General features: G+C 69.8%; 20 protein-coding genes. 8 read left to right on the top strand and 12 right to left on the bottom strand.

Going from position 1 to position 48,123, the window contains the following annotated elements; all coding sequences use genetic code 11:
* The first annotated feature begins 61 nt into the window (after positions 1-61).
* Entirely contained in the window at positions 62-1,126 is a 1,065-nt protein-coding gene (locus D7Y13_RS47090; protein WP_199732712.1) for a helix-turn-helix transcriptional regulator, read from the top strand.
* Here D7Y13_RS47090 and D7Y13_RS05355 read toward each other — a convergent pair.
* The gene (locus D7Y13_RS05355) at positions 1,121-2,002 is read right to left on the bottom strand and encodes an alpha/beta hydrolase (protein ID WP_120582883.1); all 882 of its coding nucleotides are present in this window, start codon (positions 2,000-2,002) and stop codon (positions 1,121-1,123) included. The two genes, D7Y13_RS47090 and D7Y13_RS05355, sit on opposite strands and share 6 nt — an antisense overlap.
* 3 nt (positions 2,003-2,005) lie before the next feature.
* Positions 2,006-2,965, bottom strand: a complete 960-nt coding sequence (locus tag D7Y13_RS05350; RefSeq protein ID WP_120582884.1) for a TIGR01777 family oxidoreductase — start codon at positions 2,963-2,965, stop codon at positions 2,006-2,008.
* A 297-nt stretch (positions 2,966-3,262) separates the two neighbouring features.
* Between D7Y13_RS05350 and D7Y13_RS05345 the strand changes: the two genes are divergently transcribed.
* Together D7Y13_RS05345 and D7Y13_RS05340 are read left to right on the top strand one after the other, a co-directional pair.
* Positions 3,263-4,012 (top strand): endonuclease I family protein, encoded by a 750-nt coding sequence (locus tag D7Y13_RS05345; protein ID WP_120532106.1) that lies wholly within the window; start codon positions 3,263-3,265, stop codon positions 4,010-4,012.
* Between the two features lie 10 nt (positions 4,013-4,022).
* Complete coding sequence (locus tag D7Y13_RS05340) at positions 4,023-4,673, top strand: hypothetical protein (protein WP_120582885.1); 651 nt, start codon at positions 4,023-4,025, stop codon at positions 4,671-4,673.
* A 24-nt stretch (positions 4,674-4,697) separates the two neighbouring features.
* Here the strand turns inward: D7Y13_RS05340 and D7Y13_RS05335 are convergent, their stop codons facing one another.
* From D7Y13_RS05335 to D7Y13_RS05300, 9 genes are all read right to left on the bottom strand, one after another.
* Positions 4,698-5,744 (bottom strand): DUF4097 family beta strand repeat-containing protein, encoded by a 1,047-nt coding sequence (locus tag D7Y13_RS05335; protein ID WP_147444240.1) that lies wholly within the window; start codon positions 5,742-5,744, stop codon positions 4,698-4,700.
* 5 nt (positions 5,745-5,749) lie between these two features.
* Positions 5,750-6,172, bottom strand: coding sequence for a DUF2089 domain-containing protein (locus D7Y13_RS05330; RefSeq protein ID WP_120582886.1), 423 nt, complete (start codon positions 6,170-6,172; stop codon positions 5,750-5,752).
* A gap of 51 nt (positions 6,173-6,223) precedes the next feature.
* Positions 6,224-6,964 (bottom strand): YqjF family protein, encoded by a 741-nt coding sequence (locus D7Y13_RS05325; RefSeq protein WP_120582887.1) that lies wholly within the window; start codon positions 6,962-6,964, stop codon positions 6,224-6,226.
* A gap of 90 nt (positions 6,965-7,054) precedes the next feature.
* Positions 7,055-8,248, bottom strand: a complete 1,194-nt coding sequence (locus D7Y13_RS05320) for an acyltransferase family protein (protein ID WP_120582888.1) — start codon at positions 8,246-8,248, stop codon at positions 7,055-7,057.
* A 298-nt stretch (positions 8,249-8,546) separates the two neighbouring features.
* On the bottom strand, positions 8,547-10,850 hold the full coding sequence (locus tag D7Y13_RS05315) for a UvrD-helicase domain-containing protein (protein WP_120582895.1): 2,304 nt from the start codon (positions 10,848-10,850) through the stop codon (positions 8,547-8,549).
* Positions 10,847-11,716, bottom strand: coding sequence for a hypothetical protein (locus tag D7Y13_RS45110; RefSeq protein WP_147444241.1), 870 nt, complete (start codon positions 11,714-11,716; stop codon positions 10,847-10,849). The genes D7Y13_RS05315 and D7Y13_RS45110 overlap by 4 nt, the downstream gene beginning before the upstream one ends.
* Before the next feature lie 224 nt (positions 11,717-11,940).
* A complete protein-coding gene (locus tag D7Y13_RS05310; protein ID WP_120582889.1) occupies positions 11,941-12,762 on the bottom strand; it encodes a Gabija anti-defense Gad2 family protein in 822 nt (273 codons plus the stop codon).
* Between the two features lie 7 nt (positions 12,763-12,769).
* Complete coding sequence (locus D7Y13_RS05305; protein WP_120582890.1) at positions 12,770-41,884, bottom strand: non-ribosomal peptide synthase/polyketide synthase; 29,115 nt, start codon at positions 41,882-41,884, stop codon at positions 12,770-12,772.
* A gap of 101 nt (positions 41,885-41,985) precedes the next feature.
* Positions 41,986-42,603, bottom strand: coding sequence for an outer membrane beta-barrel protein (locus D7Y13_RS05300; RefSeq protein ID WP_120582891.1), 618 nt, complete (start codon positions 42,601-42,603; stop codon positions 41,986-41,988).
* A 245-nt stretch (positions 42,604-42,848) separates the two neighbouring features.
* Between D7Y13_RS05300 and D7Y13_RS05295 the strand changes: the two genes are divergently transcribed.
* On the top strand, positions 42,849-44,183 hold the full coding sequence (locus D7Y13_RS05295) for an amidohydrolase (protein WP_120532097.1): 1,335 nt from the start codon (positions 42,849-42,851) through the stop codon (positions 44,181-44,183).
* A gap of 112 nt (positions 44,184-44,295) precedes the next feature.
* The gene (locus tag D7Y13_RS05290; RefSeq protein WP_120582892.1) at positions 44,296-44,820 is read left to right on the top strand and encodes a hypothetical protein; all 525 of its coding nucleotides are present in this window, start codon (positions 44,296-44,298) and stop codon (positions 44,818-44,820) included.
* Between the two features lie 9 nt (positions 44,821-44,829).
* Here D7Y13_RS05290 and D7Y13_RS05285 read toward each other — a convergent pair whose 3' ends face one another.
* Entirely contained in the window at positions 44,830-45,288 is a 459-nt protein-coding gene (locus D7Y13_RS05285) for a YaiI/YqxD family protein (RefSeq protein ID WP_120532116.1), read from the bottom strand.
* Positions 45,289-45,367: 79 nt separating this feature from the next.
* Here D7Y13_RS05285 and D7Y13_RS05280 point away from each other — a divergent pair, with 79 nt between their 5' ends.
* The 3 genes from D7Y13_RS05280 to D7Y13_RS05270 all read left to right on the top strand — a co-directional run.
* On the top strand, positions 45,368-46,735 hold the full coding sequence (locus tag D7Y13_RS05280) for a hypothetical protein (RefSeq protein WP_120582893.1): 1,368 nt from the start codon (positions 45,368-45,370) through the stop codon (positions 46,733-46,735).
* Positions 46,736-46,814: 79 nt separating this feature from the next.
* Positions 46,815-47,117 (top strand): hypothetical protein, encoded by a 303-nt coding sequence (locus D7Y13_RS05275; RefSeq protein WP_199732713.1) that lies wholly within the window; start codon positions 46,815-46,817, stop codon positions 47,115-47,117.
* 76 nt (positions 47,118-47,193) lie between these two features.
* The coding region (locus D7Y13_RS05270) for a metallophosphoesterase (protein ID WP_120630639.1) at positions 47,194-48,123 on the top strand (930 nt) is incomplete at its 3' end.

Here is a 48,123-nt window from a genome sequence, read left to right as displayed (position 1 = left end):
GGGCAGGGTTACCCCGCATTGTCATGCTCGCGAAGTATTGAAACACGGGGGCAATACCACCATGAGCAGACCCTTGAAGTTCCTGGCGCGTGAGCAGGCATTGATCATGGAGTTGAAGGACAGACTTCACGGCGCCCGGACCCTGGAAGCCATCTATGAGGCCCTCGGGACCACCCTGGCCCGGCTCTGCGAAGCGGATCACATCGCGATTGGCTGCGTCAATCCGGATGGCTCGGCGGGTTTGCAGTGGAAGACGGAGACGGTCCACCCCCTGCTGAAGGACTACAGCGAATGGGCCCAGAACGATTTCGTGTTTCAGGCCACCGTGGTCCAGCCGAACGTCGTGCTCAATGACACCCAGATGCTCCAGGGCCGGTCGCTGGAGGAGATGGAGACCTTCCAGCGCAGCCAGAGCGTGGGACTGAACCTGCGGCGCGTGATGGCGTCCCTGCTCTTCGAGGCACAGGGATTGAAAGGAAGCATCGCGATGTATCGCGAGGCCTCCCGAGCCTTCTCGCTCCGGGCCCAGTGGCTCCTCCAGCAACTCGTGCCCTACATCGCCAAGGCGATGGCCACGGTCCAGGAGCTGTATGCCTACCGCTTCGAGAACGACCTCCTGAAGGTCATCTCCCTGGAGCCGAATCCCTCCCTGGTCCTGAACGTCCTGGGGCGCAAGGTCGTGGAGTCGGGCACGGCCATTCCCCTGGTGGCGAAGTGGTTCTCCGCCCATGAACTCCACGACGGCGTTCCCCAGGAATGGACGCGGCGGGTGCGGGAGCTGTCGCGCTTCGATGAGTCGACGGATCCCTCGCTGCAGGCCCTGGTGATGGAGCGGAACGGGGAGCGGCTGGAGGTGTCGTTCACGGCGTCCACGCTGCTGTGGGCCGGGCGCATGTTGTGGCAGGTGCGGATGAAGGAGCACTCCCACTGGCTGCGGCCGGAGTGGCACCGGCTGCTCACCGAGCGGGAACTCGAGGTGGCGGACGGGCTGTTCGAGGGAGCGTCCAACAAGGAGATCGCTGGGACTGGCTCCGTGGAGACGGTGAAGGTCCACGTGAAGTCCATCTTCGCGAAGACGGGCACCCATTCCCGAGGGGAGTTCGTCTCGAAGGGCCGGCGCTCATAGCGCGCGGTCGAAGAACTCGCGCAGGTGCTGTGCGTAGCCCTGGGGGTCCTTCTGGGCGTACTCCCCGTGGGCCGCTTCCGGCACCTCCCACAGCTCCTTGGGCTCGCAGGCCGCGCGGTAGAGGCTGGCTCCCAGCTTCTGGGGCCCGTCCGGGTCGCTGCCTCCGTTGATGAGCAGCAGCGGCCTTCCCTCCAACCGGCACATCCCGTCCAGCGGCCGTACCGCTTCCACGTCGATGCCCGCCCGGCGCAGCCCCCACAGCACGGCCCAGGTGCTCGCGCCGTAGTGCGAGCCCATGTCCCCCGCGAGGTCCGGGAACGCGCCCGCCACCGCCACCGCCTTCACGCGCGGATCCTCCTGCGCCACCAGCAGGGCCGTCGTCCCTCCCATGGAGAAGCCGAACAGGCCCACCCTTCCGGGTGTCACGTCCGGCCGGGCGCGGACGAATGACAGCGCCGCCCTCACGTCCTCGCGCTCGCTGTCGCCCCAGCCAATCGTGTCGCCGTCACTCTCGCCCTGGCCGTGCAGGTCGAACAGCAGCACGCCGTGTCCGGACTTCGCCAGCACCCCCGCCTCGAAGAGGAGCTGCGTGCGGTTCGCCGCGAAGCCGTGCACCAGCACCACCGCCGTGCCGTCGCGCGACGGCAGATACCACCCGCGCAGCACCTGCCCCGCGGCCTGGAACGACACGTCCTCCAGCCCCGTCAGTGCTTCCGGTCCGGACGGGTGCACCACCGGGATGCGCGATGGATGCACCAGCGACGCCGCCGTGCGCAGGCCCCGCACCGCCGTGAGCGCTCCGAATCCCGCCGCTCCCAGGACGAGCAGCAGCGCGAGGACGCGGAACCACCGGACGCCAGGTTTCTTCGAGGACACAGGTCAGCTCCGGGCCGGCTCCGCGTTGCGCCAGCGCTCCACGACGTTTCGCACGGCGGCCCCCCATTCGGGGTACTCGAAGGTGAAGCCCGCTTCCAGCAGGCGCCCGGGCACCACGCGGCGGCTCTTCAACAGCAGCTCCGTGTCCGTGCGCATGAAGAACGCGCCCACCTCCAGCATCCACTTCATCGCCGGCAGCCCCACGCCCACGTGCGCCGCCTCGCGCAGCTTCGCCATCATCTCCCGCTGGGGCAGGGGATTCGGGGCCGCCAGGTTCACGGGGCCCTCCAGGTCCTCGCGCTCCAGCAGCAGCTGCACCGCGCGCACGAAGTCCTGGTCGTGGATCCACGACACGTACTGCTGGCCGCTTCCCGCCGTGCCGCCCAGGCCCCGGCGCGTCAGCCCCAGGAGCACGTCGAAGATGCCCTCGCGGTCCGGGCCCATCACCATCGCGGTGCGCAACGCCACCTTGCGCGTGTGCGGCGTGTTCGCCTCCGCCAGCGTGCGCTCCCACGCCTTGGCGATGTCGATGCTGCGCTTCCAGTAAGCGGGCACCCCCGGCTCATCCCCACCGATGAGGCCCGTGGCCTCGTCGTTGGGCGCGTCCAGCCGGTGCGCGTACAGCGTCGCGGTGCTCATCTGCAGCCACACCCGCGGCGGCTTCGCGGCCTGCGCGATGGCCTGTCCCACCACCCGCGTGGAGTCCACCCGCGAGTCCATCATCTGGCGCAGGTTCTCCTCCGAATAGCGGCAGTTCACGCTGCGCCCCGCCAGGTTGATGACCGCGTCGGCGCCGTCCACCTCCTTCGCCCAGTCCCCCAGCGTGCGCCCATCCCAGGACACCGTGCGCGCCACGCCCCGGCCGCCCCGGCTCACGAGCACCACGTCGTCACCCCGCGCGAGAAAGGCCCGCGCCAGCAGTGCGCCCACCTGCCCCGTGCCACCTGGAATCACGATCTTCACCGTCCACCCCCTGCCGCGTGACGGGCCTGCTCCGCCGGGCCCCGTGTACTTCCAGGCATAGCGCGCCCACCCCGGAGTCCGCCGGAGACCGTGCCCACTGGCCCCGGGCGGCCCTGGTACCGGCGATGAGCCCCGCTTTCGGGGCGGAAAGGGCCTCCGTGCCAACCCATTTCCGGGGATGTCACGGGTTGGGGCGGAAAAACCAACCGGACCGGAGGGAAAATGCGGGGGGCACGCAACCGGGGCCGCCGGTGGGCGAGAATCGGTCATCCCCCCACCTCGAATCCGAGGGCCGTCATGATCATCTCGTCCCGCCCGCTCACCGCGCCCCGCACCACCTCGGCCTCCAGCTTCGAGACTGCCGCTCCGAAGAAGGCCCCGTTCAAGCAGGCGGCGCCGGTGGACGACTTCACGCCGGCCGGTCCGGACCCGCGCTACGACGGGATGAAGGACAAGATCCTCATCAAGGCGCTGCACGACGCGGTCTCCAAGCACAAGGACCTGGGCTACAACGGCGCGCGCAAGGTCATCTTCACCACGCTCGACAACCATGACGGCTTCGTCAAGTGCGTCTACACGGGCAAGGAAGTGAAGACGGACAAGATTCCCAGCAGCAACGTGATGAACACCGAGCACACCTGGCCCCAGTCCAAGGGCGCCACGGGCGCGGCGAAGGCGGACCTGCACCACCTGTTCCCCACCGACAGCAAGGCCAACTCCATCCGGGGCAACTACCCGTTCGGCACGGTGAAGAACGTGAAGTGGACGGAGAACGGCGCCAAGTTCGGCACCGACGAGAAGGGCCGCACCGTCTTCGAGCCGCCCGATGCGCACAAGGGCAACGTCGCTCGCGCGCTGTTCTACTTCTCCACCGTGTACAACAAGCCCATTCCGCCCGACGAGGAGTCCGTCCTCAAGCAGTGGAACACGCTGGACAAGGTCGACGCCGCGGAAGTGAAGCGCAACGACGGCATCGAGGCCGTCCAGCAGAACCGCAACCCCTTCGTGGACGACCCGACGTTGTCGGAGCGCATCGCGGACTTCTAGAGTCCGCCGCATGCCTCTTCCCGTCGCGCCCTTGTGGGCGCTCGTTCCCAGTCGTCCCGGCGTGCCCCTCCTGAAGGTGGGAGGCACGCCCCAGGCGCCCGGTCCGCTGGACTGGCCCGTCTGCGAGATGTGCGGCAAGCCGCTGCGCTTCCTCTTCCAGCTTCCGCACGTCGAAGGCCGGCTGGACCTGGCGCCGTACGCGTCGGTCCACGTCTTCCAGTGCGAGAACCCCGACTCCGTCTGCTTCCGCTGGGACCCCGAGGAGGGCGCCAACGCCGTGGTGCCGGTGACGGCCGGTGCGCCCGAGGTGGGAGCCCCCCCGGAAGGCGTGAAGCCCTATGTGGAGTGGACGCTCGGCTTCGAGCCCGCCACCGAGGACACCGAGGCCCTGTCGGTGGACGTCAACGAGGCCAGCGACGAACAGCTCGCCGCGTTGGACCGTGCGCAGGAACAGGCGCCGGAGAGCAAGGTGGGCGGCGTGCCCGGCTGGCTCAACGGCGAGGCGACGCCCGAGTGCTGTGACGCGCCCATGCGCTTCGTCGCGCAGCTCGCCGCGATGCCGTACGGCCTGGAGTTCGGCGACAACGGCCGGGGCTACGTCTTCCGGTGCACCCGCGAGGACTGCGTGCGGCCCTTCCGCTTCCTCACCCAGGGCGCCTGAGCAGGCCGCCCGGGCGGGCAGGCCTCATCGCTGCATCGCGGTCAGCAGCTTCTGCGCATCCTCGGCGCTGAGCTTGCCCGCCTCCACGAGATCCAACACGCGGCGCATCTCCGCCGCGGGGATGCCTCCGGACTGCGAGGGCGTCTGGGGGGGCTCTGCCCGGTGGTGCCGGGGTCCGTGGTGGTGGCCGTGGTGCGACCAGGGCGGCGCGCCCCAGGAGTTCGCCCAGGCGTGGGCCCACTGGTTGGCGTGGCGTTCGGCGCGGCGCTGCCAGCGCTCCGCCTGGCGCTGCCAGCGCAGCGAGTCCTCATCCCACGAGGACGCCTCGCGCCCTTCCTCTTCGTGGCGCGCACGGCCTGACTCGCGCAGGCGCACCGAGCCCAGCTCCGTCTCCATGATCAGCGTCGTGGCGGCCTGGGGATTGGTGGGGTAGCGCGTGTGCGCCGAGCCTAGCGACGAGCGGGCCACGACGTTCAGGTCCAGTCCCGGCACCAGCCGCAGCTCCACCGCGCCCACCTGCGTTCCGATTCGGTGCTCGCCCACGTCCAGCGCGTCCACGTCCAGCTTCACCGCGCCCGCCTGCGCGTGGATGTGCAGCGTGCCGCCCACGCGCTCACCGACGATGCGACCCGCGCCCGTGCGCAGGTTGAGCTTGCCGTGCACGTCGCGCAGGCTCGCCGTCCCGGCGTCCGTGGACAGCTCCAACTCGCAGTCCTTCAGCCCGGAGACGCGCACCGCGCCCGCGTCCAACTGGAGCCGGGCGTGCACGTTGGCCGGCACGAACAGCTCCGCGTGTCCGCCCTGGCGCCAGAACAACGACAGGAAGCCCGCCTCGCGCGGCACCAGCTCCACCTTCGTCACCCGCCCGTGCTCGCGGATGCGCGCCTCCACCCGGCCGTGCGTGACGAGGTAGGGCTTCTCTCCTTCCGCCAGCGGCGACACGACGAGCGCGGCGGCCGTCGCGTGCAGCTCCAATTCCGCCTGCTGTCCCCAGGGGATCGCGTGGCGCTGGGCGCCGTCGCGTGAGGATGCGGAAGCGTCGGAGGACGGCGTCTCTTCGGAGTCCATCATGGGCATTACTCCCGTGCCTTCTTGAGGCGTTGGGCGGCCTCGTCCGCATCGATGAGCCCGGCCGCGAGGTCATCGAGAATCTGGGCCCGGCGCGGTGAGGCGCGCTCGCGGGCTGGGGGCGGAGACGGGGGCGCGGGCGGTGCGCCCGGCGTGTTGCCCAGGGCCTCCACCACGTCGTCCAGCCGCGCCACCACCGTCGGATAGGAGAGGCCCAGGGCCTGCTCCACGTCCTTGATCTTCCCCCGGCAGCCGATGAACACCCGCACGAAGGCGAGCTGCTCCGGCGACAACTGCTGCACCCACCCCGTCGTGAAGCGCCCCTCCACCGCGGACTCGCACCCCTCGCAGCGCACCCGTTCGATGACGGTGCCACCCCCACAGACGGGACAGCGGGTCGGGACGGGCCAGGTGGGCTTGGAGGTCGGCATGGGGTGCGTTGGGGTTCAGAAAATCAATTTGTGGATTGAGAATATTGATTTCTACGGGCTTGGCAAGGGGAGGAGTTCATTTCCCGGGAAGACGGACACCTCCGAGCCGGTGGCCACGAAGGCGGAGTGGGATGGACCCCGGAGGCACTCGGAGAAGGCGGGGCCGTAGAAGCGGGCCACGTCGCAGTCGAAGGCCGTCTCCTGGGCGCGCCAGACGCTCCAGCGGGGATGCTCCACGCGGTACTCCGCGCAGCCTCCGTCGCGCTGGGCGGTGTAGCCCCAGTAGTGCTCGGTGATGAACTCCTCCTGCGAGCCGGGCGTGCTCTCCACCGGGCTGCCCTGCGTCCGGGCCGACAGCTGGTGCCAGCGGCCGTGGGACTTCCAGGCGTACTCGACGTGGCCGGGCGCGCCCGTGTCGGCGCCGTCCATGTTCACGGCGTGGCGCATGGGGAGCGCGACGTAGGGCTCGTTGTAGAGGACGCGCGCCACGGTAGCGATGGCGAGCTTGGGGACGATCTCCCGCACGAACACCACGCCGCGCCGCCAGCCCTCGGGGCCCAGGCGGCGCACGTAGAAGCGCAGGTTCACCTCGTCGAAGTCGCGGTGGAATGGAACCGCGAGGCCGCGCACGCGCGTGTCGAGGAAGCGGAAGCCGACCATGCTCGCGAACGTGTGGCCCTGCCACGCGTCGAGTTCGGTTCCACGGGGCACGAGGGGCCGCAGCACCGCCGGGTCCACCTCGTAGTTGAGCATCAGCAGGTACCGCCACGTCGCCGTCAGGAAGGGGCGCATGGCGAAGGTGTAGCGCGCCCACGTCGCGCAGGGCTCGCGTGGACCCCGGCTTCCCCCTGTCCGTGGCTTCTGTCGGGCAGAAGCCCGGACCTAATGGGTGACGGGACTGAGCCGCCGCTCCCTGTCCGCGAGCCGCCGCTCCAGCCGTTCGCGCCATCTCAGCGCGGGCCGCTCCACCCCGTGATGCAGCAGCAGTGACGCGAGCAGCACCGCCACGGCGCCGCCGACCAGCGTGATGACGTGGAACGTGCCCAGGCCGTGGGGCTCCAGGGTCACGCGCACCAGGTGCTGCACGGACTTGTGCGTGAGGTAGACGGTGAAGCTCAGCACCGCGAAGGTCCGCACGCCCGGGATGCGCGCGCAGACGCGCGAGACGGCGGGCCCGGCCATCGACACCAGCAGCGCCGCGTACCCGAGCGACACCAGCGGGAAGGCCAGCACGGCGTAGGAGAGCTCCCGGTTGTATTGCTGGTTCACGTACGCCGCGCTCCCCAGGCACAAGAGCCCGAACCCCGGCAGCAGCACGCCGGGCCTTTGCGTCCAGCGCTCCCACATCGCGGGCCGGTAGACGCGCATCGCCGCGAGCAGCACGCCGCAGAGCAGTCCGTCGAGCCGCGCGTACGTCGGGTAGTAGAGGAACGTGTCGTAGTCGCGCCAGCCCATGTCGTCGGGGCCCAGCTTCCCGAACAGGTGCAGCCACAGCCCGCCGCGCAGGAGCATCCCGGCCAGCATCACGGCCACCGCGCCCGCGAGCACATACGGCGCCCGGGCACGCCCGCGCAGCGCGAGCAGGGTGAGCGGGAGCACCAGGTAGAAGTGCTCCTCCACGCACAGCGACCACGCATGGGAGAAGCCGCCGATGTGCAGGCCGAAGTTCTGCGTGAAGGTGAGGAAGCGCCACGCGGGCGTCACGAAGGGGCGCTCACTCCAGGCGGGCACCCACAGGTACAGGCCCAGCACGACGAGGAACGGCGGCAGGATGCGCAGCGAACGTCGCAGGTAGAAGCGCCGCAGCGACGGTGTCTCGCCCTTCGCGAGCGGCTCCAGGAACTGCGCGCCGATGAGGAAGCCGCTGAGCACGAAGAACAGCTCCACGCCCGTCCAACCGAAGTTGGCGATCATCCGGTAGGTCTCATGACCTTCGGGACGGGGGTGGTGGAAGAGGACGACGAGGACGATGGCCAGGCCCCGGAGCAGGTCCAGGCCGGCGAGGTGACGCGATTCAGGCGTGTTCAGGGGAGCGGCTTTCCAATGCCAGACTATTTCCGAGATAGAGAAAACCATTGTATTTCTTTACTGCCAGATGAATCGCCTTTGACGGTTCTTCAATTTGAGCAACGTCACGCCCGCCGCCCGTGCGAATGGTTGCTTGAACTGTGAGGTTGACTTTTCACGAGGGGGTGAGGAACTCGCAGCCGCAGGATCATGGAAAATAGCGCGATTTTGTCCGACACACCCGCGTCATGCGGTTAATCGATACCTTGCCGACTCCGCAAGTTTTGCCAATTTGTACGAAGGGCCCTCTTCGTAAATGGCTCATGCCAAAGACTTAAGTGGGCCCCAATCGAGTGGTTGGATAAATCTAGTTTTTGGGCTCTAGCGAGAGGAACCGATTGGCGAAAGCGCTTGTTAAAAGAGTGCTTTCTCCTCGCTCCTTGTTTCCCAGAATGGTGACTCGATAGCGAGCTCGCGTTATGGCAACATAGAGTCTTGTGTGGGCAATAAAATTCATGAAATGCCGACTCTCGGAAGTCGCGGCTGCTCCTGTTGGTGGAACTCGGCCATCATCAACGCCAACTAGGACCACTCCATCAAACTCAAGACCACCAACATAGTCCGGCATGGAGAGAACAAAGCGACCAGTTTTTTTGGCACGGCTGACTACTTCAGCGTCGCCGCGGCGTTTTAAAACTTCTAGAGGTTTGTTGAGTGTTTCGGACTTTGTCTCTAGTGAGTGAAAGAGTTCCGCGCTGAATGCGACAAGTAATATTTTCGATCGCGAGCACTGCAGATCCTCAGTTAGCTGCTCTGCTTTCGATAGGGCCGCCACAATCATTTGGTCGTCTGTCGGATAGAAAAAGAAATCCGGTGTCTTAGCCTTGGATTCTTCGTCAGGAGTGAAGACGCTGGAAGCGTGATGTAGAGGGTTCTCGAAATTCGTAAAAAGCGTCGCCCCCGCCGCTGTAACAGACAGTGCGAGATTTGTGATGTCTGGAGAGCAGCGAAAAACCGAGTCGACGGTCGTTTGTTTGGTTTCGTGACTGTTTTCTGGGGCAGGACTGAGGATTGCTGTATCAAGAATGGCGTTGGTTAGTCCTCGATCGCCTGGTGCTTGTGTTCGATCGACTGAAAAGACGATTGGGTTCGAGCCCTCTGTTTTGGTGAGATAGTGGAGTGCCGAAAGTTCATTTAGGTTGAACAAGTGAGTCTCGTCAACGAAGACAGAGTCGAATCCCTCTTTGATTCGATGCCGTCTCCAAATCGGGGTGTCGAGTTGGCCTATCGCGCTGAGGACAACATCGTCTGTATCGAACTGGTTTACGCTGAAAAGCTTCTTTTGGTACCGCTTGAATACTGTGAATACAAATCCTCTATCGGCATCTGTTTTTATGGGTAAGTTGTTCTCGACGGCCGGGAGTCGCCTGTATTTTTCCAAATCCTCCCCGGCCCTTCCTTTAATCGTTACGGAGATTTCATGCTGGAACATCTCTGCGATGGTCCAGACCCGCTCGGTATTGAGGAATTTAGCAAAATCTTTCGACAGCATTCGAGTGTAGGTTGGGAGGTCTTCCTGGATTGCTTCGCTCAGGCATTCTTCAATGTAGAGCAGGCGAAGATCTCGGGCCTCCATCGCGTCTCTGTCCAGGAATTCCACTTCTGATATTCCTGTATTGAGATGGCTCGCGCACCAGACTTGAAGTGTCGTTATCAACAGCGACTGTTGGGAGTCTCTGCGGCTCAGGCGGGAGAATCCAAACTCGTCGTTGGTGTCAAACATTTGTTGGACGGCAATCCGGGTGGCCTCGCCATAAGCAATGAACACTGAGTGATTCTCGCGTTCTTGTTTTTTTGCGAGCTGGAGATTGTTGATGCACTTTAGTACAAGCGAGAGTGTCTTGCCTGTTCCGGCTGGTCCTTCAATTCGTTCAGGACCAGAAATAGGTCTCATTACGAAGTTGCGCTGCGTTTCAGTCAGCCGGTGCAGCCACTGCTCAAAGCCAAGGTGCGGGGTGAGCGGTTCGCCGTCAGGAGTTCGAAGAACCGAAACCGTCAGCGCCTTTGCTTTTTCGCTTTCTATTCTGCCTAATTCGGCAATGCGTTGTCTGGCTGTTTCAATATTTCTGATTGCAACACTGAAGTAGTGGACGCTTGGTTTCTCGTCTGGTCCGGCTCCTTCATCCATTCCGTTGTTGTAAACTAATAAATGATTCCCGGACGATGTTTGGCGCTCATGCAATTTTTTGGCATCGGGCTGTCTCTCGATGGCGAGGCGAAAAAGACTGAGCGGAAAGGGGAATATGGCGGCTTTTGTTGTGCCGGCAATCAGGCGCTCGTGGGGGCTGAGTTTAAGATTCTCCCAAATCCGAATCGCGAAGCGCAATACTCGCTGGAAAATTAGGACGCAGTCTGATTGGCTTCTGTTGGTGAATGGATTTGCTTTGTCTAGATCGAAAACTAGATAGTGTTCGCGGTCTGGTGTTTTGCTTAGAATGTAAGCCCCGTCTGCTTCCCTGATTGAGTACACGCCCTGTGTTGGGAACTCGCTTCCTTGTGCTCCTTGGAGAATGCTTGCCAGTTCACTGCCTTGGGTGAACTGTGCGGACTGGAGAAACCGATCCGAGATTATGTCGGAGGCTGCGCGGTGATCGATCAGTATAAATTTCATGACTCTTCCTTTGTTGATATTGAGTGATGTTCTTTGAGTTTGTCTATGTAGGTCGTTTCGGGATCGGTGAGTCCAATGCGGCTGAATAGGAGAGAGAACGATTGGAGGAGATGTTCGATCTCTGGAGAGCGTAGAACGCCGATCGGAAATGCGAAATCTGTAGAGTCAAAGCAGATTTTGTTGGCAGCTTCTGGATGGTGCCTGCAGTGAAGTTCATACTCTGGTTTTTCAATCCCTGCTGCAATCTTGATGGCTAGGTTTCTTGGCAGATGGCGAACTTCTCTCAGAAGTGCCACGTATCCATGCTTGTCTCCGTCGGGACTTATTGAGTCCAGGAAGTAGTAGCCACTGAGTTTTTGTCGTATGCAGTCATCTAGGGCTTGACGGCAAATAGATGCAAATGATTTGTCGTCTGGTGGAAGAAATGGCTTGAGCTTGTTTTCTTTGTTGATTTTTTCCAGCTTCAGGATGGTTGAGTTTATTTTTTCGAGCCTGTCTCTGGCTGTTTTCGTCTTTTTGTCCGCTGCGTCAGCTGGGAAGAGTTTTTCAATGATGCTGGCTAGTGGTTCGGTTGTTAGGATGTTTGGTGAGTGTCCTGCGGTGTTGAGGGTAGAACGCAGGTTTCCTTCGATTTCATTCATCCAGCGTTGGCATACGATTGACTTGAAATCGCGATCAATCCAGTCTTGCATTTTAGCTATGGGTAGGTAGTTGAATATTTGGGTTTTGTCGTGTGCAAGATCGCATCTGGCTGTGATGATGAGGCCATGTATGTCGCAACCTTTGTAGTCTTCAGATAGGGCCCCGCTGAAAATTGACCCCTGCTCAATTTTTCCCCACTTAACTGGGAGAATGGTTTGTGCCAAGTCGATTTCCTGTCTGGTTGGTCTGACGGTTAAATTTGTTGGCGACTTGAATGGTTAATTGGGTGTGTGGGTTGGAGTGTTTGGCTGTGGATGTTTTTGGCTTGAGTAGGTTCCTGTAGGTGAAGGATGGCTGGTTTGGGCGATATGGTTGGTGTGGTCTGAGCTAGATATTACTCGGATTTTCATGCCGTGTGTGTGGGAGTAATTGGCGGGTTGAGCGCGTGTTATTCCTTGGGTTGCTTGGGATGGCTCTTTGACTTGATGTGGGATAGATGCGCGTACACCGTGCGCACCGAGTCCGCGTCGGGCCAGAAGCCCCGTCCGGCGTACTTGATCAACCGCTGGGCGGTGATGCCCGGGCGGACCATCTTCACCACCCGGACCCGGCGTTGAAAGAGGTCCACCCAGGCGTGCGGGCCCGCGTGGAGCAGCCGGCCGTCCAGCAGGAACTGGCAGATGCTCAGGTCGGTGAACGCCAGTTGGTGGCGGATGGGGTCGCCTCCTCCGCCGAAGAGGGCCGGGATGTGGACGAGCTGGAGCAGGTGGCCCTCCGGCGAGTGCAGCTCCAGCGCGTACATCTCCCGGCCATCGGGGAAGCGCCGCAGTCGCAGCCGCTCCTGGAACGCGCCTTCTTCGAAGACGGCCCCCGCGCAGGGTGCATGGTCGTCACGCCCCCGAAGCCGGTCCATCAGCCAGGGCCCCCACTGCGTCGCCCCCTGTCTGCGGCAAGGCGTGTAGCCGGTGGCCAGCATCCGTCGTGCGGTCCGCTCCAGCGCTTCGAGCGATGCGCAGAACAGGTCGTAGTCGCCCGTGTCCCCACCGTCGCACATCTCACCGGTGAGCCACCGCAGGATGCGGCCTCCCAACAGCCACGTGTCGTCGCCCAGCAGGTCCAGGTGGGGCAGCTCCGGCAGGGCCAGGATGCGCTGGACCTCCTGGACTGGAACCGGCGCCCGGTCCTCCAGGGCTGCCGGGTCGGTGGTGGAGGTCGCGCCCAGCAGGGCTCGCAGGGCGGCGTCCTCCGTGCGTGTGAAGCGTCGGGACATGGCGTGGCTACCCGTCCCTTCCGTCCGACTTCGGCGGGGCGGCGAGCAGCGTCCGCAGGCGTTCAGCCAGCGCGTCCACGTGGGGCGGACGGACGAGGGTGAAGTGGTCTCCCGGCACGGTGTGCACCGTCACCCCACCGCGCGCGAGCGCACCCCAGCCGAGGTCCGCCGGAGCCTCCGGGCCCTGCTCGGCCCGGAGCAGGACCAGCGCTCCGTCATACGGTCCAGGCACGTAGGTCCTCGTGGCGCCCTGGTTCACCAGGAAGCGGTGCCACAGCTCGCGCAGCTCCTCGCAGGCGACCTCTTCCAGGCCCATGCCGATGCCCAACTCGGGTGGTCCTTCCAGCACCAGGCGCAGCTCCACCGGATCCACCAGCCCCAGCACCTCCGCTGCTCGGGGATGCACTTCCGCCAGCCGTGACAGGTGATCCGCGAACTCCAGCACCCGCTGGCCCACGGCTTCGTCCGGGGTGAGGACCTGCTCGGAAGCCGGCTCCTCGCCCATCGCGTCGATGACGACGAGCACCTCCACCGCTTCGCCTCGGGCACGGAGCTGGCGCGCCATCTCGTACGCCACGCGTCCGCCCATGGACCAACCGCCCAGGCGGTAGGGCCCCGCGGGCTGCACGTCGCGCACGGCCTCCAGGTAGCGCGTGGCCATGGCCTCCACCGTCGTGCCCGCGCCGTCCTTCGGCACCTGCAATCCGTAGAAGGGCTGGGTGGGATCCATGCGCCGCGCCAGCTCCAGGTAGCCCAGCACGCTGCCTCCCACCGGATGCACGCAGAAGAAGGGCGTGCGCTCGCCTCCCTTGCGCAGCATCACCAGCGGCGAGTCCGAGGACGTCCCCGCGTCGATGCGCGCGGCCAGTCCCTCCAGCGTCGGCGCCTCGAAGAGGTCGATGACCGCGAGCCTCGCGCTGAACAGCGTCGCCGCCCTGGCCACCACCTGCGTGGCCAGCAGCGAGTGGCCGCCCAGGTCGAAGAAGCTGTCGTGCACGCCGATCCTGGGAACGCCCAGCAGCTCCCGCCACAGCGTCGCCAGCCGCTGCTCGGTGGGCGTGCGGGGCTCGACGTGTCCGGTGTCCTCGTTGGAACGGGACGGTTCGGGCAGGGCCTTGCGATCCACCTTGCCGTTGGACGTGCGGGGCAGGGCGTCCAGCACCATGAACGTCGCGGGCACCATGTAGTCCGGCAGCCGCGCCGCAAGGTGCGCGCGCAACACGGACTCCTCCAGCGCCTTCTCGAAGCGGCCCACCGCGTAGGCGATGAGCTGCCGGCCCTGGGACGCGTCGTCGCGCGCCACCACCACGCACTCGCTCACGCCCGGGTGCCTTGAGAGCACGGCCTCCACTTCACCCAGCTCCACGCGGTAACCGCGAATCTTGAGCTGGTGGTCCACGCGGCCCAGGAACTCGATGCGGCCGTCCTGAAGCCAGCGCACCCGGTCCCCCGTCCGGTACATGCGGGCGCCGGGCTTCGTCGCGAAGCCGTCCGGTACGAAGCGCTCCGCCGTCAGGTCCGGTCGGCCCAGGTAGCCCCGGCCCACGCTCTCGCCGCCGATGAACAACTCGCCGGGCACGCCCGTGGGCACCGGCTGCCCGTACGCATCCAGCACGTACACGCGCACGTTGCCCAGCGGCCGGCCCAGCGGCACCGACCGCGTTCCCGGCGTTCGCACGCCGCGCTCCACCAGCTGCGCGAGCACGCCCACCGTCGTCTCCGTGGGGCCGTAGTGGTTGAACACCTCGCAGTCGGGGGCCAGCGCGTGGACCCGCTCCACCAGCGTCCACGACACCGTGTCGCCGCCCAGCACCAGCCTGCGACGCGGCAGCAGCCGCTCCGCATCCTGTCCCGCGAGCAGCGCTTCCAGGTGCGTGGGGACGATCTTCAGGCCCTGCACCTCATGCGCCCGGCCGTATGCCACGAGCCTTCCCGCGTCCGATGCCGTGTCCCGGTCCACCAGGTGCACCGCGCCGCCCGCGCACAGCGTGGGGAACACCGCCGTGTGGCCCAGGTCCGCCGCCAGCGTGGACACCGTCGCGAACGACATGCCCTGGGGCAGCTCCAGCCGGTCGCTGACACCCGCCACGTAGCAGGCGAGCTGACGGTGTTCGATGACCACGCCCTTGGGCTGGCCAGTGCTCCCCGACGTGTAGATGACATAGGCCGCGTTGCCCGGCAGGACGCCCGTGGATGGGGCGTCTTCCGGTTGTGCGTCCAGCAGCCCGTCGTCCGCGTCCAGGCTCACCAGCAGCTCACCCTGCGAAGGCAGCTCGTCCGCCAGCGCTTCCTCCGTGACGATGAGCTGGACGCCCGCGCCCTTCAGCATGTGGCGCATGCGCTCCGGGGCGCTGGCCGCGCCCGCATCCAACGGCACGTAGGCCCCGCCCGCCTTGAGGATGCCCAACAGGCCCACGAGCGCGTGCGCCTTGCGCTCCACGAACAGGCCCACCCGTGTCTCCGGCGCGACGCCGTACTGCTGGAGCAGGTGCGCGAGCTGGTTCGCCCGCCGCTCCAGCGCCGCGTAGGTGAGCGTTCCATCCGGGGCCACCACCGCCAGCGCTTCCGGCGTCCGCGCCGCCTGTTCGGCGATGAGGGCGTGGATGCAGCGCTCCGCGTACGGGAGCGCGGTGTCGTTGAACGTCCCGAGCAGCCGCTGACGCTCCGGCTCCGGCAGCAGTGGGAAGTCCGACAGGCGCAGCGCTCCGGCGTGCGCGACGATGCTCGCGAGCACCGCGTGGAAGCGCTCCGCCATGTGCTCGATGGTGGTCTCGTCGAAGAGGTCCCGGTCGTAGCTCCAGGCGCACATCAGACCTTCGGGCGTGGGCGTCACGGACAGCGTCAGGTCCAGCTTCGCGGCGGCGGTGTTCACGCCTTCCACGCTCAGGGTCAGCCCGGGCAATTCCAGCGCCGTCTGCGGCGTGTTCTGGAGGATGAGCTTCACCTGGAACAGCGGCGCGTGCGAACGGCTGCGCTCCGGGTTCATGGCGCGCACCACCTCCTCGAAGGGGAGGTCCTGGTGCGCGAAAGCGCCCAGGGACACGCGCCGCGTCTGCTCCAGCAGCTCCAGGAAGGTGGGGTTGCCTTCCATCCGCAGCCGCACCACGAGCTGGTTGATGAAGAAGCCGATGAGGCCCTCGGTCTCCTTCGTGTCGCGGTTGGCCACGTCGGTGCCCACCACCACGTCCGGCTGTCCGCTGTAGCGGTGCAGCAGGCCCTGGAAGGCAGCCATCACCGCCATGAAGAGCGTGGCCCGTCCGCGCTGGGCCAGCGCCTCCAACCCATTCGAAATGGCCGGCTCCGTCGTCCGCGCCACCAGGCCGCCCCGGTGGGCGCGCACCGCGGGGCGGGGTCGGTCCAACGGCAGCTCCAGCACGGCCGGGGCTCCCGCCAACTGGTTGCGCCAGTAGTCCAGTTGCTTCTCCAGCAGGTCGCCTCGCAGCCACTGGCGCTGCCAGACCGCGTAGTCCGCGTACTGGATGGCCAGGGGCACAAGCGGCGAGGGCCGGCCCTGCTGGTGGGCGACGTACAGCGCGCTCACCTCCTGCACCAGCACGTCCATGGACCAGCCGTCCGACGCGATGTGGTGCATCGTCAGCAGCACCCGCCATGCGTCCTCCCGCAGGCGCAGGAGTCGGGCCCGCAGCAGCGGTCCCTTCGCCAGGTCGAAGGGCTTCAGCGCCTCTTCCACCTCCAGGCGATGGGCGTTGGCATCCCGCGCGTCCTCGGGCAGCGCTCGCAGGTCCACCTCTTCGAGCGGCAGCGCGAGGTCGGGCAGGACGACCTGCGACGGGCCTTCGGGGCCATCCCGGAAGACGGTGCGCAGGGATTCGTGTCGACGCACCACTTCCTGGAAGCAGTGCTCCAGCGCGCGCACGTCCAGCGCTCCCTCCACGCGCAGGGCGACGGGGATGTTGAACGTGGACGTGCCCGGTTCGAGCTGATCCAGGAACCACAGCCGCTGCTGGGCGAACGACAGCGGCATGCGCTCATCGCGCGGCGCGGGGCGCAGCGGAGGGGCCTGGAGCGCGGCTCCGTCCCGCATCAGGGCTTCCACGCGCAGGGACTGCTCCTCCAGCGTGCGGGCCTCGAAGAGGGCCTGGAGCGGCAGCTCCACCTGGAAGGCCGTGCGGATGCGTGACAGCAACTGCGTCGCGAGCAGCGAGTGTCCGCCGCGCGAGAAGAAGTCGTCCGTCGCGCCCACCGCGTCCTGCTTGAGCACTTCGCGCCAGAGCGCGGCGAGGCGGGTCTCCGTGTCCGTGCGCGGGGCGACGAGGGCCCTGTCGGCGCGCTGGGCTTCGGGCGCGGGGAGGGCGCGTCGGTCCAGCTTGCCGCTGGACGTGCGCGGGAGTGCTTCCAGCGCGACGAAGGCCGCCGGCACCAGGGCCTCCGGCAGGGTGCGCCGCAGGAAGGTGCGCAGCGCTTCGGCTTCCACCCGGGGCGTGGTGCGCGAGACGACGTAGGCCACCAGCGCGAGGCCGTGGGCTTCATCGTCGCGGACCACGACCGCGGCTTCGCGCACGCCGGGGTGCAGGACGAGCGCGGCTTCGACTTCGCCGGGCTCGACGCGCAGGCCGCGCAGCTTCACCTGGGAGTCGAGCCGGCCGAGGAACTGGAGGCGTCCGTCCGACAGCCAGCGGGCCCGGTCTCCGGAGCGGTACAGCCGGGCGCCGGGCTCGGTGGCGAAGGGGTGGGGGATGAAGCGTTCGGCGGTGAGGTCGGGACGGCCCAGGTAGCCGTGCGCCAGGGGCACGCCGCCCAAGTGCAGCTCTCCCGGAACGCCGACGGGCACCGGCCGCAGCGAGGCGTCCAGCACGTACGTCTGCGCGTTCGCCACCGGCCGGCCGATGGGCACCGTCGCGCCGGACTCCTCGCCGGTGACAGAGGACCAGGTGGCGTCGATGGTCGTCTCGGTGGGGCCATAGGCGTTGACGAGCCGGACCGTGGGCAGCAGCGAGCGCAGCCGCGTGGCCAGGTCCGGCGTCAGCGCTTCACCGCCGCAGAAGAGCAGGCGCAGGTCCGTGGCCTTCGCGAAGGCCGGCTCCGCCGCCAGGAAGCGCAGCACGGAGGGCACGGCCTGGAGGACGGTGATGCGCTGCTTCGACAGCGTGTCCGCGAGGAGCGCGACGTCGCGCTGGGCCTCGGGCGGCGCGAGCACGAGCGTGGCGCCGGACAACAGCGTGGAGAAGACCTCCGCGGCGGAGGCGTCGAAGCCCAGGGCCGCGAGCTGGAGCTGCCGGTCGTCGGCGCCCAGCGCGAAGGTGGTGCCCATCCACGTCGCATGGTTCGCCAGCGAGCGGTGGGAGATCAGCGCGCCCTTCGGCTGCCCCGTGCTGCCGGACGTGTAGAGGACGTAGGCGGGCAGCTCCGGAGTCACGTCGGGGAGCAGGGCTTCCGCGAGCGGGGACTCCAGCGCGGCTTCGACTTCGACGACCGGTCCCGTGAAGGCGGGCAGGCTGTCGCGCAGTCGGTTCTCGGTGAGGAGCACCGTGACGCCCGCGTCTTCCAACTGGAAGGCGAGCCGCTCCGACGGTGCGGACCGGTCCAGCGGCACGTAGGTCGCGCCGGCCTTGAGTGCACCGAGCAGGGACACGGGCAGCGCGTGCGAGCGCTCCAGGAACAGCGCCACCCGCGCGCCGGTGGGCAGGCCGAGCGTCCGCAGCCGACGGGCGAGGACGTTGGCGCGTGCATCCAGCTCCCGGTAGGTGACGGTGGCGCCGTCATGCTCCACGGCCACCGCGTCGGGCGTCGCCCGGGCCTGGGCCTCGAACAGCGCATGGACGGGCGTGTCGCGCGGGAAGTCGGCGCGCGCGCGGGTCCATGCACCCAACACCTGCTGTCGCTCCGCCTCCGTGAGCAGGGGCAGGTCGGACAGCCGCCGCTCCGGGTGGGCCGCCGCGTCCTCCAGCAGCACGCGCAGGTGTCCGATGAGGCGTTCGATGGTGCTCCGGTCGTAGAGGTCGGTGCGGTACTCCACCGCCCCCTCCATGCCCTCGGGCTTCTCCGTGAGCGTGAGGGAGAGGTCGAACATCGCGGCGCCGGATTCCACCGGGTGCGGTTCGATGCGCATGCCGGGCAGTGACAGCTCCGCTGTCGGCGTGTTGAGCATCACCAGCGACACCTGGAAGAACGGCGTGCCTTCGACCTGGCGCTTCGGCTGGAGGACCTCCACCAACTTCTCGAAGGGCACGTCCTGGTGGTCGTAGGCATCCAGCGTGACGCGCTTCACCCGGCCCAGCAGCTCGCGGAAGGTGGGGTTGCCGTCCAGCCGCGTGCGCAGCACCAGCGTGTTGACGAAGAAGCCGATGAGCCCTTCGGTCTCCTCGCGCGTGCGGCCCGCGATGGGTGCTCCGATGCTGACGTCGTCCTGATCCGCCCAGCGGGAGAGCACCGCCTGGAAGCCCGCGAGCAGGCCCATGAACAGCGTCGCCCCTTCGCGCTGGCAGAGCACTGTCAGGTCCTGCGCCAGCTTCTTGGGGAACATCAGGTGGAAGCTCGCGCCCGGCTGCTGGGAGCCCGCGACGCGGGGGCGGTCCGTGGGCAGCTCCAGCGCCGAGGGGGCTCCCGCGAGCTGGTGACGCCAGTAATCGATTTGCGCCTTGAGCACGTCCCCCTGGAGCCATTCGCGCTGCCAGACCGCGTAGTCCGCGTACTGGATGGGCAGCGACGGCAGCGCCAGCGGCTGGCCGGAGAGGGTGGCCGCGTAGCGCGTGACCATCTCCCGGATGAGGATGGCGATGGACCAGCCGTCGGAGACGATGTGGTGCATCGTCACGAGCAGCAGGTTCTCCACGTCCGTCAACCGCAGGAGCCGCGCCCGCAGCAGCGGTCCCTTCGCCAGGTCGAAGGGCCGGCGCGCTTCGTCCTCCGCGAGGCGACGGGCGGTCTCCTCGCGGTCGCGCACGGGCAGCTTCCGCAGGTCCTCCACCGCCAGCGGGAAGGACGCCTTCGGGGCGATGACCTGGACGGGCGTGCCCGCGTGGGTGGTGAAGGTGGTGCGCAGGGATTCGTGGCGGCGCACCAGCTCCGTGAAGGCACGCTCCAGGGCCGCCGCGTCCATCGCGCCGTGCAGCCGCAGCGCCACCGGCATGTTGTAGACGGGGAGGCCCGGCTGGTACTGGTCCAGGAACCACAGCCGCTGCTGTGCGAACGACAGCGGCAGGTTCCCCTGTCGCGGCACGGGGCGCAGCGGAGGCGCCTGGAGCCGGACGGCGCGGGCCAGGGTGGCGTCCAGCATCGCGGCCTGGGCCTCCAGCGTGCGCGCCTCGAAGAGCTCCTGGAGTCGGGGCTCCACCGCGAACGTGGCGCGGATGCGTGACAGCAACTGCGTCGCGAGCAACGAGTGTCCGCCGCGATCGAAGAAGTCGTCCTTCGCGCTCGTGCCCTTCGTTCCCAGCAGCTCGTTCCACAGCGTGGCGAGCCGGGCCTCGGTGTCCGTGCGCGGCTGGACGAAGTCGCCCTCCGTGCCCTGGACCTCCGGTGCGGGCAGCGCGCGGCGGTCCACCTTGCCGTTGCGCGTGACGGGCAGCGAGGCCCGCATGACGATGGCGGAAGGCACCAGGTATCCGGGCAGCCGCTCCCGCAGCCAGACCTTCAGGGCCGCGACATCCAGCAGCGGCGGGGCTCCCGCGTGCGACGGGGTCGCCGTGGCGCGAGGCACCACGTAGGCCACCAGCGCGCGTCCTCCCGGCATGTCGTCGCGCGCGAGGACCACCGCTTCGCGCACCGACGCATGGCCCAGGAGCACGGCCTCGATTTCACCCGGCTCCACGCGGAAGCCACGCAGCTTCACCTGCGTGTCGCGGCGGCCCAGGAACTGGAGCGTGCCGTCCGCCTTCCAACGCACTTGATCACCGGAGCGGTACATCCGCGCTCCCGGCACGTCGCTGAACGCATCCGGCAGGAACCGCTCGGCGGTGAGCCCGGCCTGCTGGAGGTAGCCCCAGGCCAGTCCGTCACCGGCCACGTACAGCTCCCCGGGCACTCCCGGCGGCACGGGCCGCAGGTGCGCGTCGAGCACGTACACGCGGGTGTTCGAGAGGGGCCGGCCGATGGACACCGGCGACTCCACCGCGTTCGCGTCGGTCATCACGTGGCAGGTGGCGAAGGTGGTGCCCTCGGTGGGGCCGTAGCCGTTCACCAGCCGGCCCGCGCGGGCCACGTGTTCACGCACGCGCACCGGGTTCAACACATCGCCTCCGGCGAGCACCTGGCGCACGCGGGCCAGGGCCTCCGGCTGCGTGGCGGCCATCTGCTCGAAGAGCGCGGACGTCAGCCACAGCGTGGTGACGTGGTGGGCTTCCAGCGTGCGGCCCAGCTCCTCCAATGAAGTCGCCTTCGGATCCGCCAGGACCAGCCGGCCTCCGTGCAGCAGGCAGCCCCACAGCTCGAAGGTGGAGGCGTCGAAGGCCAGCGGGGCCAGTTGGAGGAAGACCTCGTCCGGTCCGAACCGGGCGAAGTCCGTGCCTACCACCAACCGGACGATGGCCCGGTGCGGGACGCAGACGCCCTTGGGCCGGCCCGTGGTGCCGGACGTGTAGAGGACGTACGCGAGCGCGTCTCCGCCCTGTGTGGCATTCGGCGCCGTATCCGGCTCCGCGTCCAGGCGTGCCGCTTCCGTGTCGAGCAGGAGGACCGGGGGCGCGTTGGCGGGCAGGTGCTGCTTCATCGCCTCCGAGGTGAGGACGCGCACCGCGCCGGTGTCCTCCAGGAAGAAGGACTGCCGCTCCAGAGGCGCTTCGGGGTCGAGCGGGACGTAGGCCGCGCCCGCCTTGAGGATGCCGAGCACCGCCACCGGCAGCTCCAGCGAACGTGCGAGGCACAGCGCCACCTTCGCGCCCGGCTTCACGCCGCCCTTGCGCAGGTGCCACGCGAGCTGGTTCGCGCGGCGGTCCAGCGCCGCGTAGGTGAGCGTCTGGCCCTGGAACTCCACGGCCACCGCGTCCGGTGTGCGCGCGGCCTGGGCTTCGAACAACGCATGCACGGCCGTGTCACGCGGGTACGGCACGGTGGTGGCGTTCCACTCCACCAGCACGCGGTGCCGTTCAGCGTCGGAGAGCAGCGACAGCGTGGACAGGCGCCGCGTGGGCTGTGCCACCGCCGCTTCCAGCAGCAGGCGCAGGTGGTCCATCAGGCGGGTGACGGTCGCCACGTCGTAGAGGTCCGTCCGGTACTCCAGCGCGCCTTGCAGGCCGGAGGACGTTTCGGACAGGGTGAGCGACAGGTCGAAGCGGGACGTGCCGCTCTCCGTGTACACCCGGTGGAAGGTGACGCCTGGGAACGCGATGGCCGTCGTGGGCGTGTTCTGGAGCGAGAGCGCCACCTGGAACAACGGCGGCACGCCGCGCAGCCGGGGCGGCTGGAGGACCTCCACCAGCTTCTCGAAGGGGACGTCCTGGTGCGCGTAGGCGCCAAGCGTGACGTCCTTCACCCGGCCCAGCAGCTCGCGGAAGGAGGGGTCGCCGTCCAGCTTCGTGCGCATCACCAGCGTGTTGATGAAGAAGCCGATGATGCCCTCGGTCTCCGCCTGCGTGCGGCCCGCGATGGGCGCGCCCACGATGACGTCGTCCTGGCCCGCGTGTCGCGCGAGCACGGCCTGGAGGCCCGCGAGCAGGCCCATGAACAGCGTGGCCCCTTCGCGCTGGCACAGCGCCGCCAGGTCCTTCGTCAGCTTCGGGGACAGCTCCACCTTCAGCGAGGTCCCGGGCTGGTTCGGCTCCGCGGTGCGCGGGCGGTCCGTGGGCAGCTCGGAGGTCGGCGGTGCGTCCTCCAACTGGCCGCGCCAGTACGCGAGCTGTTCGTCCAGGACCTCGCCCTGAAGGCCGTCGTGCTGCCACGTGGCGTAGTCCGCGTACTGGAGGGGCAGCTCCGGCAGGGGCGACGGCTTGCCGGCGACGAAGGCTTCGTAGAGCGCCCCCAGCTCCCGGATGAGGATGGACATGGACCAGCCGTCGGAGACGATGTGGTGCATCGTCATGAGCAGCAGGTGCTCCCGCTCCGCGAGGCGCAGGAGTCCCGCGCGCAGCAGCGGTCCCTGCGCCAGGTCGAACGGGGCCCGGGCCTCTTCATTCGCCCGGCGCTGGGCTTCTTCCTCCCGAAGGCCCGGCTCCAGCGCGCGCAGGTCGTCCACCTTCAGCGGGAACGTCGTGGCGGCGCTGATGATCTGCACGGGCCGGCCGTCGCGGGCGCGGAAGGTGGTGCGCAGGGACTGGTGCCGACGCACCAGCTCCGTGAAGGCCCGCTGGAGGGCCTCCGCGTTCAGCGCGCCTTCCACCCGCAGCGCGGCGGGCATGTTGTAGAGCGGCAGGTTCGGCTGGAGTTGATCCAGGAACCACAGCCGCTGCTGCGCGAAGGACACCGGCGCTTCGATGGCGCGCGGCGCGATGGTCGCGGCCATGCCCTTGCGCGCCGTCGTGGCTAGACGTCCCTGGAGCCGCTGGGCCAGTCCCTCCACGGTGGGGGACTCGAACAGCTCGCGCAGCGGGACCTCCAGCCGCAGGGCGGTGCGCAGGCGCGATGCCACCTGCGTGGCCAGCAGTGAGTGGCCTCCCAACGCGAAGAAGTTGTCCGTCACGCCCAGGCGCGGCACGCCGAGCACCTGCGAGAACACGTCCGCCAGCGTCTGCTCCAGCGGCGTGCGGGGCGCGATGAAGGGCGCTTCGCCGCGCAGGCTGTCCGCGTCCGGCGCGGGCAGCATGCGGCGGGCGAGCTTGCCGCTGGGCGTGAGCGGCAGGGCCTCCAGCCGCAGCAGCGCGGAGGGCACCAGGTACTCCGGCAGTCGGCTCGCGAGCTGCCGACGCAGGGCCTCCGGGTCCCAGGCCGCGTCGGCCGGGAGGACCACGTAGCCCACGAGTCGCTTGTCTCCGGCCACGTCCTCGCGCACCACCGCGGCCGCGTCGCGCACGCCGGGCAGGCTTCGCAGGACGGCCTCCACCTCGCCGGGTTCCACGCGGAAGCCACGCACCTTGGCCTGCTGGTCGATGCGGCCCAGGAAGTCGAGCGTTCCGTCCGTCCGCCAGCGCGCGCGGTCGCCCGTGCGGTACAGCCTCGCGCCCGGGACGGGGGAGAACGCATCCGGCACCAGCTTCTCCGCCGTCAGCTCCGGGCGGCCGTGGTAGCCGGCCGTCACCTGGATGCCGGCGATGAGCAGCTCGCCCTGCACGCCCACGGGGCAGGGCTGGCCGCTCGCGTCCACGACGTAGAGCTGGGTGTCCGGCAGTGGGGCGCCGATGGAAGGCAGCCGCTCCCAGGTGGAAGGTGCACCTTGCAGTCGGTGCGCGCTGACGACGTGGCTCTCCGTGGGGCCGTATTGGTTCTCCAGTACGCAGTCCGGCAGGCGCTCGAAGAAGGACACCAGCGCGGGCGTCACCTGCAACTGCTCACCGGCCGTCACCACTTCCCGCAGGCGCTCCGGCAGCGGGGCTCCGTGCGCCACGGCATCCGCGAGCGACTGGAGCGCGACGAAGGGCAGGAAGAGCCGCTCCACGCCCTCGGTCGCCATGAGGCGCAGGAGCGCGGGCATGTCCCGGCGCACTCCCGCCGTGGGCACCACCAGCGTGCCGCCCGCGCTCCAGGTGGACAGCATCTCCTGGAAGGAGACGTCGAAGCTCAGCGACGCGAACTGCAACGTCGTGGCGTTCGCCTTCACCGAGCGCTGGCACTGCCAGTCCAGCATGTGCGACAGCGCGCGGTGCGACAGCTCCACGCCCTTGGGCCGCCCGGTGCTGCCCGACGTGTAGATGAGGTAGCAGGCCGACTCCAGCGGCACGTCCACGGGGGGCGCGTGCGTGGGCTGCGACGACACCGCGTCCAGCAGCAGCACCGCGACGTCCGGGCTCCTGGGCAGCGTGGCTTCCAGCGCCGCCTGGGTCAGCACCGCGCGGATGCCTGCGTCCTCGCGCATCAGCGCCAGCCGTTCGGCTGGATAGGTGGGATCGAGCGGCACGTAGGCCGCGCCTGCCTTGAGGATGCCGAGCACGCCCGCCGCCATCTCCAGCGATCGCTCCACGCACAGCCCTACGCGGTCCCCGGTGCGCACGCCCAGCTCGCGCAAGTCGTGGGCGACCTGATTGGCCTGTCGCTCCAGTTGGGCATACGTGAGGTGCTGGCCTTCGAATTTCACCGCAACGGCCTCCGGCGTGCGCGCGGCCTGGGCCTCGACGCGGCCGTGGACCGTGGTCGTCACGGGGATTGCGGGACGGGTGTTCCAGTCCACCAACACCTGCTGCCGCTCCGTCTGGGACAGGAGCGACAGCGTGGACAGGCGCTGCTCGGGCCGGGCCACCGCGTCCTTGAGGAGCGCGTGCAGGTGCGTGACCAGCCGCTCGGCCGTGGCCGCTTCGTACAGGTCGGTGCGGTACTCCAGCGCGCCACGGACGCCCTGGGGTGACTCGCTCAGCGTGAAGGTGAAGTCGAACTTCGCGGTGCCGCTGTCCAGCTCCAGCAGCTGCATCTGGAGGCCCGGCACGGTCAGTTCCGCCGACGGCGTGTTGAGCATCACCAGCGCCACCTGGAAGAACGGCGTGCGCTCCGGCATGCGCGGCGGCTGGAGCGCTTCCACCAGCTTCTCGAAGGGCACGTCCTGATGCGCGAACGCACCGAGCGTGACGTCCTTCACCCGGCCCAGCAGCTCGCGGAAGGTGGGGTCGCCGTCCAGCTTCGTGCGCATCACCAGCGTGTTGACGAAGAAGCCGACCAGTCCCTCCATCTCCGACTGCGTGCGGCCCGCGACAGGCGCGCCCACGCAGATGTCGTCCTGGCCCGAGTAGCGCGACAGGAGCGTCTGGAGGCCCGCGAGCAGGCCCATGAACAGCGTGGAGCCTTCACGCTGGCAGAGCGAGCGCAGCGACTGCACCAGCTCCAGCGGCAGCTCCACCTCCAGCCACGTGCCCGGGTTGCGGGTGTCCGCGGTGCGCGGGTGGTCCGTGGGCAGGTCCAGCGCGGGAGGCGCGTCCTCCAACTGCTTGCGCCAGTAGTCGACCTGCGCCTCCAGCACGTCCCCGCGCAGCCACTCGCGCTGCCAGGCGGAGTAGTCCGCGTACTGGATGGGCAGCTCCGGCAGCGGCGAGGGCCGTCCCGCGAGCCGCGCCTCGTACAGCGCGACCATTTCGTGGATGAGCACGGCGATGGACCAGCCGTCCGAGATGATGTGGTGCATCGTGACGAGCAGCAGGTGTTCGTGCTCCGCGAGCCGCAAGAGGCGCGTGCGCAACAGCGGCCCTTGCGACAGGTCGAAGGGCTGACGGGCTTCGTCCTTCGCCCTCAGTCCCGCCTCTTCCTCGCGTTCCGCGAGGGGCAGGTGCTCCAGCGATTCGACCGACAGCGTCCACGGCGCGGGGGGCGCGAAGACCTGGGCGGCCGTGCCGTCAATCACCTGGAAGGTGGTGCGCAGCACCTGATGCCGGCGCACCAGCTCCGTGAAGGCCTCGGTGAGCGCGGTGACGTCCAGCACGCCCTCCAGGCTCAGCGCGGCGGGCATGTTGTAGAGCGCGCTGCCCGGTTGGTACTGGTCCAGGAACCACAGCCGCTGCTGCGCGAAGGACAGCTCGGCGGACGTGACGCCGGGGCGTGCGGTGATGGCGGGCGGGCGGGGCGCGCGGTTCGCTTCGGGCACGCGGTCCTCGATGCGGCGGGCGAGCGTCTCCACCGTGGGGTGGTCGAACACCTCGCGCAGCCGCACGTCCACGCCCAGGCCGGTGCGCAGGCGCGACGTCACCTGCGTGGCCAGCAGCGAGTGGCCTCCCAGGTCGAAGAAGCTGTCGGTGATGCCGACGTGGGCCAGGCCCAGCACCTGCGCGAAGATGCCCGCCAGCGTCTGCTCCAGCGGCGTGCGGGGCGTGATGAGGAGTGCCCCGCCGCGCAGGCTGTCCACGTCCGGCGCGGGCAGCAGCCGGCGCACCAGCTTGCCCGTGGGCATCACCGGCAGCGCGTCCAGGCGCATCAGCGCGGTGGGCAGCATGTACTCCGGCAGTCGCCGTCCCAGGGCCTGCCGCAGGGCCTCCGGTTCCCACGCGGTGTCCGGCTGGAGCACCACGTAGCCCACGAGCCGCTTGTCGCCGGGCACGTCCTCACGCACCAGCGCCGCCGCCGCGCGCACGCCCGGCACGTCGCGCAGGGCCGCTTCCACTTCTCCCAGTTCGATGCGGAAGCCCCGCACCTTCACCTGACTGTCGAGCCGACCGAAGAACTCGATGGCGCCGTCCTCGCGCCAGCGGGCGCGGTCTCCAGTGCGGTACAGCCGCGCGCCGGCTTCTCCGGAGAGGCCATCCGGGACGAACTTCTCCGCGGTCAGCTCCGGGCGCTCGTGGTAGCCGAGCGCCACCTGGGGGCCTCCGACCATCACCTCGCCGGGGACGCCGGCGGGGCAGGGGCGGCCGGTGGGATCCACGATGTACAGCCGCGTGCCGGGCACGGGCATTCCCACCGGGGGCAGCCGCTCCCAGGTGTTCGGCGGGCCGCGCAGGCGGTAGGCGCTGACGACGTGCGCTTCGGACGGGCCGTACTGGTTCTCCAGTGTGCAGTGGGGCAGCCGTTCGAAGAGGGCCACGAGCGCGGGCGTCACCTGCAACTGCTCACCGGCCGTCACCACCTCCACCAGCCGCTTCGGCACGGGCGCGCCGTGGGCCACGGAGTCCGCCATCGTCTGCAACGCGATGAAGGGCAGGAAGAACCGCTCCACGCCGTGACGGTCCATGAAGGCCAGCAGCGCCGGCATGTCCTGACGGGTCTCCGACGTGGGCACCACGATGGAGGCGCCCACGGACCAGGACGTGAACATCTCCTGATAGGTGATGTCGAAGTTGAGCGACGCGAACTGCAACGTGACGGCGTCCACCTTGGGCGAGCGCTGGCGCGTCCACGCCACCACCCAGGACAGCGTGCGGTGCGCGACCGCGATGCCCTTGGGACGGCCGGTGCTGCCGGACGTGTAGATGATGTAGCAGAGCGAGTCCGGCCAGATGGCGGACGGCGGCGCATGGGACGGCAGGGCGGCGAAGGTCGCGGCCTCCGTGTCCATGCACACCACGCGCGCATCCGTCGCGGGAATCCTGGGGAGGATCCATGACTGGGTGAGCACCACCTGCGAGCCCGAGTCCTCCAACATCAGGGACAGGCGCTCCGCCGGATAGGCCGGATCCATGGGGACGAAGGCCGCGCCCGACTTGAGGACGCCCAGCACGCTCACCACCATCTCCAGCGACCGCTCCAGGCACAGCGCGATCCGGTCTCCCGGACGCACGCCGCTGTCGCGCAGGTGCCACGCGAGCTGGTTCGCGCGGCGGTCCAGCTCCGCGTACGTGAGGGCCTGGCCTTCGAAGAGGGCCGCCACGGCGTCGGGCGTGCGGCGGGCCTGGGCCTCGAAGGACTCGTGCACCAGCGGTTCGGGGGGGCCGTCGAACGCGGTGGTGCTCCAGTCCACGAGGACGCGCTGGCGCTCGGCGTCGCTCAGGAGGTTGAGCTCGGAGAGGCGGCGCTCGGGGTTCGCGACCGCGTCCTCCAGGAGCACGCGCAGGTGCTCCATCATCCGCGCGGCGGTGGTCGCCTCGAAGAGGTCGCTGCGGTACTCGAAGGCGACCTGGAGTCCTCGCGGCGTTTCGGTGAAGACGAGGGTGAAGTCGAACTTGGACGTGCCGCTGTCCACGTCCACCGTGCGGAAGGTGAGGCCCGGGCCGGTCAGCTCCGCCATCGGCGTGTTGAGCAGCACCAGCGTCACCTGGAAGAAGGGCGTGTGGCCCGCCTGCCGGGGCGGTTGCAGCGCTTCGACCAGCTTCTCGAAGGGCACGTCCTGGTGCGCGTACGCGCCCAGCGTCACGGCCTTCACCCGGCGCAGCAGCTCCATGAAGGTCGGGTCGCCGTCCAACTGCGTGCGCAGCACCAGCGTGTTGACGAAGAAGCCGATGAGCCCCTCGGTCTGCGGCTGGTTGCGGCCGGCGATGGGCGCGCCGATGCTGACGTCGTCCTGGCCCGTGTAGCGCGACAGCAGCGCCTGGAGGCCCGCGAGCAGGCCCATGAAGAGCGTGCCCTTCTCGCGGCGGCACAGGGCCCGCAGGCCCTGCATCAGCGCGTGCGGGAACACCTCCCGGTGCGTGGCGCCGGGGTTGCTCGTGTCACCGGTGCGCGGGTGGTCGGTGAGCAGCTCCAGCGCGGGAGGGGCACCGTCCAGCTGCTTGCGCCAGTAGTCGACCTGCTTGTCCAGCAGGGCGCCCTGGAGCCAGTCGCGCTGCCAGACGGCGTAGTCGGCGTACTGGATGGGCAGCTCCGGCAGCGGCGAGGGCCGGCCGGCGGTGAAGGCTTCATAGAGGGTGACGGCTTCACGGATGAGCACGCCGATGGACCAGCCGTCGGAGACGATGTGGTGCATCGTGACGAGCAGCAGGTGTTCGCGCTCCGCGAGGCGCAGCAGGCGGGTGCGCAGCAGGGGGCCTCGCGACAGGTCGAACGGGGCGCGGGCCTCCTCGCGGACGCGGAGCAGGGCTTCGGCTTCGCGCTCGGCGGCGGGCCAGTCGCGCAGGTCCTCGACCTCCAGGGTGGAGTCCGCGGTGGGCGCGATGACCTGGATGGGGTCGCCGTCCTGGACCGCGAAGGCGGTGTGCAGCGCTTCGTGGCGGAGCATCACCTCCGCGAAGGCGCGGCCCAGCGCGGACACGTCCAGCGTGCCCTCCAGCCGCATCGCGGACGGGATGTTGTAGAGCGCGCTGCCGGGTTCGTACTGGTCCAGGAACCACAGGCGCTGCTGCGCGAACGACAACGGCAGCGTCCCAGTGCGGGGCACGCGCTGGATGGACTGCGAGCCCGGGGAGGAGGCGGCGGGACGCGCAGGGGCCGCCGGTTGTGTGGATCCGCTCGGGGCAACCTGCTGCGGTGAGGATTGCGCAGGGACACTCGGCTGTGGGGTGCGGGCCGTGGCGCCTTGCGGAGTGACTGTGTGTGCAGCGGCTCCGGTCAGGAGCGTGGATTGGGCGGGGCCACTCGGCAGCGGCGAGGACTTCGGTGCAGCGGCATCCGTCGTCGACGCGGGGCGTGTGCTCACGCCTGGAACCGAAGCCGGGGGCGGTGCGCTGCGGGCCGGCGTGAGCAGCTCCACCTCACCGTCCGAGCGATAACGCGCCCGAGCGCCAGTGCCGTACAGCCGCGCGCCCGTGCCTTCCGGTGACGCCGGCAGGCGCGTCTGGGTCAACTCCGGGGCCTTCCAGAAACCGAGCGGCACGGCATCCCCGCCCAGGAACAGCTCCCCCACCACGCCCACCGGAGCACGCCGACCGGCGGCATCCAGCACGAAGCGCGGCCCTGGCGTCGTGGTCTCCCGGGCTCCAGGAAGCAGCGACACGGGCGAGACAATCCGCGCGGAGGTGGCGCGCTGGAGCGCGCGCGCGAGGTCCGGCGACAGGCCCTCCGCGTCGTCCAGCACCAGCGTCCGCACCTGCCCCAACACGCCGGCCGCATCCGGCATCTCCGCGAGCGTCCGCGCGATCTCGAACGAGCCGCGCAGGTGCACCGACGGCCCCATGCGCAGCAGGCGCGCGAGCATCCCTGCCCGGTCCTCTTCGACGGGCGCGGCGTCCGTCATGGGCGCGGTGTGTTCCTGGCTCTGGCGGCGCAACACGTCCAGGTGCCGCAGCCCCTCCAGGGTGATCTCCGGGGCGATGCCGAAGTCGATGAGGCAGGCCACCTCGTCCACGTCGGCCTGTCGCAGTTGCTCCACGCGGGCCGCCAGCGAATCCGGCGTGCCGAACAGGCCGCCCGACTCCAGGTATCGCGACACGCCCTGCTCCAGGAGCACATCCATGTCCTGGGGCGTAAGCGAGCGCACGTCGAAGCCCGGGCCCTGGCTGGCCACGAGTCCGTTCACCAGCTCCACCGAGCTGCGGAAGTAGCGCAGCAGCGGCTCACGCGCCTGGCGCTTCACGTCCTCGCGGCTGGAGGTGACGAAGGTGTGGAGCATCAACACGACGTGGCCGCGGCCGGGGTGGCCCGCCTTGCGCCGGGCCTCGCGGTAGATGGCGATCTTCCGCTCCAGCTCCACGAAGTCCTGGCCCAGGCCCAGCACGTTGGTGAGCAGGCCCGTGCCCAGCTCGCCCGCGAGCCGGAAGGTCTCCGGGTTGAAGGCGGCGGTGATCCACACCGGCAATTCCGCCTGCACCGGGCGGGGACGGATGGCGAGGTCCACCTCCACGCCCGCGCCGTTGGTGCGGCGCACCGTGCCGCCCTTCCACAGCTTGCGTACCTCCTCCACGCCCCGACGCACGGCCTCCGGACGCTGGTGGAAGTTCTGCGGCGCGAAGACGAAGTCGTTCGCGTTCCAGCCCGTGGCGAAGGACACGCCCGCGCGGCCGTTGGAGAGGTTGTCGATGACCGACCACTCCTCCGCGACGCGCAGCGGATCATGCAGCGGCAGCACGACGCTGCCCGCGCGGATGGACACCCGCTCGGTCACCATGGCCAGCGCGGCGCTGGTGGCGGTGGGGCTGGGGTAGGGGCCCCCGAAGTCGTGGAAGTGGCGCTCCGGCGTCCAGACGGCGCTGAACCCATGGGCGTCCGCGAACTTCGCGCCGTCGATGAGCAACTGGTACTTCTTCCGCCCCGAGGCCTCCGCGTCATTGGCGAAGTAGAAGAGGCTGAAGTCCAGGGCCCGCTTCGTGGCGGTGCCCGTCCGACGTGACTCCTCTCGGAATTCGGCGCGCGAGGGCAGCACCACCGGAAGCCCACGGGACAGGGCCCACAGCAGCTCCAGGCCCGCCGGATCCGAATCCGCATCCGACGTGCTCAGCCACAGCTCGCCCGGCCGTGACTCCACGCGCGCATCCAGCGCGGCGAGGCGGTGGACGAGGTTGCGGTGGCTCAGCATCACGCGGGGACGCGACAGGTCCGTGCCTTCGCGCACAAGGCACGCGAGGCCGTCCACGGCCACTTCCGGCCCGTGTGCCCCTGGCGCGGCGCCTCCGGCCGAAGCGTCCTCCACGCGGAGGACGGACGCGGACACACCGGACGGAAGGGTGAGCGTTGCGTCGGTCACGACCAGGAGCGGGCCGCCCTCGTGTCCGAATGACGCCAGCTCCCCGAGCCCGTCACGCGACACCAGCGCATACGCGCCCCCGGCCGCCAGCACACCCCACAGCGCGACGGCGCGCTCGGGAGACGGCTCCACGCACACGGCGACCGGAACGCCCGGCCCCACGCCTCGCGCCCGCAGTTGAGCCGCGAGCGCCAGTGCCTTCTGCCGCAGGGCCCGCCACGACAGGACCCGCTCGTGCTGCCCCACGGCCATCGCGTCCGGTGTCTGCTCCGCGCGGGACGCGAGCAGGGCCGGCAGCGACCCGTTTCCGGAGACGCGGACCTCGGTGCTCCGTGCGCGCACGGGCATCGCGTCCAGCGACAGCCGGGACAGCGGCTTCGTGGGCGAGGCGACGGCGTCGGAGAGCAGGGCCTGCAACTGGGACAGCAGCCGCGCGATGGTCTCCGCGTCGAACAAATCGACGGCGTACTCCAGCGTCCCGGAGAAGCCCCGGGCGTCCTCCCGCATCAACATCGTGAGGTCCGCGAGCGACGTGCCGTACTGCGCGGGCAGCTCGGTGACGTCGTAGTAGACCAGCCGCAGGCCGGGGAAGTCCTCGATGGGCGCGGACACGCTCTCCGCGTGCAGCAGGAAGATGGCGTCGAAGAGGCGGCCCAGCCGGTGCTCCTCTCCGGGCTCCAGCTCCCCCAGCAACTGCTCATAGGGCACGTCCGGGTTCGCGAAGGCCCCGAGCGTGGTGTCGCGCACCCGCATCGCGAGCGTGCGGAAGTCCGGATCCCCCGCGGCGCTCGTGCGTAGCGCCAGCGCGTGCGCCACGTAGCCGATCTGCGGCTCCAGCTCCGGCCGCGTCCGGTTGCCGATGGACGTGCCCACCAGGATGTCGTCCTGCCCCGAGCACCGGGCCAGGAGCGCCGTGAAGCCGGCGAGCAGCGTCATGTACCCCGTGAGCCCCTCCCGCTGGCTGAACGCGTTCAGCGCGACGCTCAGCTCCTCCGAGAAGGTGAACGCGTGCCGCGCCCCGCGCCGCTTCGCACCGGGGATGCGCGGGCGGTCCAACGGCAGGGACAGGGCCCCCGGACGTCCCGCGAGCTGGCGTCGCCAGTACACCTGCTGATCCGCGAGCGTGCCGTCGGCGAGCACCTGCCGCTGCCAGAGCGTGAAGTCGATGTACTGGATGGACAGCTCCGGCAGCGGCACGGTCACGCCGTGCACGAAGCCGGTGTAGAGGGCCAGCGCCTCGCGAATGAGGTTCACCAGCGACAGCGTGTCCGCGACGATGTGATGGATGGTCACGAGCAGCACGTGCTCCGTGTCCGCCATCCGCAGCAGGCTCACGCGCACGAGCGGGCCTCGGTCCAACTGGAACGGCGCCGCCGGCTCCAGACGCGCGCGCCGCAGGGCCTCCGCCTCCAGGTCCCCGGCGAAGCCGCGCAGGTCCACCACGGGAATGGAGATGCGCACCTCGGGCAGCAGGCGCGGCACACCCTGGCCGTTCACGTCCACGAAGACGGTGCGCAGGGATTCGTGGCGGCGGATGACCTCGTTGACGCCGCGCTCCAGCAGGTCCGGGCGCAGCGCACCGGAGATGCGGACCGCGAGCGGTTCGTTGAACAGCGAGCTGCCCGGCTCCCGGGCCCCCATCTCCCAGACGCGCTCCTGCACGTACGACAGGGGCAGGGGCTCCTTGCGGGGCCAGGGCTGGATGGCCGCTGCCGCCGCAGCCGGAGCTTCCCCTTCATCCGTGCCGAGCAAGCCCTCCGCCTGGAGTCGCGCTTCGATGCGCTCCGCGAGGCCCGCCACGGTGGGCGCCTCGAACAGGTCGCTCAAGGGGACCTGCGTGCGGAACGTTTCACGCAGCCGTGTGAGCAGCTGCGCCGCCATGAGCGAGTTGCCGCCCAGGTCGAGGAAGTTGTCGTCCAGCCCGATGTCCGCGATGCCCAGCCGCTCGCGCCACAGCTCCATCAGCCGTTGCTCGATGTCGCTCAGGCCGGAGGGCGCGGCCACGACGGCCACCGGGGCCACGGGCTCCACCGCAGGCGACGGCGCGACCGCGACCGGGGAAGCGACCTCCGGCAGGGGCAGCGCGGGCCGGACGTCCACCGTGATGCGGACGGTCTCGAACGGGTAGCCCGGCAGGGAGATGCGGCGGCGGGGACCGTGGGCGTGCAGGGCCTCCCAGTCCACGCTCGCGCCCAGGCGCCACAGTGTGCCCACGGACTCCAGCAGGGTCTGGAGATCGGACGTGGAGGTGCCCGCGCGGCGCAGCGAGGACACGGCCACGGAGTCCGGCGCCGTGCGCAGCCGCAGCCGTGCGAGCGAGGTGAGGCCCTGATCCGGCCCGGCCTCGATGAGCAGGCCATGGCCGGATTGCAGCAGCGCCTCCAGGCCGGCGCCGAAGCGCACCGGCTCCCGCATCTGCCGCGCCCAGTAGCGAGGCGAGGTGGCTTCCTCCGGACGGATCCACGTGCCGGTGAGGCTGGACACATAGGGCACGGCCGGGGCCTTCAGCGTGAGGCCCGCGACGGCCCGCTCCAGCTCGGGCATCAGCGGCTCCACGGCGCGCGAGTGGAACGCATGCGACGCGGGCAGCCGCACCACGCCCACGCGCCGCCCCACGAGCGTGCGCTCCAACGCGGCCAGCGGTTCCAGCGGCCCGGACACCGTGCACCGGTCCGGACCGTTGAGGGCGGCGATCTCCAGTGAGTCGGAGAGCAGCGGACGGACGTCCTCCGCGGACAGGCCCACCGCGAGCATCCCGCCCGCGGGCAGCCGCGACATCAGCTCGCCCCGCACCACGGACAGCCGCAGCGCGTCCTCCAGCGGCAGCACGCCCGCGACGCAGGCCGCCGCGTACTCACCGAAGCTGTGCCCCAGCAGGGCGCCAGGCTTGAACCCCAGCCCCATCCACCACCGCGCGAGCGAGACCTCCACGGCCAGCAACGCGGGCAGCGCGAAGCGGGGCTCCGCGAGGGCCGCCTCCGCACGGGCCTCTTCTCCGGCGGACGGGAACAGCACGGACTTGAGGTCCTGTGTCAGCCCCATGGACGGCAGCAGCGCGAGGCAGGCCTCCAGCTCCTGTCGGAAGCGGGGCTCGGTGTCGAACAGCTCGCGGGCCATCCCCACGGACTGCGCACCCTGACCCGGGAAGAGGAAGGCCACGCGCTGCGACGGCGGAGCCTCCACGTCGCGCACGGTGGACGTCGTGCCGGGCTTGCGAAGGGCCTCCACGAGTCCGGTGACGTCCTCCGCGACCACCGTGCGGCGCACCTCGAAGCCCTTGCGCCCCACGTTGCGCGTGAAGGCCACGTCCGCGAGCTCCACGTCGGAGCGGGCTTCCACCGCGTCGGCCAGCTCGCGCGTCACCGTCTCCAGCGCGGCGGGCGTGCGGGCGGACAGCGTGACGAGCTGCCGTGAACGACGTCCTCCGGAGACGGGTTCGCGCGCGGGCGCTTCTTCCAGCACCACGTGCGCGTTGGTGCCACCGATGCCGAACGAGCTGACGGCCGCGCGGCGGGGCCCGCCGGTGCGCTCCCACGGGCGCAGGGTGGTGTTCACGAAGAAGGGGCTGCGCTCGAAGTTGATCTCCGGGTTGGGCTGCTCGAAGTGGAGGCTGGGGGGAAGCTCGCCGTGGTGCAGGGCGAGGGCGGCCTTGATGAGGCCGGCGATGCCCGCCGCCGTGTCCAGGTGCCCGATGTTCGTCTTCACCGACCCCAACGCGCAGTAGCCCGTGCGCTGCGTGTGCGCCCTGTACGCCCGCGTGAGGGCCGCCACTTCGATGGGGTCGCCCAGCGAGGTGCCGGTGCCGTGCGCCTCCACGTACTCCACGCTGTCCGCGTCCACGCCCGCCGCCGCGAGCGCCCGGGAAATCACCTGGCTCTGCCCCTGGATGCTGGGCGCGGTGTAGCTGACCTTGGCCGCCGCGTCGTTGTTGAGCGCGGAGCCCTTGATGACCGCGTACACGCGATCCCCGTCCCGCACGGCGTCGTCGAGCCGCTTGAGCACCACCACGCCCAGGCCGCTGCCCAGCACAGTGCCCCGGGCCTTCGCGTCGAACGCGCGGCAGTGGCCATCCGGCGAAAGGATCATCCCCTCCTGGAAGAGGTAGCCCGTGCGCTGCGGCAGGGACACCTTCACCGCGCCCGCCAGCGCCAGGTCCGACTGCCGGGTGCGCAGGCTCTGGCAGGCCAGATGCACCGTGACGAGCCCGGTGGAGCACGCCGTGAAGACGTTGAGGCTCTCTCCGCCGAGCTTCAGCTTGTAGGCCGTCTTGGTGGCCACGTTCTCGCCGCCGGTCGTCCCCAGCGCCTCGAACAGGGAGGCTGGGTCCTTGCGCGTCTGTCCCAGGAGCGACAGCAGGTGCACGTTGGAGCTGCCCGCGCCCGCGTACAGCGAGACGGGCTCGGAGAGGCGCTCCGCGTCGTAGCCCGCGTCCTCCAGGGCGTTCCACGCGCACTGGAGGAACAAGCGCTGCTGCGGATCCATCCACTGCGCCTCGCGCGGGGACAGGCCGAAGAACGCTGCATCGAAGCCGTCCGCCTCCTCCAGCACGCCGCCCGCCGGCACGAAGTCGGGATGGTCGCGCAGCGCGTCCGGGAACAGCGGGGAGGGCTCCAGCTCCTCCTTGGTGAAGCGCGTGATGGACTCCACGCCCTCGCGCAGGTTGCGCCAGAACGCGTGCACGTCCGGAGCGCCGGGGAAGCGGCCCGCCATGCCGATGATGGCGATGTCGCCGGAGTCCTTCCCGGACGCCTCACGGGGTACTTCCGGGCGGGGCGTGGGACGGGGCGCGCTGGCCTCGCGCTCCAGCCTCGCGGCGAGCTGCGCGACCGTCGGGTGTTCGAAGAAGTGGGTGACGGGGATGTCCAGGCCCAGGGCCTCGCGAAGCTGCGTGCTGGCCTTCACCACCAGGAGCGAACCGCCGCCCAGGTCCTCGAAGAAGTGCGCGTGCAGGCCCACGCTCGGCACGTCGAGCACGCGCGCCCAGACCTCGGCGATGCGCTGCTCCATCGCGGTACCGGGCGTGGCGACGGGGGCGTCCGACGCGGGTTGCGCGGGTGTGGGCGCGGGCAGGGCGTCGCGGTCCAGCTTGCCGCCCGGGGTGAGGGGCAGCGCGTCCATCCGCACGAAGGAGGAAGGCACGAAGGCATCGGGCAGTCGCTCCTTGAGGAAGCGGCGCACGGCCGGAATCTCCAGGGATTCATCCGCCACCATCCAGGCGCGGAGCTGGGTCTCGCCCGCGACTTCGCGTGGGAGCACCACCGCCTGACGCACGCCCGGGACCTGGGCCAGCGCGGCCTCCACCTCACCCAGCTCGACGCGGATGCCGTGCACCTTCACCTGGGCATCGCGGCGGCCCAGGAACTCCAGGCGGCCATTGGACAGCGTGCGCACGCGGTCTCCCGTGCGGTACAGCCGGGCGCCGGGCTCTTGGGAGAACGGGTCGGGCACGAAGCGCTCGGCGGTGAGCGCGGGCCGCTCCAGGTAGCCGCGCGCCACGCCCACGCCTCCCACGTACAGCTCTCCCGGCACGCCCACGGGCACGGGCTCACCGCGTCCATCGAGCACGAACATGCGCACGCCAGGGATGGCGCGGCCGATGGACGGACGCGTGGCGTCCACGTCCGGGTCCAGGGTCGCGCAGATGGTGATCTCCGTGGGGCCGTAGGCGTTGAGGAAGCGGCGGCCCGGCTTCCAGCGCGAGGCCAGCTCCGGCGTGCACGCCTCGCCCACGGACGCCACGACCTCCAGCAGCGGCAGCGCGGAGGGCTCCAGGGGCGCAAGCGACGTGGGCGTGGCGGTGACGGCGGTGATGCGCTCGGAGGCGAGCACCTGCTGCAACGGAGGCCCCGGCAGCAGCGACTCCGGCGGCGCGAGCACCAGCGTCGCGCCGGACAGGAGGGCGGCGAAGATCTCACCCACCGACGCGTCGAAGCCGATGGACGCCAGTTGCAGCAGCCGGCTGCCCGGACGCAGCTTGAGCGCGTCGCCCAGGGCGGAGGCGGTGTTGCACAGGCCGTGGTGCGCCAGCAGCGCGCCCTTGGGCGTGCCGGTGGAGCCGGAGGTGAAGATGACGTAGGCGAGGTGCGCGGGCGTGATGGCCGGCGCGGGTTCAGGAGGCAGGGGGGACCGCGCCTCCAGCGAAGCGCACTCCTCGTCGAGCAGCACCAGCAACTCACCCTGGGGCGCCAGCCGGTCCGCCAGCGCTTCGTTGCTCAACAGCACGGCCCCCCGTGCCTCGCGCAGCATCGCTTCCAGGCGCGCCGGGGGCTGTCCCGGATCCAACGGCAGGAAGGCGGCGCCCGCCTTGAGCACGCCGAACAGCGCCACCACCAGGTCAGGGGTGCGCTCCAACTGCACGCCGACGATTTGATCCGGACGGACGCCTGCCACGATGAGGTGCCGCGCGAGCTGGTTCGCGCGGGCGTCGAGCTGTGCGTACGTCAGCGTCGTTTCGCCCAGCGCGACGGCGATGGCCTCGGGCGTGGTCCGGGCCTGCGCCTCGAAGAGACGGTGCGCGAGGTCCGGGGCCACGGAGGGGCCGGTGGAGCGCCATGCCGCCATCACCTGTCGGCGGTCGTCCGGGGTCAGCAGGGGCAGGGCGGTGATGGCCTGCTCGGGGTGCGCGGCCGCGCCGACCAGCAGCGTGTCCAACTGCCCGAGCATCCGCGCGATGGTGTCCGCGTCGAAGAGGTCGGTGGCGTACTCGCACATCAGCTCCAGCCCGTTCCCGGAGTCGGTGACGGAGAGCGTCAGGTCGAGCTTGGTGGCGCCGGTGTCTCCGAGCGTGCTGCTCAGCGTGAGGCCGGGCAGGTGCACCGGGTGGGACGCGGCGTCCTGGAGGACGAGCTTCACCTGGAAGAGGGGCGCGTGCGCGAGGCTGCGCTCCGGATTGAGGCCGCGCACCATCGCGTCGAAGGGCAGGTCCTGGTGGGCCCACGCCTCCAGCGACGTGCGGTGGGCACGGCGCAGCAGCTCACGGAACGACGGCGCGCCGGAGAGGTCGCCACGCAGCGGAAGCTGGTTGACGAACAGGCCGACGATGCCCGCGGTCTCCGGCCGCGCGCGGTGCGCGGTGTCCACGCCCACCACCAGGTCTTCCTGGCCGGTGTAGCGGTGCAGCAGCACCTGGAAGCCCGCGAGCAGCGCCACGAAGGGCGTGGTGCCCTCGCGCGAAGCGAGTGTCTTCACCCGGTCCCAGGCCGCCTTCTCCAACCGGTGGGTCCGCTGGGCGCCCCGGTAGGACTGCACGCGGGGCCGGCGGCGATCGCCGGGAAGGTCGAGCACGGGCGGGGCTCCGGCCAGGTGCTCGCGCCACCAGCCGAGCAGGTCCTCCTGTCGCTCACCGCGCAGCCACGAGCGCTGCCACGACGCATGGTCGGCGTACTGGAGGGGCAGCTCGGGCAGGGTGGGGACGCGCCCGGCGGACAGCGCCGCGTAGGCCTCCGCCAGCTCCCGCAGCAGCACGCGCATGGACCAGCCGTCCGCGACCAGGTGATGCACGGTGAGCAGCAGCCAGTGCCGCGCGGGCTCCAGGCGCAGCAGCGTCACCCGGATCAGCGGGCCCCGGGCAAGGTCGAAGGGACGCCGGGCCTCTTCGTTCGCGAGCTTCCGGGCTTCGGCTTCGCGCGCATCGGCGGGAACCGAAGCGAGGTCCACGACGGGCAGCGACAGCTTCAGGTCCGCGAGGATGCGCTGGCCGGGCTCACCGCGCGTCTCCACGAACACGGTGCGCAGGGCTTCATGTCGCCGCACGAGGAACTGGAGGCCCTTCTCCAGCGCGGACACGTCGAGCGTCCCGTCCAGTCGGGACACGATGGGGACGTTGTAGAAGGCGCTGCCCGGCTCCAGGCGGTCCAGGAACCACAGGCGCTCCTGCGCGAAGGACAGCGGCATCGACTCCGTGCGGGGCACGCGAGTCGGCGCCGGACGCGAAGCGGACCCGGAGGCCGTCGCTTCGCGCACCAGCTCCGCCGCGCTCGCGCCGCGCAGCAGCGTCTCCATCGAAACGGGCACGCCCAGCGTCTGCTCCAGCGTGTGCGCCAGCTCCACCGCCGCCAGCGAGTCCAGCCCGTACTGCGTCAGTGGCACATCGACATCCAGGTCCTCGACGCGGGAGCCCAGTCGCGCTGCCACCCGTGCGAGCACGCGGGATTCCAGCTCCGAAGGTGGAGTGCGTGAGTCGGTTCCGCCCACCGGATCCGACGCCGATGCCCGTGCATCGGCCTTCTCCCCCTGCGCTTCGACCAACGCGAGCACGTGGGACTCCAGCTCCGAAGCCGAGGCGTGCGCATCGAACGCCTCCGTCCTCGCGCCCATACGCGATTCCAGCGCCGGGGCCGGAGGCGGTGCGTTCCGCTGCTCGGGTCCGGATGCGCGGCCCGCGGCAGGCCCGTGCGTCTCCGACTCGGGTGCACGCCACGCATGCAGCTCCCGCAGTCCTCCCGCGAGGAACGCCGCGCGCGTGGCCCGCCGCTGCACCTTGCCGCTGGACGTCTTCGGCAGGCTCCCGGACTCGATGAGCACCACTGCGTGGGGCATCACCTCATGCGTCTCCGCCAGCCGCCGACGGATGGCCCCCAGCAATTGCGCCGCGTCCCCATCCCACTTGCGCGGATCCACCTCCTGCACCACGACGAGCCGCTCCTCGCCGTCCACCTCGACGCCGAACGCCACGCCGCACCCGGGCCGCAGCGCGGGGTGGCTCTCCTCCACCACCACCTCCAGGTCCTGCGGGTACAGGTTCCGGCCCCGCAGGATGATCAGATCCTTGGCGCGGCCCGTGACGTACAGCTCCCCCGCGTCCAGGAACCCCAGGTCCCCGGTGCGCAGGAACGGCCCTTCCCCCGTGGCGATGCGCGCGCCGAAGACCCGCGCGGACTGCTCCGGCTGCCGCCAGTACCCCTGGGCCACGCTGGGCCCCTTCACCCAGATTTCGCCCACCTCGCCCGGCGCCAGCACCCGGCCCGACTCCGGCTCCACGACGAGCAGTCGCTGCTCAGGAAGCGTCGTGCCGCAGCCCACCAGCGTCCGGGGCTGCCGCGAGGGCGCCTTCGCCTGTCCCGACTCCAGCGCGGATGCGTCCACGTCGCGCAGGATGGGCGCTGCCTCCTTCGCGCCTCCGGAGACGATGAGCGTCGCTTCCGCCAGCCCGTAGCACGGGTAGAACGCCTCGCGGCGGAACCCGTGGGGCGCGAAGGCCTCCGTGAAACGCGCCAGCGTGTCCGGACGGATGGGCTCCGCGCCGCAGAACGCCACCTCCCAGCGGCTCAGGTCCAGGCCCTGGCGCTCGGCGGGCGGGATGCGCCGCACGCACAACTCGAACGCGAAGTTGGGGCCGCCGCTGATGGTGCCGCCGAAGCGGGTCAGCGCCTCCAGCCACGCGCGCGGGCGCTTGAGGAACGACAGCGGCGACATCAGCGCCGTGTGGAAGCCCTGCGCCAGCGGCACCAGCACGCCGCCGATGAGCCCCATGTCGTGGTACGGCGGCAGCCAGATGACGCCCACGCTGTCGTCGCGCGTCTGGAAGGCGCGGCGGATGGCGTCCAGGTTGTGCAGCAGGTTGCCGTGGCTCAGCATCACGCCCCGGGGTGTGCCCGTGCTGCCCGACGTGTATTGCAGGAAGGCCAGCGTGTCGGCCGTCACGTCCGGCCGCTTCCACGCCGCCTCGCCGCCCGCCTCCAACGCGTCCGTCGCCACCCACTTCAGCGCGCGCAATTCCGGCGCGTCCGTGAAGAGGAACTCCGCCATCGACAGGATGACGGAGGTGGTGAGCACCACCGTGGCCCCCGAGTCCGCGATGAGCGCGCGCAGGCGGGGCAGGGTGCGCTCCAGCCGCGAGGGATCCGGCGGGTACGCGGGCACCGCCACCAGCCCTGAACACACGCACCCGAAGAAGCCCGCCAGGTAGTCCGCGCCCGGCGGGTAGAGCAGGACCGCGCGCTCCCCCTGGGTGGCAAGAGCCTGGAGCGCGGCGGCGATGCGGTGGGCGTGCGAGGCCAGTCCACCCTGCGTGAGGGTCACCTCCGCGTCGTCCTCCAGGAACGTGTAGAGGCGCTGGTCCGGACGACGCGTGCTTCGCTCTTCGAGGAGATCGATCAGGGTCACGGGCATGGGAGCGGAGACGCGGGCGCTTCGGGGGGGGCCCGCACCTGCCCGGACGATACCTCAAGACCTCGCCGCGCCCGCGAACCCGGCCGCGGGCGGGAGTCCCTTCAGTAGCTGCCGCCAATCTGGAGCGTTCCCTGGTAGCGGCCGTCTCCGGCGCCCAGGTCCTGCGCCCTCGAGAAGTCCTGCCCGAACAGGAAGCTGTAGCTGCCGCGCACCTCCGCCGTGAGCCGGGGTCTGAGCTGGTAGCGCAGACCCAGGCCTACAGGTGCGTAGCCACCCGTGTCGTCGAGGAACTGGAAGAAGTTCCCCGAGCGCACCGAGTAGCGCTCCACGCCGATGCCCGCGAGCGCGAACGGCTGGAGCCGCTTGGAGGTGAAGCCCAGCGTGACGCCCGCCTGCGCGCCGTTGCGCACGATGTCCGGGTTGCCGATGGAAGGACTCTCCGACACGGCGAGGTTGCTGGCGCCGCCGCTGTAGCCCACCTCCAGGCCCAGGAAGTCGTTGGGGCGGTAGCCGACGATGACGCCGTAGGACGGACCCGGATCCAGGTTGGGCGCGAGCTTCCCCGTGTAGCCCTCCAGCCCCAGTCCCAGCAGGAAGTAGGGGCCCTTCCACTCCACCTGTCGCGACCGCACGGGCGCGTCATCCGGAGGTGCCTGGGCCCCCGCGGCTCCGCCCGTCAATCCCACCAGGCAGAGCCCCAATCCGATGCCTCGCTTCATGACGGCTCCCTTCCTCTGTTGGCTGCGCGTCTTCAAGCTGGCCTCCCAGGGATGGGCGGACAACGAACGGACAGGCGCTGCCCTGAAGGCCCACGTCACCCTGGCGGACCGGGCATCCGTCGCCACCTCGCGAGCCCCCGCCTGCCGCCCTGCTTCCACCTGTGACGCGCCCCGCGGAACTTCCACCTTGAGCGGTGGTCAGCGCGAGGTCCCCCCAACGCGCATCCGTCCCAGGAGCGAAAGCAATGAACGACACCGGCACCCCACATGTCCCGGTTCACGAACCCCCCGACACCGACCTGAAGGCCCGCGCCTGTCGCGTGCTCGAACACCTGGACGCCGTGCTGCCAGACGTGGACGCGTTCTACGGCGACCTGCACGAATACCCGGAGCTGTCCGGGCAGGAAGCCCACACGGCGGCGGAGGTGGCCCGAAGGCTGGAGGCCGAGGGCTACGAGGTGAGCCGGGACATCGGCGGCCACGGCGTGGTGGGGCGGCTGCGCAACGGGGAGGGCCCCATGGTGCTGTTGCGCGGCGACATGGACGCGCTGCCCGTGGAGGAGAAGACAGGGCTGCCGTACGCGAGCCAGGTGAAGACGGAGGACGGCGAGCCGGTGATGCACGCGTGCGGCCACGACGTCCACACCGCGTGCCTCGTGGGCACGGCGGCGCTGATGGCGCGCTCGCGCGACGCGTGGCGCGGCACGGTGCTGGTGGTGGGACAGCCCGCGGAAGAGACCGCGAAGGGCGCGAAGGCGATGCTGGAGGACGGGCTGTATGCGCGCTTCGGCACGCCGGACGCAGTGCTGGGGCAGCACACCGCGCCGCTGCCGGTGGGCGCGCTCATGCACCGCGAGGGGGTGACGATGATGGGCTCCGCGAGCGTGCGCATCCGCCTCTTCGGCAGGGGGGCGCACGGCGCGCAGCCCGAGCTGTCGGTGGATCCGGTGGTGCTGGGGGCCTGCGTGGTGCTGCGCCTGCAGACCATCGTGTCGCGCGAGCTGTCCCCGCTGGAGGCGGCGGTGGTCACGGTGGGGCGCTTCCAGGCGGGCACGCGCGCCAACGTGATTCCGGACGAAGCGCTGCTGGAGGTGACGGTGCGCACGGAGGACGAAGCGGTGCAGGCCCGCGTCCTCGCCGCCATCGAGCGCATCGTGAAGGGCGAGGCCCTGGCCTCGGGCTCACCGAAGCCTCCGGAGGTGGAGGTGGAGCTGAGCACGCCGGTGAACCGCAATGATCCGGCGCTGCTCCGGAAGGTCCAGGCCGCGCACGCGGAGTGGTTCGGACAGGCCGCGCTGGTGCCGGGCGTGCTCGTCACCGCGAGTGAGGACTTCCCCTTCTTCGCGCAGGGGCCGGAGCGCCCGGTGCCCACGGCGTACTGGTACGTGGGCATCACGCCGCTGAAGACCTGGGCGGAGGCCCCGGGCACGACCCCGATGGAGAAGGTGGCGCACGTGCCGGGGCCGCACTCGCCCTTCTACGCGCCGGACCGGGCGGGCTCGCTGCGCAAGGGCTGTGAGTCGCTGACCGTGGCGGCGCTGGCCTGCCTGCACGGCGGCACGACGCCCACCGACCACTGAGCCAAGGAGGGGAGGGGCGACGGGGGCGCTGGCCTGGAGGGTTCCTGTCGCTTGCCCCGGACGCAAGTGCGTCCACCTTGAATGACGGACGACACTTCCGGAGGAACCCCCAATGAAGCTTCCGCTCATGGCCGCGCTGACCGCACTCCTGCTGGGAGGCTGTGCCCACGAGGGGGCCTCCCACGCATCGAAGGAAGCCAGTGGCACCGGAGGGTCGGGTTCAGAAGCGCAGCGCATGGAGCCCGCGGTGGGGGCCAGTGACGAGCTGTCCTGGGACGCGGAGGCGTCCCCGCGCACGCAGGCGATGTTGCGCGACCACGGGATGAACTTCTACGGAGACTCCGACTCCGAAGTGGCCGTGGGAGGCTCTGGCAGCTCCGGTCAGGCCCAGGCGTCGTCGGACGAATACGAGTGCGTGGACGCCGACCCGGTGGGCACGGGCGGTTCGGGTGAATCCGCCACGGACCCGGTGGGTGCGACGCCCCTGATTCCGCTCGTCGCGCCGCAGAACCCCGGGGCGCGGTTCGACATCACCCCGGACGCCTGGAAGAAGAACAAGGCCATCGGCACCAGCCCCGTGTCGCCGTCCACGGGCACGCCCGCGGTGGAGGGCAGTGGCGGCGCGAGCGGCCGATAGGCGACCTTCTCAGCCCTGCTGCTTCACGAGCCGGGTGAGCTCCCGGTCGAGCGTGGCGGCGAACTGCTGGCGGTCCTGCTGCGAGAAGCTGCTGGGGCCGCCGGTGGTGACGCCGCTGTCGCGCAGGTCCTGCATGAAGTTCCGGACCGACAGCCGCTCGTCGATGTTCTCCGGCGTGAACAGCTCTCCGCGCGGATCCATCACCACCACGCCCTTGGGCACGAGCAGCGCGGCCAGGGGGATGTCCTGGGTGACGGCAAGGTCCCCCGGCTGCGCGGAGGTGGCGATGTGCCGGTCCGCCACGTCCAGCCCCGCGCCCACCTGCACCGTGGAGACATAGGCCAGTCGCGGCAGCGCCAGCGGCTTGTTCGCCACGAAGACGATGGGGACCTTCAGGCGCTGGACGGCGCGCAGGAGGATGTCCCGCACGGGGCCAGGGCATGCATCGGCATCAACCCAGATTTGCATGGGGCCCATCCTCGTTGATTCCACGGCGGGATTCGAACACCCAAGACGGGGAGCGGTCGGATTCGCTAGAAGTCACCGCGTGCCGACCCCCTCCGCATCGCCCCGTCGTGACTTCGCGGCCTCGCCGCTCGCGCTCTGGCTGATGTGTCTGGCCCTGTTCGTCATCTATTCGATGAGCCAGGTGCGGATGCAGACGGACTCGCTATGGTCCATTCCCTCGGCGGCCAGCATCCTCCACGAGGGCAACACCGACCTGGACGAGTTCCGGCCCACGTTCTTTCCCGGCACCGCCTATGCGCGCAACGAGGCCGGCGGCCACACGTACTACGTGTACCCGCCGGGCGTGGTGGTCTCCGCGCTCCCGTTCGTGGCCGCCGCCGAAGGGCTCTTCTCCCTGATGCGGCCGGTGCTGCCCCACCTGGGGGAGTTCGGTGCCGGCGCGCTGTCGTGGTTGGAGTTGTTCCGGCGCACCGGCTCGGTGGACCTGGGGGCCTACAACCGCACCGAACAGCTCATCGCCTCGTTCTACGTCTGCGCGGCGGCGGCGGTGCTCCTCATCGCGCTGCGCAGGCGGGTGTCCCCGGGCGCGGCGCTCGTCACCGTGCTGCTCTTCGGGCTGGGCACCACGGCGTACTCCACCGCGAGCCGGGTGCTCTGGCAGCACGGGCCCGGTCTGCTCGCCATCGCCTGCATCATCCTGCTGCTCGTCCGGCCCGCGCAGACCGCGCGCTCCGCGTTCCTCCTGGGCCTCAGCGTCGCGCTCGCCTACGTCTGCCGGCCCACGCACTCCATCAGCGTCATCGTCGTCACCGGGTTCATGGTCCTGAAGTACCGGCGCCAGCTGCCGGCCTACTTCGCGGGCGCGGTGCTCGTGGCGATTCCCTTCTGCGCCTACAACCTGTCCGTCTACGGCGCGCTGCTGTCGCCGTACTACCGGCACTCGTTGGATCCGCTCGCCAGCCGGTTCTTCATGGCCCTGGCCGCCAACCTCGTGAGCCCCTCGCGCGGCCTGTTCGCCTTCTCGCCGTTCCTCGTGCTGGGCGTCGTGGGCTTCGTCCAGCAGTGGCGCCGCGGGAGCCTGGAGGCCTACGAGGTCGTCTTCGCCGTCATCCTGGTCCTGCACTGGGTGGCCATCTCCTCCTTCGCCATCTGGTGGGCCGGGCACTCCATTGGTCCGCGCTTCTTCACCGACGCGCTGCCCTTCCTCGTCTACTTCCTCGCGTACCCCGTGCAGAGCGTGCTGGAGGCCCCGTCGCGGCACCGCGTCCTCGCGGGCGTGCTCGCCGTGACGGCCGTGTTCAGCGTCGTCGTCCACTGGCGCGCTTCCACCTCCTATGACGTCCACGCCTGGAACTCCTTGCCGTCGGACGTGGATCGCGACCCCTCGCGCGTCTGGGATTGGAAGGATGCGCAGTTCCTGCGCGCCATCCCCGCCCGCTACCGGTGAGGGTGACTCAAGGAGGGCAGGGGCTCCGTCGCCCGCCTGCTGGAAGAGGAAGCTGCCGCGTGCGCTGGGCTGGTTCAGCGTGGGGTTGGGCATCACGGAGCTTCTGGGAGCGAAGCCGCTGCTGCGGTTCCTTGGCTTCTCGCAAGGGCACCGGTTGATGCGCGGGTACGGTGTTCGTGAGCTCGCCGCGGGCATGGCCCTGCTGGGTCCGGCGCGCAAGCGTCCGTGGCTCTGGGCCCGGGTGGCGGGGGACGCCGTGGACCTGGCCACGCTGGGCTACGGCCTCCGTGAACCGGGCGCGCGCAAGGGCCGCCTGCTGGCCGCCACCGGCGCCGTCGCGGGAGTCACGCTGCTGGACATCTACGCCGCCGCGCGCGCGTAGGCCCGGGCGGGACGTGCGATAGGCTTCCTCCCCTGACCGCCGCGCGCGGTGTTCCTCGCGGCGAAGAAGGAAGCCCGTGCGTCCCGTCCTGCTCTGCCTGCTGCTGCCCGCGCTCGCCACCGCCGCCGCCCCCAGGGCGGAAGACCCCTTCACCTTCCAGGGCGTGGAGCGCGTCGTCGCCGTCGCGGATGTCCACGGCGACGTGGAGGCCTTCAAGGAGGTGCTCCGGCTGGCGGGCCTCATCGACGCGAAGGACCGCTGGATTGGGGGCAAGGCGCACCTCGTGCAGACCGGCGACCTGCCCGACCGGGGTGACCGCACCCGCGACGCCTTCGAGCTGCTCATGCGCCTGGAGACCGAGGCCCGCAAGGCCGGCGGCCGCGTGCACGCGCTGCTGGGCAACCACGAGTGCATGAACATGCGCGGAGACCTGCGCTACGTCACGCCCGGTGAGCTGGCCTCCTTCGCGGACCAGTCGCCCACCGTGGACGGCCCGGGCGAAGCGAAGGGACTCCACGGCCATGCCGCCGCCTATGCCCCGGACGGACGCTACGGACAATGGCTGCGCAGCCATCCCGCCGTCATCCGCGTCAACGACACGCTCTTCATGCACGGGGGCCTCTCCCCCAGCGTCCCGGGCGCGACGCTGGACGCCGTCAACCGCTGGGTGTGGCAGGACCTGACGCCGGGCCAGCCGCCGGGCGGCGCCGTGGATCCGAACGGCCCGGTGTGGTTCCGCGGCTACGCGCTGGACGAGGAAGCGAAGTGGGACGCGGGCCTCACCCAGGTGCTGGAGCGCTTCGGCGCCCGCCGCATGGTGATGGGCCACACCCCCTCCAGGGACGGCCGCCTCACCGTGCGCTTCGCAGGCCGCGTCATCGTCATCGACACCGGGCTCAGCACCCACTACGGCCGCCACCTGGCCGCGCTGGAGCTGCGCGGGGACCGCCTCACCGCCCTCTACCCGGAGGGCCGCGTGCCCCTGCTCCCCATCCCCAAGGCGGCC

The sequence above is a fragment of the Corallococcus praedator genome, from assembly GCF_003612125.1.
Taxonomy (GTDB): Bacteria; Myxococcota; Myxococcia; order Myxococcales; family Myxococcaceae; genus Corallococcus; species Corallococcus praedator.
This window is presented reverse-complemented; position numbering and strand designations above follow the sequence as displayed.

What these genes read in the sequence shown, in the direction of transcription:
- D7Y13_RS47090 (WP_199732712.1), top strand. Translation starts at nt 62, where the DNA reads ATGAGCAGACCCTTGAAGTTCCTGGCGCGTGAGCAGGCATTGATCATG.
- D7Y13_RS05345 (WP_120532106.1), top strand. Translation starts at nt 3,263, where the DNA reads ATGATCATCTCGTCCCGCCCGCTCACCGCGCCCCGCACCACCTCGGCC.
- D7Y13_RS05340 (WP_120582885.1), top strand. Translation starts at nt 4,023, where the DNA reads ATGCCTCTTCCCGTCGCGCCCTTGTGGGCGCTCGTTCCCAGTCGTCCC.
- D7Y13_RS05335 (WP_147444240.1), bottom strand. Translation starts at nt 5,744, where the DNA reads ATGATGGACTCCGAAGAGACGCCGTCCTCCGACGCTTCCGCATCCTCA.
- D7Y13_RS05330 (WP_120582886.1), bottom strand. Translation starts at nt 6,172, where the DNA reads ATGCCGACCTCCAAGCCCACCTGGCCCGTCCCGACCCGCTGTCCCGTC.
- D7Y13_RS05325 (WP_120582887.1), bottom strand. Translation starts at nt 6,964, where the DNA reads ATGCGCCCCTTCCTGACGGCGACGTGGCGGTACCTGCTGATGCTCAAC.
- D7Y13_RS05320 (WP_120582888.1), bottom strand. Translation starts at nt 8,248, where the DNA reads ATGGTTTTCTCTATCTCGGAAATAGTCTGGCATTGGAAAGCCGCTCCC.
- D7Y13_RS05315 (WP_120582895.1), bottom strand. Translation starts at nt 10,850, where the DNA reads ATGAAATTTATACTGATCGATCACCGCGCAGCCTCCGACATAATCTCG.
- D7Y13_RS05310 (WP_120582889.1), bottom strand. Translation starts at nt 12,762, where the DNA reads ATGTCCCGACGCTTCACACGCACGGAGGACGCCGCCCTGCGAGCCCTG.
- D7Y13_RS05305 (WP_120582890.1), bottom strand. Translation starts at nt 41,884, where the DNA reads ATGCCCGTGACCCTGATCGATCTCCTCGAAGAGCGAAGCACGCGTCGT.
- D7Y13_RS05300 (WP_120582891.1), bottom strand. Translation starts at nt 42,603, where the DNA reads ATGAAGCGAGGCATCGGATTGGGGCTCTGCCTGGTGGGATTGACGGGC.
- D7Y13_RS05295 (WP_120532097.1), top strand. Translation starts at nt 42,849, where the DNA reads ATGAACGACACCGGCACCCCACATGTCCCGGTTCACGAACCCCCCGAC.
- D7Y13_RS05290 (WP_120582892.1), top strand. Translation starts at nt 44,296, where the DNA reads ATGAAGCTTCCGCTCATGGCCGCGCTGACCGCACTCCTGCTGGGAGGC.
- D7Y13_RS05285 (WP_120532116.1), bottom strand. Translation starts at nt 45,288, where the DNA reads ATGCAAATCTGGGTTGATGCCGATGCATGCCCTGGCCCCGTGCGGGAC.